The 53,446-nt window shown below is 69.7% G+C and carries 53 protein-coding genes and 3 pseudogenes; 30 read left to right on the plus strand and 26 right to left on the minus strand.

The annotated features are described in order from the left end of the window. Window positions 1–369: 369 nt before the first annotated feature. Both AB0I77_RS48850 and AB0I77_RS48855 read right to left on the minus strand, forming a co-directional pair. Window positions 370–672, minus strand: coding sequence for an AAA family ATPase (locus AB0I77_RS48850; protein WP_363289499.1), 303 nt, complete (start codon window positions 670–672; stop codon window positions 370–372). Window positions 673–693: 21 nt separating this feature from the next. Further along, window positions 694–1,208 (minus strand): annotated as a pseudogene (locus tag AB0I77_RS48855) (ISAs1 family transposase); the annotation flags it as partial. Window positions 1,209–1,807: 599 nt separating this feature from the next. Here AB0I77_RS48855 and AB0I77_RS48860 point away from each other — a divergent pair. After that, a pseudogene (locus tag AB0I77_RS48860) lies at window positions 1,808–2,204 on the plus strand (NUDIX domain-containing protein); the annotation flags it as partial. Between the two features lie 967 nt (window positions 2,205–3,171). Here the strand turns inward: AB0I77_RS48860 and AB0I77_RS48865 are convergent. Next, window positions 3,172–3,537, minus strand: a complete 366-nt coding sequence (locus tag AB0I77_RS48865; protein WP_363289450.1) for a hypothetical protein — start codon at window positions 3,535–3,537, stop codon at window positions 3,172–3,174. Window positions 3,538–3,551: 14 nt separating this feature from the next. Beyond that, the gene (locus AB0I77_RS48870) at window positions 3,552–4,805 is read right to left on the minus strand and encodes a helix-turn-helix transcriptional regulator (protein WP_363289451.1); all 1,254 of its coding nucleotides are present in this window, start codon (window positions 4,803–4,805) and stop codon (window positions 3,552–3,554) included. Between the two features lie 666 nt (window positions 4,806–5,471). On the opposite strand from AB0I77_RS48870, the gene AB0I77_RS48875 reads away from it, so the two are divergent. The 3 genes from AB0I77_RS48875 (at window position 5,472) to AB0I77_RS48885 (ending at window position 7,715) form a co-directional block, all read left to right on the plus strand. Next, a complete protein-coding gene (locus tag AB0I77_RS48875) occupies window positions 5,472–6,596 on the plus strand; it encodes a radical SAM protein (RefSeq protein ID WP_363289452.1) in 1,125 nt (374 codons plus the stop codon). Beyond that, window positions 6,593–6,757 (plus strand): hypothetical protein, encoded by a 165-nt coding sequence (locus AB0I77_RS48880; protein ID WP_214903619.1) that lies wholly within the window; start codon window positions 6,593–6,595, stop codon window positions 6,755–6,757. Before AB0I77_RS48875 ends, AB0I77_RS48880 begins: the two co-directional genes overlap by 4 nt. Window positions 6,758–6,845: 88 nt before the next feature. Further along, window positions 6,846–7,715: a GNAT family N-acetyltransferase gene (locus AB0I77_RS48885; protein ID WP_363289453.1), complete on the plus strand. Its 870-nt coding sequence runs from the start codon at window positions 6,846–6,848 to the stop codon at window positions 7,713–7,715. 66 nt (window positions 7,716–7,781) lie between these two features. Here the strand turns inward: AB0I77_RS48885 and AB0I77_RS48890 are convergent, their stop codons facing one another. Next, window positions 7,782–8,582: a helix-turn-helix transcriptional regulator gene (locus tag AB0I77_RS48890; protein WP_363289454.1), complete on the minus strand. Its 801-nt coding sequence runs from the start codon at window positions 8,580–8,582 to the stop codon at window positions 7,782–7,784. A gap of 118 nt (window positions 8,583–8,700) precedes the next feature. Here AB0I77_RS48890 and AB0I77_RS48895 point away from each other — a divergent pair, with 118 nt between their 5' ends. Further along, window positions 8,701–9,435: an SDR family oxidoreductase gene (locus AB0I77_RS48895; protein ID WP_363289455.1), complete on the plus strand. Its 735-nt coding sequence runs from the start codon at window positions 8,701–8,703 to the stop codon at window positions 9,433–9,435. 36 nt (window positions 9,436–9,471) lie between these two features. Here the strand turns inward: AB0I77_RS48895 and AB0I77_RS48900 are convergent, their stop codons facing one another. The 7 genes from AB0I77_RS48900 to AB0I77_RS48930 form a co-directional block, all read right to left on the minus strand. Next, window positions 9,472–10,575, minus strand: a complete 1,104-nt coding sequence (locus AB0I77_RS48900) for a YihY/virulence factor BrkB family protein (protein WP_363289456.1) — start codon at window positions 10,573–10,575, stop codon at window positions 9,472–9,474. A gap of 115 nt (window positions 10,576–10,690) precedes the next feature. Continuing rightward, window positions 10,691–12,145: a HAMP domain-containing sensor histidine kinase gene (locus AB0I77_RS48905; RefSeq protein WP_363289457.1), complete on the minus strand. Its 1,455-nt coding sequence runs from the start codon at window positions 12,143–12,145 to the stop codon at window positions 10,691–10,693. Next, window positions 12,142–12,876: a response regulator transcription factor gene (locus tag AB0I77_RS48910; RefSeq protein ID WP_363289458.1), complete on the minus strand. Its 735-nt coding sequence runs from the start codon at window positions 12,874–12,876 to the stop codon at window positions 12,142–12,144. Before AB0I77_RS48910 ends, AB0I77_RS48905 begins: the two co-directional genes overlap by 4 nt. A 139-nt stretch (window positions 12,877–13,015) precedes the next feature. Next, window positions 13,016–13,219 (minus strand): hypothetical protein, encoded by a 204-nt coding sequence (locus tag AB0I77_RS48915; protein ID WP_363289459.1) that lies wholly within the window; start codon window positions 13,217–13,219, stop codon window positions 13,016–13,018. Between the two features lie 38 nt (window positions 13,220–13,257). Further along, window positions 13,258–14,385 (minus strand): trypsin-like peptidase domain-containing protein, encoded by a 1,128-nt coding sequence (locus tag AB0I77_RS48920; RefSeq protein WP_363289460.1) that lies wholly within the window; start codon window positions 14,383–14,385, stop codon window positions 13,258–13,260. 142 nt (window positions 14,386–14,527) lie between these two features. After that, window positions 14,528–15,550 carry a LacI family DNA-binding transcriptional regulator gene (locus AB0I77_RS48925; RefSeq protein ID WP_363289461.1) on the minus strand — a complete coding sequence of 341 codons (1,023 nt, stop codon included), beginning with the start codon at window positions 15,548–15,550 and terminating at the stop codon, window positions 14,528–14,530. Between the two features lie 129 nt (window positions 15,551–15,679). Beyond that, complete coding sequence (locus tag AB0I77_RS48930; protein WP_363289462.1) at window positions 15,680–16,486, minus strand: response regulator transcription factor; 807 nt, start codon at window positions 16,484–16,486, stop codon at window positions 15,680–15,682. Between the two features lie 164 nt (window positions 16,487–16,650). Between AB0I77_RS48930 and AB0I77_RS48935 the strand changes: the two genes are divergently transcribed. From AB0I77_RS48935 to AB0I77_RS48965, 7 genes are all read left to right on the plus strand, one after another. Continuing rightward, the gene (locus tag AB0I77_RS48935) at window positions 16,651–17,535 is read left to right on the plus strand and encodes an alpha/beta fold hydrolase (protein ID WP_363289463.1); all 885 of its coding nucleotides are present in this window, start codon (window positions 16,651–16,653) and stop codon (window positions 17,533–17,535) included. A gap of 44 nt (window positions 17,536–17,579) precedes the next feature. Continuing rightward, window positions 17,580–17,834: a MoaD/ThiS family protein gene (locus AB0I77_RS48940; protein WP_363289464.1), complete on the plus strand. Its 255-nt coding sequence runs from the start codon at window positions 17,580–17,582 to the stop codon at window positions 17,832–17,834. A 2-nt stretch (window positions 17,835–17,836) separates the two neighbouring features. After that, window positions 17,837–18,976, plus strand: coding sequence for a hypothetical protein (locus AB0I77_RS48945; RefSeq protein ID WP_363289465.1), 1,140 nt, complete (start codon window positions 17,837–17,839; stop codon window positions 18,974–18,976). A 132-nt stretch (window positions 18,977–19,108) separates the two neighbouring features. Further along, window positions 19,109–19,846, plus strand: coding sequence for a DUF2993 domain-containing protein (locus tag AB0I77_RS48950; protein WP_363289466.1), 738 nt, complete (start codon window positions 19,109–19,111; stop codon window positions 19,844–19,846). Window positions 19,847–20,284: 438 nt separating this feature from the next. Next, a complete protein-coding gene (locus AB0I77_RS48955; RefSeq protein ID WP_363289467.1) occupies window positions 20,285–21,124 on the plus strand; it encodes a sulfurtransferase in 840 nt (279 codons plus the stop codon). 40 nt (window positions 21,125–21,164) lie between these two features. Continuing rightward, window positions 21,165–21,452, plus strand: a complete 288-nt coding sequence (locus tag AB0I77_RS48960) for a DUF1416 domain-containing protein (RefSeq protein WP_003991226.1) — start codon at window positions 21,165–21,167, stop codon at window positions 21,450–21,452. 89 nt (window positions 21,453–21,541) lie between these two features. Next, entirely contained in the window at window positions 21,542–21,802 is a 261-nt protein-coding gene (locus tag AB0I77_RS48965) for a DUF3099 domain-containing protein (RefSeq protein WP_363289468.1), read from the plus strand. Window positions 21,803–21,805: 3 nt separating this feature from the next. Here the strand turns inward: AB0I77_RS48965 and AB0I77_RS48970 are convergent, their stop codons facing one another. Beyond that, window positions 21,806–22,168: a DsrE family protein gene (locus AB0I77_RS48970; RefSeq protein ID WP_363289469.1), complete on the minus strand. Its 363-nt coding sequence runs from the start codon at window positions 22,166–22,168 to the stop codon at window positions 21,806–21,808. Between the two features lie 255 nt (window positions 22,169–22,423). Here AB0I77_RS48970 and AB0I77_RS48975 point away from each other — a divergent pair, with 255 nt between their 5' ends. From AB0I77_RS48975 to AB0I77_RS48990, 4 genes are all read left to right on the plus strand, one after another. Further along, window positions 22,424–22,999 carry an FABP family protein gene (locus AB0I77_RS48975; protein WP_363289470.1) on the plus strand — a complete coding sequence of 192 codons (576 nt, stop codon included), beginning with the start codon at window positions 22,424–22,426 and terminating at the stop codon, window positions 22,997–22,999. A 67-nt stretch (window positions 23,000–23,066) separates the two neighbouring features. Next, entirely contained in the window at window positions 23,067–23,558 is a 492-nt protein-coding gene (locus AB0I77_RS48980; RefSeq protein WP_363289471.1) for a Fur family transcriptional regulator, read from the plus strand. Window positions 23,559–23,567: 9 nt separating this feature from the next. Continuing rightward, window positions 23,568–24,533, plus strand: coding sequence for a folate-binding protein (locus AB0I77_RS48985; protein WP_363289472.1), 966 nt, complete (start codon window positions 23,568–23,570; stop codon window positions 24,531–24,533). A 66-nt stretch (window positions 24,534–24,599) separates the two neighbouring features. Further along, window positions 24,600–27,728, plus strand: coding sequence for a BTAD domain-containing putative transcriptional regulator (locus tag AB0I77_RS48990; RefSeq protein WP_363289473.1), 3,129 nt, complete (start codon window positions 24,600–24,602; stop codon window positions 27,726–27,728). Here AB0I77_RS48990 and AB0I77_RS48995 read toward each other — a convergent pair. The 3 genes from AB0I77_RS48995 to dtd form a co-directional block, all read right to left on the minus strand. Further along, entirely contained in the window at window positions 27,709–28,500 is a 792-nt protein-coding gene (locus AB0I77_RS48995) for an ABC transporter permease (protein ID WP_363289474.1), read from the minus strand. The genes AB0I77_RS48990 and AB0I77_RS48995 overlap by 20 nt on opposite strands. After that, a complete protein-coding gene (locus AB0I77_RS49000) occupies window positions 28,497–29,468 on the minus strand; it encodes an ATP-binding cassette domain-containing protein (RefSeq protein WP_363289475.1) in 972 nt (323 codons plus the stop codon). Before AB0I77_RS49000 ends, AB0I77_RS48995 begins: the two co-directional genes overlap by 4 nt. Window positions 29,469–29,551: 83 nt before the next feature. Beyond that, window positions 29,552–29,977, minus strand: coding sequence for a D-aminoacyl-tRNA deacylase (gene dtd / locus AB0I77_RS49005; RefSeq protein ID WP_363289476.1), 426 nt, complete (start codon window positions 29,975–29,977; stop codon window positions 29,552–29,554). A 156-nt stretch (window positions 29,978–30,133) separates the two neighbouring features. On the opposite strand from dtd, the gene AB0I77_RS49010 reads away from it, so the two are divergent. The 3 genes from AB0I77_RS49010 (at window position 30,134) to AB0I77_RS49020 (ending at window position 33,088) form a co-directional block, all read left to right on the plus strand. Then, window positions 30,134–30,778 (plus strand): aerial mycelium formation protein, encoded by a 645-nt coding sequence (locus AB0I77_RS49010; RefSeq protein ID WP_363289477.1) that lies wholly within the window; start codon window positions 30,134–30,136, stop codon window positions 30,776–30,778. Between the two features lie 15 nt (window positions 30,779–30,793). After that, window positions 30,794–31,744: an asparaginase gene (locus AB0I77_RS49015; protein ID WP_363289478.1), complete on the plus strand. Its 951-nt coding sequence runs from the start codon at window positions 30,794–30,796 to the stop codon at window positions 31,742–31,744. Between the two features lie 87 nt (window positions 31,745–31,831). Continuing rightward, complete coding sequence (locus tag AB0I77_RS49020; RefSeq protein ID WP_363289479.1) at window positions 31,832–33,088, plus strand: GNAT family N-acetyltransferase; 1,257 nt, start codon at window positions 31,832–31,834, stop codon at window positions 33,086–33,088. A 216-nt stretch (window positions 33,089–33,304) separates the two neighbouring features. On the opposite strand, the gene AB0I77_RS49025 is transcribed toward AB0I77_RS49020, so the two are convergent. Then, window positions 33,305–33,490 carry a hypothetical protein gene (locus AB0I77_RS49025; RefSeq protein ID WP_363289480.1) on the minus strand — a complete coding sequence of 62 codons (186 nt, stop codon included), beginning with the start codon at window positions 33,488–33,490 and terminating at the stop codon, window positions 33,305–33,307. A gap of 175 nt (window positions 33,491–33,665) precedes the next feature. Here AB0I77_RS49025 and AB0I77_RS49030 point away from each other — a divergent pair, with 175 nt between their 5' ends. Continuing rightward, window positions 33,666–34,592 carry a GntR family transcriptional regulator gene (locus AB0I77_RS49030; protein ID WP_363289481.1) on the plus strand — a complete coding sequence of 309 codons (927 nt, stop codon included), beginning with the start codon at window positions 33,666–33,668 and terminating at the stop codon, window positions 34,590–34,592. 35 nt (window positions 34,593–34,627) lie between these two features. Here the strand turns inward: AB0I77_RS49030 and AB0I77_RS49035 are convergent, their stop codons facing one another. Next, entirely contained in the window at window positions 34,628–34,816 is a 189-nt protein-coding gene (locus tag AB0I77_RS49035; protein WP_363289482.1) for a hypothetical protein, read from the minus strand. A gap of 184 nt (window positions 34,817–35,000) precedes the next feature. On the opposite strand from AB0I77_RS49035, the gene AB0I77_RS49040 reads away from it, so the two are divergent. From AB0I77_RS49040 to AB0I77_RS49050, 3 genes are read left to right on the plus strand one after another with little or no spacing between them, the layout of a single operon-like run. After that, window positions 35,001–35,885 carry a winged helix-turn-helix domain-containing protein gene (locus AB0I77_RS49040; RefSeq protein ID WP_363289483.1) on the plus strand — a complete coding sequence of 295 codons (885 nt, stop codon included), beginning with the start codon at window positions 35,001–35,003 and terminating at the stop codon, window positions 35,883–35,885. After that, window positions 35,885–36,649 (plus strand): HAD family hydrolase, encoded by a 765-nt coding sequence (locus AB0I77_RS49045; protein ID WP_363289484.1) that lies wholly within the window; start codon window positions 35,885–35,887, stop codon window positions 36,647–36,649. The genes AB0I77_RS49040 and AB0I77_RS49045 overlap by 1 nt, the downstream gene beginning before the upstream one ends. Before the next feature lie 9 nt (window positions 36,650–36,658). Next, the gene (locus tag AB0I77_RS49050) at window positions 36,659–37,534 is read left to right on the plus strand and encodes a winged helix-turn-helix domain-containing protein (protein WP_363289485.1); all 876 of its coding nucleotides are present in this window, start codon (window positions 36,659–36,661) and stop codon (window positions 37,532–37,534) included. Between the two features lie 5 nt (window positions 37,535–37,539). Here AB0I77_RS49050 and AB0I77_RS49055 read toward each other — a convergent pair whose 3' ends face one another. Beyond that, window positions 37,540–38,511, minus strand: a complete 972-nt coding sequence (locus AB0I77_RS49055; RefSeq protein WP_363289486.1) for a hypothetical protein — start codon at window positions 38,509–38,511, stop codon at window positions 37,540–37,542. A 110-nt stretch (window positions 38,512–38,621) separates the two neighbouring features. Beyond that, complete coding sequence (locus tag AB0I77_RS49060; protein ID WP_363289487.1) at window positions 38,622–39,353, minus strand: HAD-IA family hydrolase; 732 nt, start codon at window positions 39,351–39,353, stop codon at window positions 38,622–38,624. A 317-nt stretch (window positions 39,354–39,670) separates the two neighbouring features. On the opposite strand from AB0I77_RS49060, the gene AB0I77_RS49065 reads away from it, so the two are divergent. The 4 genes from AB0I77_RS49065 to AB0I77_RS49080 all read left to right on the plus strand — a co-directional run bounded on the left by AB0I77_RS49065 (window position 39,671) and on the right by AB0I77_RS49080 (window position 45,773). Further along, window positions 39,671–40,690 (plus strand): phosphotransferase, encoded by a 1,020-nt coding sequence (locus tag AB0I77_RS49065; protein WP_363289488.1) that lies wholly within the window; start codon window positions 39,671–39,673, stop codon window positions 40,688–40,690. 244 nt (window positions 40,691–40,934) lie between these two features. Continuing rightward, window positions 40,935–42,974, plus strand: a complete 2,040-nt coding sequence (locus tag AB0I77_RS49070) for an aminoglycoside phosphotransferase family protein (RefSeq protein WP_363289500.1) — start codon at window positions 40,935–40,937, stop codon at window positions 42,972–42,974. Between the two features lie 36 nt (window positions 42,975–43,010). Then, window positions 43,011–43,628 (plus strand): TetR family transcriptional regulator, encoded by a 618-nt coding sequence (locus AB0I77_RS49075; RefSeq protein ID WP_363289489.1) that lies wholly within the window; start codon window positions 43,011–43,013, stop codon window positions 43,626–43,628. A gap of 66 nt (window positions 43,629–43,694) precedes the next feature. Further along, the gene (locus AB0I77_RS49080) at window positions 43,695–45,773 is read left to right on the plus strand and encodes an AAA family ATPase (protein ID WP_363289490.1); all 2,079 of its coding nucleotides are present in this window, start codon (window positions 43,695–43,697) and stop codon (window positions 45,771–45,773) included. 101 nt (window positions 45,774–45,874) lie between these two features. Here the strand turns inward: AB0I77_RS49080 and AB0I77_RS49085 are convergent, their stop codons facing one another. Next, on the minus strand, window positions 45,875–46,708 hold the full coding sequence (locus tag AB0I77_RS49085) for a nitroreductase/quinone reductase family protein (protein ID WP_363289491.1): 834 nt from the start codon (window positions 46,706–46,708) through the stop codon (window positions 45,875–45,877). A 239-nt stretch (window positions 46,709–46,947) separates the two neighbouring features. Continuing rightward, a complete protein-coding gene (locus AB0I77_RS49090) occupies window positions 46,948–47,829 on the minus strand; it encodes an NAD(P)-binding domain-containing protein (protein ID WP_363289492.1) in 882 nt (293 codons plus the stop codon). Between the two features lie 64 nt (window positions 47,830–47,893). Between AB0I77_RS49090 and AB0I77_RS49095 the strand changes: the two genes are divergently transcribed. After that, complete coding sequence (locus AB0I77_RS49095) at window positions 47,894–48,232, plus strand: helix-turn-helix domain-containing protein (RefSeq protein WP_363289493.1); 339 nt, start codon at window positions 47,894–47,896, stop codon at window positions 48,230–48,232. Between the two features lie 226 nt (window positions 48,233–48,458). Here the strand turns inward: AB0I77_RS49095 and AB0I77_RS49100 are convergent, their stop codons facing one another. The 4 genes from AB0I77_RS49100 to AB0I77_RS49115 form a co-directional block, all read right to left on the minus strand. Beyond that, a complete protein-coding gene (locus AB0I77_RS49100; protein WP_363289494.1) occupies window positions 48,459–49,691 on the minus strand; it encodes a GDSL-type esterase/lipase family protein in 1,233 nt (410 codons plus the stop codon). Between the two features lie 11 nt (window positions 49,692–49,702). Beyond that, the gene (locus AB0I77_RS49105; RefSeq protein ID WP_363289495.1) at window positions 49,703–50,275 is read right to left on the minus strand and encodes a WHG domain-containing protein; all 573 of its coding nucleotides are present in this window, start codon (window positions 50,273–50,275) and stop codon (window positions 49,703–49,705) included. An 88-nt stretch (window positions 50,276–50,363) separates the two neighbouring features. Next, entirely contained in the window at window positions 50,364–51,143 is a 780-nt protein-coding gene (locus AB0I77_RS49110; RefSeq protein WP_363289496.1) for an SDR family oxidoreductase, read from the minus strand. 152 nt (window positions 51,144–51,295) lie between these two features. Further along, window positions 51,296–52,177 (minus strand): GNAT family N-acetyltransferase, encoded by an 882-nt coding sequence (locus AB0I77_RS49115; RefSeq protein WP_363289497.1) that lies wholly within the window; start codon window positions 52,175–52,177, stop codon window positions 51,296–51,298. 260 nt (window positions 52,178–52,437) lie between these two features. Between AB0I77_RS49115 and AB0I77_RS49120 the strand changes: the two genes are divergently transcribed. Together AB0I77_RS49120 and AB0I77_RS49125 are read left to right on the plus strand one after the other, a co-directional pair. Continuing rightward, entirely contained in the window at window positions 52,438–52,674 is a 237-nt protein-coding gene (locus tag AB0I77_RS49120) for a hypothetical protein (RefSeq protein ID WP_363289498.1), read from the plus strand. Window positions 52,675–53,192: 518 nt separating this feature from the next. Then, a pseudogene (locus tag AB0I77_RS49125) lies at window positions 53,193–53,446 on the plus strand (hypothetical protein); the annotation flags it as partial.

The raw sequence follows: 53,446 nt of genomic DNA on the forward strand, positions 1-53,446 counted from the left end.
AGCCTCACAGGGCCCTGAGCCGTCCGGTCCCTACGGATCTCGAAGTCCATTGCATCCCCTGAACTGGGGTGTTGCAACGACCACTAGAACCCAAGATTGGACCGGGCCCTTCATCTACCTGCGGTAGCGGAAAGATTTGAACCCTCGGTGACCTGCGCCACACTCGCTTTCGAGGTCTGTTCGTGCTGGTCAGGGGCGGGTTCGGTGCTGTTCAGGCCCGTTCATCCCTGTACCCCCGACCGTCGTGCGAACCGCTTTGAATGGCTCCGGACGGGGGTGAATGAGACGGAAACTGAGTCGGAGCACTGCTCCGCTGACCTGCGCATCAGTCCTTGGGCGGTCCGGAGCGCGACGCTTCCAGAGCTGCGATCACGGCCGCCGTGTCGCCGTCGTACAGGAGATGCGGTTCGTCTGCCTGAGGGGGATGAACCGGGTGCGGTACCGCTGTAGATCGCTCTCCGAAAAGTAGATCCCGTTGGGGTCGTCCGCGTGAAAATCATTGCGCCTGCTGATCCGCGCCCAAAGTTCGTCGTGGCTGGCCGCGAGATAGACGAGCACAGGGGTGGCTCCGGCGTCGGTGGCGATGGCTTGCCATCTAGCGCGGTCCTCCGGCGTCCAGAAGCCGTGGTCAACGACGACATCGTGCCCCGCCTTCAGGGCCCCGGCATTCAGGTTGGATGTCCAGGTTCCTGATCATGTGAGTCCGTAGAGAGCGAGGACGCGGTGCCGGTCGGCGTGGGCGCGTCGGGCGGCGGCGATGTTGGCCCAGTCGGCGAGCTTGAGGGCGGAACGGATCAGGTCGCGCAGGACGGCCAGGACAACAGGGGTGTGGTGGCGGCGGACCTGGCTGGTGTCCTCGCCGAAGATGGCATCGCGGCACCAGTGCACGGTGTTTTCCACGGTCCAGTGACTGCGGGTCCAGGAGGCGATCTCGGCGCAGTGGCCTGCTCGGCGGGCAGGTCGGTGATCGCGTAGACGGTCTCGGTGCGCCAGCGTTTCTGCCCGGCCACACGCCGCTTGCGCTGGATGCGCAGGACTTGGCGGGCGTGGGGGAACAACAGGTTGTTGACGGTGGCGACCTGGATGAGTCGGCGTTCGCTGCGGCCGTGGCAGGTGGAGTCGTCGCGGTGGACGACGGGGATGTCCTTCCAGGGCAGGGTGTGCAGCTGGCGGGCGAGCTTCTTCTGGTTCCCCTTGATCGTGAACAGGCTCCATGGCTACACCTCTCCCTTGAACAAGATTTCGAATGATGCGGACGCCCACACCGCATACGGCAGCGGAGACAATCAGGGCCCGTCGCGGAGACGGCTCCTCTCCTGCCCTGCCGATCACCGTGAACCGGGACAACCCACCTGAATGTCGGGGCCCTGGGGGATGCAACCATTCCCTTCGGAGTTGGAACCCCCGGAAGCCGACCGCGCGCTTGAGACCGTAGCCGCAGGCACTGACAATGGACCTGCCACTGATCGACCGTTAGCCGTAGCCAGTCGGCCCCGCACCACAACCGACACTAATTCGGGCCGGGAAAAGCGGGAAATCACGGGGAGCGCAGGCGCCGACGCCGCAGCCCGGCCGTTCGCCCATGTCAGCGCCCAAACCGGCCGCAAATGATCGCAGCTTCCCAAGCTGAGGCTCGATGCACCTCCTCCGCCACCACTTTGGACTCCTCCTGGCGCTTGGCCACTCCAGCCGGAATGCGGGTCACTCGCAGGACATCTCGTCAAGATGAGGCGAAAAGAGGTCGAACTTTGCGCCCACCTCCGGATCGGACTGAGATCCTAGAGACCGATCGAGAGGGTCCGCAGGTATGGAGTGGAAGACCCACGGTGAGCGACAGATCTACACCAACCCTTGGGTGAATCTGTGTCTGGTCGACGTCCAGCAGCCTGACGGGCGCAGGTGGGAGTACCACGTGGTTCGCCTCCGGCACCTGGCGGTGGCCGCGGTCATCAACGACCGGCAAGAGGTGCTGATGATGTGGCGGCACCGCTTCATCACCGACTCGTGGGCCTGGGAGTTACCCATGGGCTTGGTCGAAGAGGGCGAGTCTCCCGAGGATGGAGCCGGCCAACGGGATCACCGACTCGCAGCACCACGTCTTCCGTGCGGACGGCGCGACTTACGACGGTCCGCCTATGGGGAAGAACGAGTCCGACCGCATCGAATGGATCCCGCTCAGCGAGATACGGGGAATGATCGACCGCGTGCTCATGGATGAAGCGATCCGCTGACCGGTGGCAGGAGCTCCCGTAGCCGCGCCTCGAAGGCCAGGGCTACGGGCTCCTGCCTATGTGGGCTCCTCGGCGTACTGGCGCAGAAACTCCATGCCAGCGAAGGCGTTCGCCATCATGGCGGGCAGCTGCTTGTGGCTAAATGCCGGCACATCCCATTTGAGGAGTTACGGGAGACTGTTGACATGGCAAAGGAGTACCGAGTCGGGATCGTCTGCACCGACAAGGGCCAGCACGCACCGGTTCGCCACACGATGGCCCGGCGCGAACCTGATGGCAGCCACGGGATGACTCATGCGTTCAGATATTTTGCATCGCCCGTGCGGGACGCCGAACCTGGGTCCATGATGGGCCGCAGTTCGTACATCTTCAGGTGTCCCGCGTGCCCCCGTACTCCTCAGGTTGAGGCGACAAGGTGGTGGCAGATCGTAGACGAAGTGAGGGCTGCGGGCTTCACCGAACTGGATGTCTCGTTGCTACCATGAACCTGTTGCCATATGAATAGGGCAGCCCCTGGGCGAGGACGGGGTTACTTTCCAGTCGCTTGAGCGACGTTCGCCGTAAGCCCGCTCATCCGGTGGGTAGCTTCTAGCTGCCCACGGAGACTCCATGCAGGGCTTCATCCTCGACATCCTTGCCAATTTGGCGGCAAGTTCCGTCACTACCATGTGCGTTCTTGCAACCCACAACGCGCTCTCCCGCTGGCGTAGCCGCCGAAACCGGCGAGGTGACGGCAGCTAAGCACGAAAGCCAGCCGACTGTCGCCGCATCGAAACAACCACAGGAGCAAGGTGGCTGACAGCTAATCTGCGATGGAACGGCCCCCATCCAAGCACCAGGCTGGGGGCCGCTTCAGACGCAGAAGGCGAAGTGAACCCACAGCGCAGAGCACCCACACCGAAGGGCCCGGCAACTGACAGTCTAGGAGCGTTCGGTGTAGTCAGCTCAGCGCCTTCTCGATGGCCTCGAAGATGTCGGCGTCGGTCTCCTGCTGCCAGAACGGCAGTTCGGGCCAGTCGGCCACGTACCCGGGCTTCGGGTCCTCGAAGTGCTTGAACATCTGGGCCGTCCAGCACGTCGCGACGAAGCGACTCTTCTGCTCGCGGGACAGCCGTGCCGTGGTGCCGCCGCTGATCTCGATGAAGTGCCGAACCTGCTCGTAGACGGAACCCGCGGCCTCGCGCTCCCACTGCGGTGTGTCGTCCCACGGTGTGATGTAGCCGGCCTTCGGCTCTCCCGGGAAGTGCTGGTGGACTCCCGCGATCCAGGCTTCCCGAAACAGTCGTGCACCCTCGATCTGCGACATGCCTACCCCTCTCGTCACGGCGTGCTCAGAACGGCGATCTCCGCCCGCAGCTCCGCCACGCGGTGGTCGCGGTTCAAGGGACCGAACTCGTCGCACAGGGCTTGGAGTCTACGGGCGACGTACCCGGACCCGGAGGATCGGACCAGTTCGATGGCTTCACTGCTGTACGCCACAACCTGTTCGACGTCACGCCGCTTCGCACCGATGGCGGCCAGGTCGATGAGCACTGCTCCGCGTCGCCGGTACGACTGCCCGGACGCCAGAGCTGTCTGCTCCAGGGCATCCCTCAACGCGTTCTCCGCCAGGTCGAGACGGCCGAGCCGCACGTAACGCGACCCCCGTTCCTCTGCCAGACGCGTTCCGTCGAATCGGAGCCATCCGCCGTTGACGCTGTCCGCAGTGAGGTCGCGAACGGCCTCTGCCCGGTCCATCGCGCGCTCGCACGCGTCCAGGTCACCAAGGCCGGCACATGCCTCGGCTTGGACGGAAGCGACCCAATGCCGAGTCGAGAGGTTGCTGTCCCCTCGGTCGGCCAGTCGCTCGGCCGCGCCAAGCATCTGCGCGGCCTGCCGGTACCGCTGCTCGGACATGTCCACGTAGGCGTGACGGACGAGCGCGCATGCCCACAGGTCGTACGCCTCGGCGTCCTTACTGACCGACGCGGCGAGCGAGTACGAAGCGGCCGCGTCGGAGTACCGATTGCCGTCGAACGCCACCTCACCGGCCAACTGAAAGAGGTCGGCCGCCGCGCTCAGTAGGGCCCGCGCACTTCCACGGTTGCTTGCCAGCACCTCGTTCAGGGTCGTCAGTTGGTCCCGGACGACGGGATAGACAGAGCCCTTGGAGCGGGCCAGTTGGTAGACCTGCCAGAGGTGTCTGTTCATGCGCGCGAAGTCGGCGGGCACTCCGCGACGGACGCCCTCGGTCAGGGCCTCGGCCTCCTCGACCGGCAGGACGGTCAAGGCCCCGCTGACAGTCAGTATGCGGAGGAACTCACGGCGGATCATTTCGTCGGTGTCTCCCGCGCTCGGGGCGTCACTGGACTGGTGCCCGGCAGCCTCCTGGCCTGGGGCTCGTGGCGGCTTCAGGAGGATGTCCAGCTCTTGGAGGCTGACTTCGAGGGCGGCGGCCAAGGCCCGTCGCTGGGGCGGCTGAGGAGCGACTTTGCCGCCTTCCCAGCGGCCGACCGTTGTGCGGTCCACGCCGAGTAACTGGGCCAATTCCTCCTGACTGTAGCCCAGGGCCCTGCGTCGTTCCGCCAGTTCCATGGCGCCCCTTTCCCGCGGCTTCGGGCCCCTTCGGTGCCCGTGCACGGATCTGCGTCAAGACTGCCGCATTGATGCCGTGGAGACCTCCGACTCCTGGCGCTTTCCTGGATGTTGCCCCGGACGAGCAGCGGGATTCACAGAGGAGTTCGGTCATGACCACGAGAGGCGAGCCTCTGGCACGCGAGCCGGACGGGAACACGCGGATGCAGCGCCTGGGTGCTGAGCAACGAGTCCTCATGACTCTCAGGGTCTCCCGTGACTCCGGCCGGACTTGGGGCCAGGTGACGGAGGTATGGGAGGACAAGAATCCGGTGATTCCTGACAACCCCGTTGGCTTTCCGCCATGCACGTGCCCGCGCTGCACGGACCACTCCCCGCACTCCGCAGCCTCCCCTGGGGTGGAGTCGTGATGCGGTGCACGCACTGGCGCCAGGCGCCCCTGGACTTGGTGCGGGAAGCACGGGACAGGTCGGCCGTGGATGCGTCGAAAGGGCCGTGCAGTGCCGCGAGTACGGGACCCGCTGGGCGGGGGCTGGGCGGCAGCGGCGCCAACTCGTCCGGCAAGACCTGTGGCACCTGCAACGGGCTCGGCGAGATCCACCGCCGCGCCGGCCGTCGGGGCGCACGCGTGCTGTCGCGTTCCATGATCCGGAAGGAGGGCCACTGATGGCCCACGCTCTCATCGCATCCCCGTTCCTCGACGGGCATCTGTTCCTCAAGCCCGGAGCGAGGGCCGGGGCCCGCCTTCCCGCCGACCACTACGAGGGCATCCGGCAGGCTGCCGCCGACGGGGAGGCTCTGCCTGCCTGGGCGGTGCGGACCGCTGCCGACGTGTGGGGAATCGACCTGAAGGGCCGACCCGCGCAGGGCACGGTGCTGGTGCGCGAGCTGTCTCCGTACGGCTTCTGCCGCGCCTCCTGGGAGATCAACCTCGGCTGCAACTTCGGCTGCAAGCACTGCTACCTCGGCGAGCGCCCCTTCTCCGGGCTCGGCTGGGAGGACAAGGTGCGGCTGCTGGACATCATGCGCGAGGCCGGTGTCCTCTGGCTCCAGATCACCGGCGGTGAGCCCACCATGGACCCTCACTTCCAGGGCGCCTACCGGTATGCCTGGCTGGCCGGGATGATGCTCACCATCTCCACCAACGGCTCGCTGCTCTGGCGCCCGGACCTCCTCAAGCTCTTTCGCGACTGCCCGCCGTACCGGTTGGTCGTCAGCATGTACGGGGCGAGCGAGGAGTCCTTCGACACGCTCACCCAGCGCCGTGGCGCGTGGAAGGCGTTCCGGCGCGGCATGGACGCCGCACGTGAGGCGGGCCTGCCGTTGCGTATCAACGTCGTGGTGACCGAGGACAACGCGGCCGAGGCCGACGAGATGGCCGCCCTCGCCGAGAAGTGGAACGTCGAGAACCACGCCTACACGAACATGACGCCCACGATCTACGGCGGCGGTGAGCCGCTGCTCGCCCAGTCCGCCACCCACCTGCGGCAGCGCAAGCCCTTCGCCGGCTGCAACGCGGGGCACACCTTCTTCCACGCCGACCCGCACGCCCGGGTGTCGATCTGCAAGGTCGGCCGGGACAACCAGATCGACCTCATGGCCGAAGGCGTCGACGGCCTCACCCGGCTCGGCACCATCGCCGACCGACTCATGCTTCGCACCGGAGGGTGCGAGGGCTGCGCCCTGTCCGGCACCTGCCGGGTCTGCCGCCCCCTGGCCAAGCACTACCAGGAGGCGAAGGCACCGCTGCACAGCTACTGCCAACACGGAGACAAGGAGAACGGATCATGACCCCGCCCGTACTGGTGACCCTTCTGCCCGGCCCGCCGACCTCGGCGCGCCGCGCGGCACCGCCCGTCGCCGCCCTCTCGGTGACCGCCGTCCTGGACTTGGACGACGTCGTGGAGAGCGCGGAGTGCTCCTGCGACGCCGGCGACGACAACCCCCACTGACCGACACAACCCAATCGGTTCCGCTCAGGCCCTGGCGTGTTCGCGTCGGGGCCCGAGCCCTGACGCGCCGACCATTAGGGTGCCGCTCATGTTCTTCCGCTGGGACTGGCTCCGGCCCGTATTGACCGCGCCGATCGTGCCGACTCTCGGCCCCGTCCACCCGCACGTCCTCACCGTCGACCTCTTCGAGGACACGCTGCGAGCAGCCGTCACCGATCGGTCCTTCCTTCACTACGACAAGGACCGGCGCTGGAGCAGCGAGAAGGACGAGACGGTCCTTGGCGGCGACGTGGTTCACCAACCCGGCCACACCCTCATCCCCACATTGACCCGGCGTGGGCGCGGCACGGTCAAGGTCTTCGCCTACGGGCACCACGGGAGCGTCGTAGACGAAGCCGCCGAACTGGCCGTGAAACTCGCCGCCGTGCACGATGCGGTCAACGCCCGAGTCGTGCACCCGCTCGGCCCCGAGACCGGATCCCCGCGCGGCACCCGCATCCAGCTCCAGGACTTCACCGCCCGCCCGTGCCCCGACCCCGGCGGCCCGGTCCGCCCCGTCGCCGACTGGCCGACCGCCGTGCAGGAGACCTTCGCCCCGTTCGCCACCGCTATGGCCGCCGATGGGCTGGCCTTCCTGCACGCCCAGATGCAGGCCGGCCTGTGCGGCCCGGTCCTCGCCGCCGCCGTAGAGCACCGCATCGTGGGCGCGATCGGCCCCATGGAAGTACGTCCGGACGCGATCGGATGCCCTCAGCTCATGCCCCAGTACTTCGCCGTCCTGCCCGAGGCCCGAGGACGGGGCCTGGGCCGCGTCCTGTGGCGGGCCGCCATGTACTGGGGCCAGTTCCACGGCGCCGCCTACCAGCTCCTCCAGACCGAGGTCGGCGGACCCTCCGACCGGCTGTGCCGAACCGAAGGGCTGATCTCCCTCGGCTTCAGCCACACCACACGGGCGTAGCCGCCTGATCTCGCCCGCCGCGAGGTGCCAACCGATTCGGCGCAGCGCTGGGGCGGTCGGCAGAGCTCAACCGCCCGATTCCCGAGCGTCGGAATAGATCACCAGTGTCTGTTCCGGCTGTTCGGCCACATGAAACGCCGTATACGCGTACTCGACCACCCCACGTCCCGGACACCGCAGCCGTTTCCGTCCGCCATGCCGGGCCTGTACGTCGTACCGCGGCCACCAGGCGCGCATTTCCGGGCTGCCCGTGTGCAACTCGTCGATGAGGCGGGTGTAGCGCGGGTCGCCGGGATGGCGTCCGGCCAGGGTGCGCAGCCGGGCCAGCAGGGCGCGGGCCTCGGGCTCCCAGTCGACCAGGAAGTCTCTGGCCGCAGGTTCGAGGAACACCCAGCGGACGAAGTTCGGCGGCCGGTCCGGTGTCGTGGTGAGGTTCGGGAACAGTTCGTGGGCTGCCTGGTTGTGGCTGAGCACGTCGTAGTTGCCGCCGATGATGTACGCCGGGTGCGACTGGATCAGGAGCGGGACGGCCGCCATCTCGGCGGCGAGCGGCTCGGGTCCCTCGGCTTCGGGCGCGGGTGTCCGTCCGGCGAGCCGGAAGAGGTGACCGCGCTCGTGCGGGTCCAGTCGCAGCACCGAGGCGAGGGCGTCGAGCACCTGATCCGAGGCGCGGATGTCCCGGCCCTGCTCGAGGTACGTGTACCAGGTGGCGCTCATCCCGGCGAGCAGGGCGAGTTCCTCCCGGCGCAGGCCCGGCGTCCGGCGTCGGCCGGTTGGTGGCAGGCCGACCTCATCGGGAGTGATCCGCTCTCTGCGGCTGCGCAGGAAGGCGCCCAGCTCATCGCGTTGAACCCGCTGTTCGGGCATGTGGATGGCACCTCTGGTTCCAGAATAAACGCGCTCTGTATACCAGGCTAAGGCCGCCGCAGACTGATGTCCTACCCAGCAGGGCCCAGCAGGACCCAGCAGGAAGAAGGAAGACATCATGTCGGGAATCGACGGCAAGGTCGTGGCGATCACGGGGGCCAGCAGCGGTATCGGCGAGGCGACCGCCCTGCTGCTCGCCGAGCGAGGTGCGCGCCTCGTCCTGGGGGCGCGCCGGTCCGAGCGTCTCGCGGATCTGGTGGCCCGGATCGAGAAGGCGGGCGGCGAGGCCGTGCAGGCCCGCACCGACGTCACCCGAAGGGACGACCTGCACGCCCTGGTCGCGCTGGCCGGTGAGCGATTCGGCCGCCTCGACGTGCTGGTCGGCAACGCCGGGTCCGGCACGATCTCGCCTCTCGACGATCTGCGCGTCGACGAGTGGGACCAGATGGTCGACGTCAACATCAAGGGAGTGCTGCACGGAATCGGCGCCGCGCTGCCGGTGTTCCGGGCGCAGGGCACGGGCCACTTCATCACCACCGCTTCCACGGCCGCGTTTCGCGTCGCGCCGGCCATGGCGGTCTACGCCGGTACGAAGTTCGCGGTCCGCGCCATCTGCGAAGGCCTGCGCCAGGAAGCCGGCGACTCCCTGCGGGTGACCACCGTCTCGCCCGGAGTGGTCGACACCGACTTCACCGGGGCCTCGACGAATGAGGAGGTCAGAGCCCAGATCATGGGGCTCCGGCCGATCGCGATCCCGCCCGACGCGATCGCCCGGGCCGTCGCGTTCGCGATCGAGCAGCCTGCCGCCGTCGACGTGAACGAGATCGTCGTCCGGCCCACCGCCCAGAAGTGATGCCCGAAGAGAAGTGATGCCCAGAAGTGAGGCACCTCAGGATTCAAGGCGGCGACGGTCCTCCTCGTCCCACTTGCGGGTGTCGCGCGGCCGCACATACGGCTCCTTCTCGGCCGGGTGACCGCCCGCGATGGCACGCTGGCGGGCCATTTCCGCGTCGAACTCCAAGCCGAGAAGGATCGCCAGATTCGTGATCCACAGCCACACCAGGAAAATGATCACGCCGGCGATGGCGCCGTAGGTCCTGTTGTACGAGCCGAAGTTCGCCACGTACAGCGCGAACCCGGCCGAGGCGATCATCCAGATCACCAGCGCCAGGACACCGCCCGGCGTGATCCAGCGAAAGCCGCGGACCCGCGCGTTCGGTGTCGCCCAGTACAGGATCGCGATCATGACCGTGACCAGGACCAACAGCACAGGCCACTTGGCGTACGACCACACCGTCAGCGCTGTGTCGCCGATGCCGAGCGAGGTGCCCACCTGCCGCGCGAGGGCGCCGGTGAACACGACGATCAGCGCACTGACCACGGCCATGACCATCAGGACCACCGTCACGCCGACGCGAACCGGCAGCACCTTCCACACGGGGCGGCCCTCGGGGACGTCGTAGACCGCGTTGGCACTTCTGATGAACGCGGCTACGTAGCCGGAGGCCGACCACACCGCGAGCACCAGGCCCACGACCGCCATGACCGAGCCGAGGCCGGCGTTGCCCTGCATCTCCCGCACCGCGTTGCTGAGAACATCCCGAGCCGCCCCCGGGGCGAGAGTCTGGATGTTGTCCAGCACCTCCCGCGTCGCCGACTGTCCGACGATCCCGAGCAGCGAGATCAGCGCCAGCAGTGCCGGGAACAGCGCCAGGATCCCGTAGTAGGTAAGCGCCGCGGCCCGGTCGGTCAGCTCATCCTTCTTGAACTCCCTGAGGGTGCCTTTCAGCACCGCGCCCCAGGAGCCTCTGGACATGTCCGTCGGAGTGTCCGGCTCCCTCCGCTCCACCTGCTCGTCCGGCCCGGCGACCGGGGCCTCCGGTGCTTCCGGCGCCTCCGGTGCCCTCGCGGTCTCGGCCTTCTGGTCGGCCGTGCCGCGCCCGCCGTGCCTTCCATGCCGTTTCAGGGTTCGCCGTTTCAGGGTTCGTACCATGCGGCACGAGTATCCGGCTGAGCACCAGGCATGCTGGCATTTGCGACATATCTGGACGATGCGACGGCTACGTCGGCCTGGTCCCCGTCCGTGACAGCAAGGTCCCGGTGGTCGGCTACACCTCGGACGGCGGCGGCGTCGGCGCCCCCGGCAGCCGTACGGTCACCACGGTGCCGCCGCCCTCCGCGAGGCCCAGGGTGATCTCGCCGCCGGACTGCTGGACCGTGCGGGCCACGATCGACAAGCCCAGACCTGACCCCGGCAACGCACGCGCGCTGGGGGAGCGCCAGAAGCGGTCGAAGACGTGGGGGAGTTCGTCGGCGGGGATGCCGGGGCCGTGGTCGCGGACCGTGAGGACGCCCCCGCTCAGCTGCACCTCGATCGTGCCGCCGTCCGGGCTGAACTTCACCGCGTTGTCGAGGATGTTGACCACCGCGCGTTCCAGGGCGGCCGGTTCTGCCCGTACGTACCAGGGCTGGAGGTCGGCGGTGATCGTCAGCTCCGGGCCACGGAGGCGGGCCCGGCGCAGGGCCGACTCCACGGTGTCCTCCAGCGCGATCACCTGGACGCGTTCGCCGTGCTGGCCCTCCGAACGGGACAGCTCCTGCAAGTCACCGATCAGCGCGGCCAGTTCGGTCATCTGCGCCTTCACCGAGGCCAGCAGGGCCTTGCGGTCCGCCTCCGGGATGGGGCGGCCGGTCTCCTCGCTGCGGGTGAGGAGTTCGATGTTCGTGCGGAGAGACGTGAGTGGCGTGCGGAGTTCGTGGCCCGCGTCGGCGATGAGCTGTTGTTGCATCTCGCGGGAGCTGGCCAGGGACGACGTCATCGAGTTGAAGGAGCGGGAGAGGCGGGCGATCTCGTCCTCGCTGTCCTCCTCCACCGGGATGCGGATGTGCAAGTCATCGGTACGGGCGACGTGTTCGACGGCTTCGGTGAGCTTGTCGACGGGGCGCAGGCCCGCGCGGGCGACCGCGAGACCGGCGGCCCCGGCTCCGATGACTCCGATGCCGGAAACGAGGAGTAGGATCAGGGCCAGCTCGTTGAGGGTGGACTGGGTTCCCTTGAGGGGGACGGCCACGACGAAGGCGTAGTCGGCGACCACGCCCTGAGTGACGGGGCCGTCCTTGATGATGACCGGGGTCGTCAGTACGCGTACCGCGTTGCCGTCGCTGTCGGTGCCGTTGCGCAGGATGCCGGAGTCGGGGTCGGGGTCCTTGGCCACGGCCTTGTCGCCGTCGGTGATCTTCACTTGGGCCGTGGCGCCGGGCCAGAGGCAGATCTTGCCGTCGACATTGACGAACTGCCCGTAGCTCTTGAGCCGTCCGATGCCGAGCGTGTCCGACGACGGTTCCTGGAGGCAGGTCTTGGTGATCCGGGTGAACTGATCCGCCGGCAAGCCGTGGAACGACGACTGCAAGTCGTTGTCCAGCTCCTCGTACAACTTCCCCTGCACAATGAACCAGCAGGTCACCGAAACCGCCGCCACCGCGAACGCCACAGCGGCAGCGACGAGCATCGCCAGCCGCGACCGGATCGGCAACGACCGGAACCGGCGCAGAACCTTGTTCACTCCGCCCCGCCCTGCCGCAGCACATACCCCACGCCCCGCACCGTGTGCACGAGCCGCGGCTCGCCGCCCGCCTCGGTCTTGCGGCGGAGGTACATGACGTACACGTCGAGGGAGTTGGACGACGGCTCGAAGTCGAAGCCCCAGACCGCCTTCAGGATCTGCTCACGGGTGAGGACCTGGCGCGGGTGCGCCATGAACATCTCCAACAGCGTGAACTCCGTACGGGTCAGCTCCACCTGCCGCCCGCCGCGCGTCACTTCCCGCGTCGCGAGGTCCATGCGCAGGTCGGCGAAGGTCAGCGCCTCGTCCTCCATGGTCCCCGCCCCGGCCGCCGCCGCGTACGAGCTGCGACGCAGCAACGCGCGGACGCGGGCGAAGAGTTCGTCCAGTTCGAAGGGCTTGACCAGGTAGTCGTCGGCGCCCGCGTCGAGTCCGGTGACGCGGTCGCCGACCGTGTCGCGGGCCGTCAGCATAAGGATCGGTGTCGTGTCGCCGGCGCCGCGGATGCGGCGCGCGGCGGTCAGGCCGTCCATGCGCGGCATCTGGATGTCGAGGACGACCAGGTCAGGCTGGTACGCGGTCGCCTTCTCCAGGGCGTCCGCGCCGTCCACGGCGACCTCCGTGTCGTACCCCTCGAAGGCGAGGCTGCGCTGGAGTGCTTCGCGCACCGCCGGCTCGTCGTCGACGATCAGGATGCGCTGGGTGTCACGGTCGCCTTCGGCGGGGCTCATGGGCTTCGGGTTCCTCGGATGCGGTGGGACGACAACGGGCTGAAAGGTACTGAAGGGGGCTGGCGCGCTGAACGCCTTCAGCCTCGCATGTTCCCAGCTGGTGCTGAAGAAAGAGCTCGGTAGAAAGGGCTCGGTGGGATCAGCCGCGTACGATACGGCGGCGGCTGCGCGCGGCGGCCTTCGCGCGGCGACCTGTCCCGTTCCCGGGGGCGACCGCCACCTCCGGCACTCGCGTCTGAGGCGCCCGCGTCTGCGGCGTGTGCAGTTCGTACGCCACCTCAAGGGCCAGGGTGAACCCGGCCGGGTCGGTGCCGGCCACCTCGTGCGAAACCTGCTTGATCATGACGTACTCCTACTGGTCGGAGGGGGTCAGCCGGCGGGTCAGCTGCCGGAGCCGCCGGCCCGCAGCGTGGCCAGGTCGGACTTGACGGTGTTGATCGGGATGGCGAAGCCGAGGCCCACGCTGCCCGCGCTCGAGGAACTGGTGGCGTCGGTGGCCGAGTACATCGCGGAGTTGATCCCGATGATGTTGGCGTTCATGTCGATCAGCGCGCCGCCGGAGTTGCCGGGATTCAGCGAGGCGTCCGTCTGGAGCGCCTTGTACGTCGTCGTCGAGGAACCGGTGTCGCCGTTGAACTGCTGGCCGCCGAACTCGAACGGCCACTGGCCGTTGCCGCCGCCCTGCCCCTGCTGGCTCTCGTCGGTGGACACCGTCACGTCACGGTCCAGGGCGGAGACGATGCCGCTGGTGACGGTGCCGGTCAGGCCCTCGGGGGAGCCGATCGCCACGACCGTGTCACCGACCTGCACCCCGCTGGAGTCGCCGAGGGTGGCCGCCGTCAGACCGGAGGCGTTCTCCAGCTTGATCAGGGCGAGGTCCTTGGCGGGGTCGGTGCCGACGACCTTCGCGGTGTACGTCTTGCCGTCGCTGGTGGTCGCCTTGACCGTCGTGGCGCCGGAGACGACGTGGTTGTTGGTGATGATCTCGCCGCCGCTGGTGATGATCACGCCGGAGCCGGTGGCCTCGCCGGAGGACGAGGTGGCGTTGATCTCGACGATGCTCGGGCTGACCGCCTTGGCGACCCCGGCGACCGTGCCCTTGTCGGCGGAGGGCACCACGGTGGTGCTGGTGCTGCTGGTGGTGACCGTGTCGTTGCCGGTCAGCTCCTGGATGCCGTACGCGGTACCGCCGCCTATGGCCGCGGCGACGATCGCCACGGCGGCGAGCAGGGCGAGCGGGCCCCGGGTGCGCTTCTTGGGAGCGGGAGCGGGAGCGGGTGCCCCGGGCTCGGCCGGGGCGGTGGGCAGAACGGCGGTGGCCGTTCCACCGCCGTCACCTGATCCGCCCTGCGACGGCCACACGGCGGCCCCGGGCTCGACGGCGACCGGCTGCGCGGGTGGCTGCGCCGGCGGGGGCGGCCACTCGGGGTTCACGGGCGAAGAGGCGTGCTGCTGGTCGCCCTGGTACGGGTTCTCGTACTCGCCGCTGCGGCGGAAGCTCTCGGTCATGGCGATAAGCCTGTCGCCCAACCATGAGAGCTCCCTGAGTGCTCCCTGAGAAGCCCGGCAGAACCTCGTTCGTCCGATATAAAGACGCTTCTCGCGGATTGGCGAGCTCTCTCAGACGGCCTTCACGAAGGCTGGCGAGAGCTCACGCGCACCCGCAGGACCGCCGCACCACCAGCCGCGAAGGAAACACCTTCAGCCGCTCCCGCTTGGACCCCGCCACCCGCACCCCGTCGTCCAGGACGAGGTCCACGGCGGCCCGCGCCATGGCGGACCGGTCCGAGGCGATCGTGGTCAGAGGCGGGTCCGCCAGGGCCGCCTCCTTGATGTCGTCGAAGCCGATCACGGCCAGCTCGCCGGGCACGTCGAGGCGCAGCTCGCGCGCCGCGCGCAGGGTGCCGATGGCCTGGTCGTCGGTGGAGCAGAAGATCGCGGGCGGCCGCTGGGGGCCGGAGAGGATGCCGAGCGCTACGCGATAGGCGTCGTAGCGGTTGTACGGCGCGTCGAAGAGCCGGCCCTCGGTGGGGATCCCGGCCTCGTCCATCGCGCGCCGCCAGCCCCCGACGTGGTCGGAGACCGGGTCGCCGACGGCGGGGGTCTCCGCGGTGCCGCCCATGCAGGCGACGTACTCGTAGCCGTGTTCCAGCAGATGGCGTACGGCGAGATGGGCGCCGCCCAGGTCGTCCGTGACGACGGCGACGTCGTCGATGGCCTCGGGCCGTTCGTGCAGCAGCACCACCCGGGCGTCCCAGGCGTCGATCTCGGCGGCTGCCAGGTCGTTCAGCTGGTGGCTGACGAGGATCAGACCGGAGACCCGCATGCCCAGGAACGCCCGCAGGTAATGGGTTTCTCGCTCGGCGATGTAGTCGGAGTTCCCGACTAGCACCATCTTTCCGCGCTCCACCGCGGCCTGTTCGACCGCGTGCGCCATCTCCCCGAAGAAGGGCTGGCGCGCGTCCGGCACGATCAGGCCTATGAGATCGGTGCGCCGTGACGCCATCGCCTGGGCGACCCGGTCGGGCCGGTACCCCAGTTCCTTGATCGCGGCGAGGACACGCTCGCGCGTGGCCGGGGCGACCGGCCGGGGTCCGTTGTTGATGACATAGCTGACGACGGCGGTGGACGTCCCCGCCAGCCGCGCCACATCATCCCTGGTTACCTTGGCCACGCGCGGAGTCTACGCGGATGGAACGGCTCTGGGCAGGCCGTCGAGCTGCCTGTTTGTACGGATGCGGTGTCCGCTTGTACGCAAGCGGTGCCCGCCCCGAGCCTCTTCCATGCCTCCGCCACGCCTCCGCTATGCCTCGGCCGGCATCTCCGTGCCGTCCAGGGCGGCCGTCTCGTCGGCTTCCTCCGGGTTTGCCGGGGCGGAAGCGGTGGCCTGACCGCTGCCGGGCTTGGCCTTCGCCTCCTCCGCGGTACGGTCGCCGCCCTTCTCCGGGGTGACGAAGCGATAACCGACGTTCCGGACGGTCCCGATCAGCGACTCGTGCTCGGGGCCGAGCTTGGCGCGCAGGCGTCGTACGTGCACGTCGACCGTCCTGGTGCCGCCGAAGTAGTCGTAGCCCCAGACCTCCTGAAGCAGCTGCGCGCGCGTGAAGACGCGGCCCGGGTGCTGGGCGAGGTACTTCAGGAGCTCGAACTCCTTGAAGGTGAGGTCGAGGACGCGGCCCTTGAGCTTGGCGGAGTAGGTCGCCTCGTCGACCGACAGGTCGCCGTTGCGGATCTCCATGGGGGAGTCGTCGTTGACGATCTGCTGACGGCCCATGGCGAGGCGGAGACGGGCCTCGACCTCCGCCGGACCGGCGGTGTCGAGGAGGACGTCGTCGATGCCCCAGTCGGCGGTGACGGCCGCGAGGCCGCCCTCGGTGACGACGAGGATGAGGGGGCAGCCGGGGCCCGTGGAGCGCAGCAGCTGGCACAGGCTGCGCACCTGGGGGAGGTCACGGCGGCCGTCGATCAGGATGACGTCGGCACCGGGGGTGTCGACGAGGGCGGGTCCCTCCGCCGGAGCCACACGCACGTTGTGCAGTAGCAGGCCGAGCGCGGGAAGCACCTCCGTCGACGGCTGAAGGGCATTGGTCAGGAGCAGCAGAGAGCTCATACGTCTGGTTCCTCCTCGGTCCCTGCGAGGACGTTTGCGGTATTGCTCTGCGATCCCGGGGCCCGTACACCTGCGGTTTCCCGCCTCGTATACAACGCTTCCGAAAGCACAAAAGGACTCGGGGGCCACGCTGCCCGAGTCCTCTGCCGAGCAGAATAGCCCACATGAGCACTGATGCGGCAGGTCATGTGGCGCGATCAACCGTTCGTCCGCACTCTGAGACGAGCAGACATACCCCTATACGGACGTTTCTGCACACCACCGATGGTGTGACGATCGATTCCGTATACGACCCGAGTGACGTCGTATACGACGCCTCGGGGCCACCTGCCGTTGACCTGGTGTTCGTAATCGCCCATGGTTTCACCGGCGATGTGGACCGCCCGCATGTCCGGCGGGTGGTGCGGGAGTTCACGCGGCACGGGGCGGTGGTCACGTTCTCTTTCCGAGGTCACGGGGCCTCCGGCGGGCGCTCCACCGTCGGCGACCGCGAGGTGCTCGATCTCGCCGCCGCGGTGTCCTGGGCACGTGAGCTCGGGCACACGCGCGTGGTCACCGTCGGCTTCTCCATGGGCGGCTCGGTCGCGCTGCGGCACGCCGCGCTGTACGGCGTGAACGCGCCGGCTCAGGAGCTCAGGCACGAGGGGCGCACGGAAGCGGCACCGGACGCGGTGGTCTCGGTGAGCGCTCCCGCCCGCTGGTACTACCGGGGTACGGCCCCTATGCGGCGCCTGCACTGGCTGGTGACGCGCCCCGCGGGCCGCCTGGTGGGCCGCTACGGATTCCGGACCCGGATCCACGACGAGGAGTGGGACCCGGTGCCGCTGTCCCCGGTGGAGGCGGCGGCGAGGATCGCCCCGACCCCCTTGCTGATCGTGCACGGCGAACTCGACGGCTACTTTCCGGTGGACCACCCCCGGATGCTGGCCGCCGCCGCCGGTGACCACGGCGAACTCTGGCTGGAGCCCGGTATGGGCCACGCGGAGCACGCCGCCGCCGACGAGCTGCTGTCCCGCATCGGGGACTGGGCGGCCGCACACGCGGGCTAGCCTGGCCGGGTACACACGATTGATTCAGTCGATTGAGGAACCGGATGGCAAAGGTCACAGTGCGCTACTGGGCCGCCGCTAAGGCCGCGGCCGGGATCGCCGAGGAGCCCTGCGACGCGGCCACGCTCGCCGAGGCGCTCGACGACGTGCGCGAGCGGCACCCCGGCGAACTCGCGCGCGTCCTGCGGCGATGCTCGTTCCTCATCGACGGTGACCCCGTGGGCACCCGCGCACATGAGACGGTACGGCTGGCCGACGGCGGCACGGTCGAGGTGCTCCCGCCGTTCGCAGGAGGGTGACGATGACCGACCAGCCGTACGAGAACGGGGCCCCTTATCAGGGCCACCAGGGGCAGCAGGGCCACCCGGGTCAGCAGGGATACGACCCGTACTGGCAGCAGGCGTACGAGGATCCGCAGGCCGCTCAGCAGTACACGCAGCAGTGGCAGGGGCAGACCTGGGAGACGCAGGTGCAGCAGCAGCAACAGCCGGTCCCGGCGGCCGAGACCGCGTACCTGCCGCAGCAGGCGCCCGCGCAGACGCCGTACCCCGCCTACCAGGCCGAGGCCGCCTACCCGGCCCCGCAGCCGCAGGCCCCGCAGCCGCAGGCCCCCCACGTGGCGGCTCCCGCGGCCGAAAAGGCCGCTCCTACCTACGGCCCCGCCACCGTCGCCGGCAACGCCCGGATCACCGACGCCCAGCGGGCCCGGCTGGAGGGCCGTTCCCCGATCATCGAACCCGGGATGCGGCCCGCCGCGCTCACCGCGCTGCTCGGTCTGCTGCTGTCCGGTACGGCGGCCATCGGGTCGTACGCCCTTCTCGTCCCGCTCGTCGTCCTCCAGGCAGTCACGGCGGCCGGCTGGTTCCGGCTGAACGGCATGTGGCCGGCCCGGCAGGGCATCGCGCTGGCGTTCCTGGGGGCGCTGGTGGCGGACGCCGTGCTCCTCGCGGCCGGCCGGGACAACGGGCCTGCCGCGATCCTCGGCACGCTCGGCGTGTGGGTCCTGCTCTCCCTCGTCCTCCAGCTGCGCTCGCACGCCGACCCGGACGAGCGGATGTACGGCCTGATGGCGGCCGTCGCCTCCGCGGCGCTGTCGATCATCGCGGCCGGGCACCTCGCGGCCGAGGCGGACGCGGTCACGGTCGGCGCGGCCGCGGTGGCGGTCGCCGTCCTGGCCCGCGCCCTGCCGCTGCCGACCCCGGCCTCCGTGATCGTGTCCCTGCTCGCCGCGGCGGGCACGGGCATCGCGGTCGGCGGGGCGACGGGCCTCGGCGCGAAGGGCGCCCTGCTGGGCGCGGGCGCGGCGGTGTGCGCGCTGATCGGCCACCGGGTGGCGAGCTACGACTATCCGTCGCGGTTCGTGCACTTCACGGCGGGGGTCGCGCTGCCGCTGACGGCGGCCGCACCGGCGGTGTACGTGCTGGGGCGGGCGCTGGGTTAGTACCAGCACGGGGCCCGGCTCTCCTGTCACAGCTGATCGACAAATTGCCGTCCCGGCCCCGGGAGGGGGTTACTCTCGCGCTCGACGGCCACCCGGTCGTCCCGGACCGTCCTCGTGGGGGAAGCACCTTTCATGCGCGCATTGCGAATACTGCTGATCGTCGTCGTGATCCTCGGCGGCCTCTTCGTGGTCGCCGACCGCGTCGCGGTCAACTTCGCGGAGGGCGAGGTCGCGGACAAGCTGAAGACCACGGAGAACCTGGCCTCCACCCCGGACGTCTCCATCAAGGGCTTCCCCTTCCTCACCCAGGTCGTCGGCGGTGAACTGAACGACGTCGAGGTCGGCATCAACGACTACGAGGCGGACACCGGCATCGAGGGCAGGACGATCCGGATCGACGGCCTCAAGGCGGACATGAAGGGCGTCGAGTTCTCAGGCGACTACAGCTCCGCCACCGCGGCCACCGCCACCGGCACCGCGTCCATCACCTACGCCGAACTGCTCAAGACCGCCAAGTCCGAGCCGACCCAGGTCGCCCCCGGCGTCACCGCCAAGGTCATCGGCCTCTCCGACGGCGGGAACGGCAAGATCAAGGTCGAGGTCGAGGCGACGGTGTTCGGCACCAAGCTGCCGGAACCGGTCTATGTGCTCAGCACGGTCACGGCCGAGGGCGACACCGTGAAGGTGCACGCCGACACGATGCCCTCCTTCGGCAATGTCGACCTCGCCGAGGAGCGGGCCCGGACGGTCACCGACTTCGAGCAGAAGATCGACGGACTGCCCGGCGGGATCCAGCTCGACAAGGTGCGGACGGCGCAGAACGGTGTGGAGATCACGGTGAAGGGTTCGGACGTCAAGCTGGCCGGGTAGGACGACGCCGAGCAGTGCCCGCGGGCGTCCAGGTGGACGAAGGGTGTCCGAAAGGCGAGACGCCGCCGTCCGTACCGTAGATGCCGGTAGATGTGACGACGGCAACACGCGCCCGGGAACCGCGGGACCACGGCCCGGGCGTTCGCCTGATCTCACATCGCGGACGATCGCATCTCACCATGCGACACGCCGGTGACATGCCCGCCCATCCATCCCTACGATCGTCACCTATGAAGCGACAGGCGGACCTCACGAAGCGGCGGGCAGTAGACCTGTGCCGCGTCGCCGCCATGCTCTGTCGCACCTTCTGAGCGGAAGCGTTCGGCTTCCGCGTCCCCCGCCGCCCTGCCCAGGGCGCACGTGCGCGCGCCGATCCGGCCGAACGCGCACCCCTCTCACTCGCACGCCCCGCCGCAACTGCCCCGGAGGAGAAAGAGCATGAGCCGCAGCGACGTCCTGGTCGACGCCGACTGGGTCGAGGCCAACCTCGACAACGCCAGCATCGCCATCGTCGAGGTGGACGAGGACACGTCCGCCTACGAGAAGAACCACATCCGCAACGCGATCCGCATCGACTGGACCAAGGACCTCCAGGACCCGGTCCGCCGCGACTTCATCGACCAGGAGGGCTTCGAGAAGCTCCTCTCGGCGAAGGGCATCGCCAACGACACGCTGGTGGTCCTCTACGGCGGCAACAACAACTGGTTCGCGTCGTACGCCTACTGGTACTTCAAGCTGTACGGCCACGAGAACGTCAAGCTGCTCGACGGCGGCCGCAAGAAGTGGGAGCTGGACGCCCGCGAGCTGGTCGAGGACGTGCCGCAGCGCGCGGAGACCTCCTACAAGGCCAAGGCGCAGAACACCGCGATCCGCGCCTTCCGCGACGACGTGGTCGCCGCGATCGGTTCGCAGAACCTGGTCGACGTCCGTTCGCCCGACGAGTTCAGCGGCAAGCTGCTGGCCCCCGCGCACCTCCCGCAGGAGCAGTCGCAGCGTCCGGGCCACGTCCCGTCCGCCCGCAACATCCCGTGGTCGAAGAACGCCAACGACGACGGCACCTTCAAGTCGGACGACGAGCTCAAGGAGCTCTACGCCGAGGAGCAGGTGGACCTGGCCAAGGACACCATCGCCTACTGCCGCATCGGTGAGCGCTCGGCCCTGACCTGGTTCGTCCTGCACGAGCTGCTCGGTGTCGAGAACGTCAAGAACTACGACGGCTCTTGGACCGAGTACGGCTCCCTCGTCGGCGTGCCGATCGAGCTCGGCGCCAACAAGTAAGCAACCCGACCGACCTTTCAAGACCTCTTCAGGAGACGACATGTGTGGAGCGAAGGCCGGCGGCCCGGACGCCTCGACGATCAAGCCCGGTGAGACCACCATCCAGGGTCAGGTGACCAAGGACGGCGAGCCGGTGGTCGGCTACGTCCGTCTGCTGGACTCGACCGGCGAGTTCACGGCGGAGGTCCCCACCTCCGCGACGGGCCAGTTCCGCTTCTACGCGGCCGAGGGCACCTGGACCGTCCGCGCCCTCGTCCCCGGCGCCACCGCCGACCGCACGGTCGTCGCCCAGCAGGGGGGCCTCGCGGAGGTCGCGATCGCCGTCTGACGACGGGGTCGAGCAGGCGAGGGGCCGCACCTCCGGAGTTCGACCCGGGGGTTGCGGCCCTTCGGCGTGCGCCGTCCTACCCTGGACTCATGTACGCCCGCCGACGGCACGCCTACTTCGCGATGATGGGCACCTGCATCGCGCTGTTCGTCCTGGCCTGGGGAGTCGTACGGCTGTGGTCGGTCCCCGCGGCCGTGGGCATGTGCGTGGTGGCCATGCTCATCCCCCCGTTCGCCGCGATGGTCGCCAACCGCCGCGGCCCGGACGACCGCTGGTGGGACGACCCCTCCGGCGACCCGAAGTCCGACGAGTGGTGGGACGAGCTGGACGGGAAGAGGCGGCGGCAGTAGGTCTCAGTAGACGAGCGCCTGCGTCTCGTCCCCCAGCGCCTCCTGCACGAACACCTGCGCACCGGCGATCCGCACGCCCTCGATGACGTCCTTCTCCGTGATGTCCCGGCGGGCCGCGCACTGGGTGCACAGGGTGACCTGGCCGGCCGCCAGGATCGAGTCGAGGAGGTCGGGGAGCGGGGCGGCGTGCGGGAGGTCGAACTCGGCGGCGCGGCCTGGGAGGGCGAACCAGGCGGACTCGCCGGTCAGCCACAGGGAGACGTCGACACCGCTGGCCACGCCCACCGCCGCCACCGTGAACGCCTGCGAGCACCGCTCGGGGGCGTCCGCCCCCGCCGTCACCTTGATCACGAGCTTCTTCGCCATGTCCGAATCGTAGTCTCGGCGCGGAGCGGATGCCGGAGACGTACCTCGCGCCGAGCCCCGGGTTCCGGCCGCGTAAGCTGGGGCCCGGCTCTTGTGTACCGCTGTCCCACGATCGTCCGAGGAGCACTCCGTGCTTGAGTTCGTCTTCGAAGCCCTGCTGATCCTGGTCTGCGTCGGCGTGCTCGCCTTCGCCGGGCTGACCGTGAAGAAGCTGTACCAGGGCCAGCGCTGACCCCCGTCTAGGAACTGCTGCTGATGATCGAGATCCCGTCCGACCTCCACAAGGACCTCGTCCCCCTCGCCTTCCTGCTCGGCAGCTGGGCGGGCGCGGGCGTGCACGACTTCCCCGGCTCCGAGAAGTGCAACTTCGGGCAGGAGGTCACCTTCACCCACGACGGCCGGGACTTCCTGGAGTACAGCTCCCACACCTGGGTGCTGGACAACGAGGGCAACAAGGTCAGGCCGCTGGAGTCCGAGTCCGGCTTCTGGCGGATCGACGCCGACCGCAAGGTCGAGGTGACGATGGTCCGCGACGACGGCGTCGTCGAGATCTGGTACGGCGAGCTGGCCCACCAGAAGCCGCAGATCGACCTGGTCACGGACGCCGTGGCGCGCACCGCCGCCTCCGGCCCGTACAGCGGCGGCAAGCGGCTGTACGGCTACGTCAAGAGCGACCTCATGTGGGTCGGCGAGAAGCAGACCTCCGAGATCGAGCTGCGCCCCTACATGTCGGCCCACCTGAAGAAGGCCGTCACCCCCGAGGAGGTCGAGCGCTGGGCCAAGGCCCTCCCGCAGGACCTGCCGGACGACGGCATCGCGTTCTTCAAGTAGGTCAAGCAAGTAGGTCAAGCAAGTAGGTCAAGCAGGCCTTTGCCCAAGTGGTCATAGACTCTTCAGTGTGGTGAGCACCGACTGGAAGAGTGATCTGCGGCAGCGCGGCTACCGGCTGACTCCGCAGCGGCAGCTTGTGCTCGAAGCCGTGGACACCCTGGAGCACGCGACCCCCGACGACATCCTCGTCGAGGTGCGGAAAACCGCGTCGGGGGTCAACATCTCCACCGTCTACCGGACCCTGGAGCTCCTGGAGGAGCTCGGGCTGGTCAGCCACGCCCACCTGGGGCACGGCGCGCCGACGTACCACCTCGCCGACCGGCACCACCACATCCACCTCGTCTGCCGTGACTGCACCAACGTGATCGAGGCGGACATCTCGGTGGCCGCGGAGTTCACCGCCAAGCTCCGGGACGAGTTCGGCTTCGACACGGACATGAAGCACTTCGCGATCTTCGGCCGGTGCAGGGACTGTGCGCGGAAGTCCGCAACCGGTTCGGCTGCCACAGGTTCGGCTGCCACCAGTTCGCCTGCCAAGAGTTCAACTACCGAGTCGTAAGCTAGGCGTATGAAAAGCCCTCTGCTGACCCTTCCCGGCGCCGTCCCCGCCGAGGGCGTGGACGAAGGCGTCGCCGCTCACTACGGCGACCTGTTCCGCGAGCAGCGCGCCCTTGCCGACGGCGCCGGTTTCGTCGACCTCTCGCACCGCGGAGTCGTCACCGTCTCCGGCGACGACCGGCTGAGCTGGCTGCACCTGCTCCTCACCCAGCACGTCAGCGACCTGCCGGCGGGCCAGGCCACCGAGGCGTTGATCCTCTCCCCGCACGGCCATATCGAGCACGCGCTGTATCTGGTGGACGACGGCGAGACGGTCTGGATGCACGTCGAGCCCGGCACCCAGGAAGCGCTGATCGGCTACCTGGAGTCGATGAAGTTCTTCAACCGGGTCGAAGTCGCCGACCGGACCGAGGAGTTCGCGGTCGTGCACCTGCCGGCCGGTTCGATCGCCGAGGTGCCCGAGGGCGTCGTCGTCCGCGAGACGGCGTACGGCCGTGATCTGTTCCTGCCCCGCGCGGACCTGGAGTCGTACGCCGGGAAGGCCGGCCCCGCGGCCGGGATCCTCGCGTACGAGGCGCTGCGCGTCGAGCAGCAGCGCCCGCGCCTCGGCTTCGAGACGGACCACCGTACGATCCCGCACGAGCTGGGCTGGATCGGGTCCGCCGTCCATCTCCAGAAGGGCTGCTACCGGGGCCAGGAGACCGTCGCCCGGGTGCAGAACCTCGGCAAGCCGCCGCGCCGGCTGGTCTTCCTCCACCTCGACGGCAGCGAGGTCCACCTGCCGACGGCCGGCACGGAGCTCCACCTCGCGGACGAGGGCCCCGACGGCCGCAAGATCGGCTTCATCACGACGTCCGTACGCCACCACGAGCTCGGCCCGGTCGCCCTCGCGCTGGTGAAGCGGAACGTGCCGATGGACGCGCGGCTGGTGGCCGGGGACACGGCCGCCGCCCAGGAAGCCGTCGTAGAGCCCTGAGAGATCGTGCACGTGAAGGGCCTGAGAGGCCGTGAGGGGCCGGGGTTCTCCAGCTAATCTGCACGGGTGACCACCGACCTGACCCTGCTGCCGCGTGTCGCCTATCGCGGACAGGAGGTCACCGCGCCCCGGCTGCGTGGCCTCCTCGCGCTGCTCGCGGGCGACCTGCGCACGGGCTGCGGCACCGAGCGGCTGGTGGCGGGGCTGTGGCCGGAGGAGTTGCCGGAGCGGCCGGCCAAGGCGGTGCAGGTCCTCGTGTCCAGGGCGCGGGCGCAGCTGGGCGCCGACGTCATCGCCAGTACGCCGACCGGATACCGGCTCACCCTCGCCGAGGACCAGGTCGACAGCTCGGCCCTGCTGCTGCACGCCGCCGCGAGCGCGGACCGGGCCAGGGCCGGGGACCATGCGGGATCGCTGGCCGCGGCCGAGGCCGGCCTCGCGCTGTGGGAGGGGGCCACGGACGGGGGCGGCGACAGCGACGACCCCGTCGCCGTGTTACGCGCCGAGCGGGCCCCCGTCCGCTCCACGCTCATCCGCGCGCAGGCGCTCGCGCTCGCCCGGCTGGGGCGGCACGCGGAGGCGGCCGGGCCGCTGGCCGTGGCCGCCGCGGAGCATCCGCGCGACGAGGAGGTGCTCGCCGAGCTGCTGCGCGGCGAGGCGGCGTCGGCGGGCCCGTCCGCCGCGCTGACGCGGTACGAGGCGTACCGCCGTGAGCTGCGCGAGACGCTCGGCACGGATCCGGGCGCCGCGCTCAAGGCCGTACAGCGGGAGCTGTTGCGCGGCGAGGCGCCCGTGGTCAGGCACGGCGTGCCGCACGAGCCGAACCCGCTCCTTGGCCGGGACGAGGACATCGCGGCGGTGGAGCGGCTGCTGCGCGACTCCCGCGCCGTCACCGTCGTCGGCCCCGGCGGCCTCGGCAAGACCCGGCTCGGGCACGCCGTCAGCCGCCGGGCCGAGCAGCGCGTGGTGTACTTCGTGCCGCTCGCCGGCGTCACCTCGGACGAGGACGTGGCCGCCGAGGTGGCCTCCGCGCTCGGCGCGGGCGAGGGGCGGCCCGGCGCCGTCAGCACTCTCGCCTCGGCCGACCCGGTGTCCGGCATCCTCGGCGTGCTCGGCTCCGGGCCCGCTCTGCTGGCGCTGGACAACTGCGAGCAGGTCATCCGGGGCGCCGCCGGCCTCGTACAGGCCCTGGTCTCGTCCTCGAAGGACCTGCGCGTGCTCGCCACCAGCAGGGCCCCGCTGGGCCTCACCTCGGAGGCGGTGTACGCGCTGCCGGAGCTCGGTCTCGCCACCTCGGTCGAGCTGTTCACGCAGCGGGCCCGGGCCGCCCGGCCCGGCGTGGAGCTGCCGCCGGACGCGGTGGCCGAGCTGTGCCGCCATCTCGACGGGCTGCCGCTCGCCGTGGAGCTGGCCGCGGCGCGGGTGCGGGTGCTTTCGGTGCCGGAGATCGCCCGCCGCCTCGGCGACCGGTTCGCGCTGCTGCGCGGCGGGGCACGGGACGTGCCGGAGCGCCACCGCACGCTGCACGCGGTCGTGGAGTGGAGCTGGAACCTCCTCGACGAGGAGGCCAGGGCGGCGCTGCGCCTGCTGTCCGTCTTCCCCGGCGGCTTCTCGGGCGAGGCGGCGGAGCAGGTGCTGGGCGAGGACGCGCTGTTCCTGCTGGAGGAGCTGGCCGGCCAGTCGCTGCTCACCGTCGCCGAGACCCCGGCCGGCGTGCGGTTCCGGATGCTGGAGACCGTACGGGAGTTCTGCGCGGCCCGGTGCGCGGAGGCGGGGGAGGAAGAGGAGGCCGTCGGCCGGTTCCTCGCCTGGGCGCGGGACTTCGGGGTGGCGTACCACGACTGGCTCTTCGGCCCGCAGCCGCTGGCCGACTCGGAGCGGATCAGGGCCGAGCAGGACAACCTCGTGCTGGCCCTGCGGCACGCCCTGGCCCGTGCGGACAACCCCACCATCGCCGCCCTCACCGCCGTCCTCGCCGCCCTGTGGTCCATCGGTTCCAGCTACGCCCGCCTCACCACCCTCGCCGCGGACACCGGCCCGCCGCTGTCGCACTACCACCCCGAGCCCGAAGACGTCGAAGTCGCCCGCGCCGCCGCCGTGTTGTGCACGACGAGCCTGTTCATGGGCTACGGCCCGAGCGCCGTACGCCAGCTCGTCACCCTCCGGCGGCTGCCCCCGGCCCCGCCGGACACCCTGGTGCGGGCCATCGCGACCGTGCTGAGCGCGGTCCCCGAGATGCTGCCTCCCGACTACGACGTGCTGCGGGGGCTCTGCGACAGCGAGCAGCCGCTGCTCGCCGGCGTCGCCGAGTCCGTCGCGACCTACATCTGGGAGTACGAGCACGACATCGACCGCGCACTCGCCTCGGCTCGCCGGATCACCGCCGAACTGGCGCCGGTCGACAACCCCTTCCTGCGGGTCCTGGGCCATGCCCGGCTGAGCGAGCTGTGCTTGCAGACGGAGCAGGGCGAGGAGGCGTACGGGCACCTCAAGGCGGCGCTCGAGGCGATGCCGCGGCTCGGCGGCGAGCACGACCTCATCGGCGTCCGCTGGGGCCTCGTCCTCGCCTGCCTCCAGCGCGGCGACCCCGACGAGGCCGAGTACTGGCTGCGGCAGGCGGACGCCAGCAACACGCAGGACGACTACAGCATGGACCTCCTCGGGCGTGCCGAGATCGCGCTCGCCCGCGGACTGACGGAGGTCGGGCTGGGCCTGTGGCGCAGCGCCGTGCAGCCGCTGCCCGCGGCCGGCTCGATACCTGGCGGCGACCCCTTGTTCGACCGGTGGGTGCTCCAGGTCCTGTCGGTGGCGGTGACGGCGCACGCGCACGCCGGCCGTCTCGAGCTCGTCGCGGAGCCGATCGACCGACTGCGGAAGGGGCTGCGGACCCTGCTCTCCGGTCCGTCCGGCTCGCCCATGGAGCTCCCGGTGTTCGGGACGGTGCTGCACGCGCTCGGCATGGCGGGGCTGGCGTCCGGCGACGCCTCGGCCGTACGGACGATCGCGCTGGCCGAACGGCTGCGGGTGCTGCGGGAGTTCCAGCCGACGATGTCGGCGGACCGCGCCCGGCGGGCGGCCCGGAACGCCGACGGGGCGGCGTATGCCGACGCGGTGTCGGAGTACGCCGCCCTGGGGCGGGACGAGCTGCGCGAGGCAGCCCGCGCGATCATCTCGGTTACTTCGGGTCGCGGTTGAACAGCGACATGGACCAGCGGTAGCCGAGCACGGTCAGGCCGACGCACCAGGCGAGCGCGATCCACCAGTTGTCGCCGATCTCGGTGCCGAGCAGCAGGCCGCGCAGGGTCTCGATGGCCGGCGTGAAGGGCTGGTACTCGGCGACCGGCTGGAACCAGCCCGGGATCGCGTCGATGGGGACGAAGGCGGACGAGATGAGCGGGAGGAGGATCAGCGGCGTCGCCATGTTGCTGGCCGCCTCGGGGTTCGGGCTGGCCATGCCCATCCCGACCGCGATCCAGGTGAGCGCCAGGGTGAACAGCGTGAGCAGTCCGAACGCCGCCAGCCACTCCAGGGCCGTGGCGTCCGTGGACCGGAAGCCGATGGCCACGGCGACGGCACCGACGAGCACCAGGCTGGCGAGCACCTGCAGCACGCTGCCGACGACGTGCCCGACGAGCACCGACCCGCGGTAGACCGCCATCGTGCGGAAGCGGGCGATGAGGCCCTCGGTCATGTCCATGGAGACGGAGACCGCGGCCCCGATCACGGTGGAGCCGATGGTCATGATCAGGAGGCCCGGGACGAGATAGGCGATGTAGTCGGAGCGGTCGGCGCCGCCGCCCCCGATGCCCGCGCTCATCACGCCGCCGAAGACGTAGACGAAGAGCAGCAGCAGCATGATCGGCGTGAGCAGCAGGTTCAGGGTGAGGGACGGGTAGCGCCGTACGTGCAGCAGGTTGCGGCGCAGCATCGTGTTCGAGTCGCGGACGGCGAGGGAGAGGACGCTCATCGGACAGACTCCTTGGGCTGGTTGGGGACGGTGCCGGTGCCGGTGAGGGCGAAGAACACGTCGTCGAGGTCGGGGGTGTGCACGGTCAGCTCGTCGGCCTCGATGCCGGCCGTGTCCAGCCAGTCGAGGATGGAGCGCAGCTCGCGCTGGCTGCCGTCGCTGGGGATGCTCAGGGACAGCGCCTCGTCGTCCCGGGTGGCCTCGCGCAGGGCGACGGTGGCGGACTGGTAGGCGGACGGGTCGGAGAACCGCAGCCGCACGTGCCCGCCCGGGACGAGCCGCTTCAGCTCGCCGGCACTGCCCTCGGCGGCGATCTCGCCGTCGCTCAGCACCGCGATGCGGTCGGCGAGTTCGTCGGCCTCCTCCAGGTACTGGGTGGTGAGGAAGACGGTGACGCCGCCGGAGACCAGCTCGCGGATGATCCCCCACATGTTGTGGCGGCTGCGCGGGTCGAGGCCGGTGGTCGGCTCGTCGAGGAAGATGATCCGGGGGTTGCCGACCAGCGTCATGGCGATGTCGAGGCGGCGCTTCATGCCGCCGGAGTAGGTGGAGACGGGCTTCTTCGATGCCTCCACCAGGTCGAAGCGCTCGAGGAGTTCGGCGGCGGTGCGGCGGCCCTCGCCGCGGGAGAGGTGGTGCAGGTCCGCCATGAGGAGCATGTTCTCCTCGCCGGTGATCAGGCCGTCGACGGCGGAGAACTGCCCGGTGACGCCGATCGCGGCGCGCACCGCCTGCGCGTCGGTGGCCAGGTCGTGGCCGCCGACGCGCAGCTCGCCGGCGTCGGCGGTGATGAGGGTGGAGAGGATCTTGACCGCGGTGGTCTTGCCGGCGCCGTTCGGACCGAGCAGGGAGAAGACCGTGCCGGCCGGCACCGCCAGGTCGATGCCGTCGAGGACCGTCTTGTCCCCGTAGGCCTTCCGCAGCCCTTTGGCCGCGATGGCGAGTGAGTGCGATGTCGTTGTCGTCATGCCGCAGAGAGTGCGGCAGGGCGCATTCAGCGCGGTTTCAGGGTGCTTTCAACGCCCTGGAACCGGGGGAGCGGCCGAGGGGGTCACATGTCGATCAATACGGTGAACGGGCCGTCGTTCGTCAGCGAGACGCGCATCTGCGCGCCGAAGCGGCCCGTTTGCACCGTCGCGCCCAGCGAGCGCAGTTGGGCGACCACCTCGTCGACGAGCGGTTCGGCCACCTCGCCCGGGGCGGCGGCGTTCCAGGTGGGGCGACGGCCCTTGCGGGCGTCGCCGTAAAGGGTGAACTGGCTGATGACCAGGAGCGGGGCGTCGATGTCGCTGCACGACCGCTCGTCGGCGAGCATGCGGATCGACCAGAGTTTGCGGGCGAGTTGGGCCGCCTTCTCCTTGGTGTCCTCGTGGGTCACGCCGACCAGGACGCATAGTCCCTCGCCGTCGAAGGCCCCCACCGTCTCGCCGTCCACGACGACGCTCGCGCCGTCCACCCTCTGCACCACTGCACGCATACGACCATGATGCCCGGCGGCGAGCCGTGCTCCGCACCTGCCTTCTTTTGTTCCTTAACCCCCCATCTGGGGCAGATCGGGGTCACTCGGTCACTTCGTGGCCACTTAGGGTGGGACGATGCTTCCATTCGCCGGTCGAGGGGACGGTAGAGGCACATGAGCACACCGATTACCGGGCAGCTGGGCACACAGCGGCCGCCCGTGCAGCGCACGGACAGCCCGCGGCTGCCCGCTGACCCACCCGAGGACGGCCTGGTCCGGCTGAGCCTGCCCGAACTGCGCACCGTGCGCCGGGACGCCCAGCGCGACGAGGCCGACCTCAGTTATGTACGACGGCTGTTGCAGGGCCGTATCGACATCCTGCGGGCCGAACTGGCGCGGCGCGCGCCTACGTCCGTGGTGGCCGTGGGGGAGGCCACCGCGGCCTCTGTGACGCCTGGGGCTTCCGGGACCCCCGGGACCCCCGGGGCTTCCGTGGCCTCCGTGGTCGAGCGGCTGTCGGAGATCCTCACCGACGCCCCGGCCCGGCACCGCTCCTCGGCCCGCCACGTGACGCTGGGCACGCCGCGCAACGAGGAGTACCGGCGGCTGGCCGCCGAGATGCTCGCCGAGGTCGAACTGTCCGACCTCCAGGCGCGCACCGACCTGGAGTTGAACACCGCGATGGGGCGGCTCGTGCGGTACGAGCAGCAGGTGTCCCGGCGCCGGCAGCGGCTCCAGCGCACGGCCGACGACTCCAGTGCGGAGATCGCCCGCAGGTACCGTGAAGGGGAAGCGCAAATCGACGACCTGCTCATGTGAAGTGTCTCCTGTGAGGTGTCTCCTGTGATATCGCCCGTCCTCGCCGAGATCGTCCGCTCCGGGTTCGTCGAAGGACGGCACCGGGGCAGCCTGGTCCTGCTGGACGCCGACGGGGCGGTGGAACTGGCCCTCGGGGACGTGACGTCACCGGTCTTCCCGCGCTCCTCCAACAAGCCGATGCAGGCGGCGGGCGTGCTGCGGGCGGGCCTCGACCTCGCGGGCGAGCGGCTGGCGCTGGCCGCCGCGAGCCACTCGGGGGAGCCCTTCCACCGCGACCTGGTCCACAAGATGCTGGACGAGCACGGGCTGAGCGCACAGTCGCTCCAGTGCCCGCCGGACCTGCCGCTGGACGCGGAGGAACGGGAGACCTACCTGGCGTCGGGCGCCGTCCGCGACCGGGTGACCATGAACTGCTCCGGCAAGCACACGGCGATGCTCGCGGCCAGCGCCCTGCGGGACTGGCCGCTGGAGACGTATTTGGCGGCCGGCCATCCACTCCAGCAGCTCATCCACAGGGTTGTGGAGGAAGCGGCGGGCGAGCCGGTCGCCGCCGTCGGCACGGACGGCTGCGGGGCGCCCCTGATGGCCATCAGCCTGACCGGCCTGGCCCGCGCCTACCGCTCCTTCGTCCTCGCCGAACCCGGTTCCGCCGAACGCCGGGTCGCCGACGCCATGCGCGCCCACCCCGAGTACGTCGCCGGCACCCGCCGCCCCGACACCTGGCTGATGCGCGAGGTCCCGGGCACCCTGTCGAAGATGGGTGCGGAGGCGGTCCAGGCGGTGGCCCTGCCGGACGGTCGCGCACTGGCCTTCAAGCTGGACGACGGCTCGGGGCGAGCCCTGGGCCCGGTACTCGCACGCGCGCTGGCCTTGATGGGTGTGGACGCGCCGGTGGTGGGGCGGATCGGGCGGGCGTCGGTGTATGGCGGGGGGCGGGTGGTGGGGGAGGTGCGGGCGGCGTTCTGAGGGACGTGCGCTGTCAGCCCGTCGTGGGGGTCCCCCGGCGAGGAAAACCCCCGCGACACCTCACCGCCGCACACCTACCGTGGCCTCATGACGCCCCCGCACCCCGCCCTCGACGTACGCCCCATCACCGAACCCGAGCTCCAAGAGTGGCTCCGCGCCGTACACACCGGCTTCCTGCGCGAACCCCTCGTCTCCGACACCGAACTCGAAGCCCGCCGCCCCCAGTTCACCCCCGGCCGCTTCCTGGGCGCCTTCGACGGCGACAAATGCGTCGCCACCTTCCGCTCCTTCGACCAGGAGCTCACCGCCGTGGGCGGCGCAGCCGTCCCCGCCGACGCCATCACCGGCGTCACCGTCACCTCCACCCACCGCCGCCGCGGCCTGCTCACCCGCATGATGGCCAAGGACCTGGCGGCGGCGAAGGAGCGCGGGGACGTCGTCGCCACCCTGATCGCCGCCGAGTACCCGATCTACGGCCGCTACGGCTTCGGCCCCGCCACCTCGATGACCGAGTGGACGATCGACGTCCCGCGCACCGGCCTCGACCCCCGCCGTTCCGGCGCCCCCGACGACGGCGGCCGGATCGACCTCGTGGACGGCGAGGACGTCCGCAAGCTCGGCCCCGAACTGCACGAGCGGATGCGCCGCGCACAGCCGGGCGCGGTGAGCCGGGGCGAGATGTGGTGGCAGATGAACACCGGTGTCGTACGGCTCGAACCGTCGTGGAAGGAGCCGTTCTACGCGCTGTACCGCTCGGCGGACGGCGAGGTCGAGGGGCTGGCCGCGTACCGGGTGGACGACAGCTGGCACGACAAGCAGCCGCAGGACACGGCGACCGTGGACTGGCTGATCGCGACGACCCCGGCCGCCGAACGCGCCCTGTGGCGCCACCTCTGCTCGATCGACTGGGTCACGACGGTCAGGAGCGGCTGGCGGTCCCCCGACGACCTGCTGCCCTTCTTCCTGCCGAACCCGCGGGCGGCCAGGATCACCACGCAGGCGGACTGGCTGTGGGTGCGGATCCTGGACGTCGTACGGGCGCTCGAGGCGCGGACGTACGCGGGGGAGGGCTCGCTGGTGCTGGAGATCGTCGACGGCGACGGGATGACCGGCGGGCGGTACCGGCTGGAGGCCTCGACCGCGGGCGGGTCCTGTACGGCGACCACCGAGAGCGCCGAACTCACGCTGGACGTGAGCGAGTTGGCGGCCCTGTGGCTGGGCGACGAGTCTGCGGTGCGGCTGGCGGCGCTGGGGCGGGTGCGGGAAGAACGAGCGGGCGCCGGCCGCGTGGCCGACGCCCTGCTGCGTACGTCCGGGCGGCCTTGGTGCCCGGACATGTTCTGAAACCTCCTTCCGGCCGACGACAGTGCCGTGCTTGTGCTCTTGTGCATCCGTAGCGAGCTGTTCAGTTGTGGCTGTGCTTATCCGTAGCGAGCTGTTGAGTTGTGGCTGTGCTGGTGTTGCCCGTGTTCAGTTGTGGCTGTGCTCAGTGCTGACGATGTTCAGTTGTGACTGTGCAGACCGACCGGGCTCCCGGCTCCCCTCCGGAAGAGAGCCCGATCAGCCGGACTGGGCGAGCAGCATCACGAGGATGACCGCTCCGATGCCGCCGATCGCGACGCTCTTGGCTTTGACGCCGACGGTCAGGGCGACGAAGGCGACGATGCCCATCGCGCCCAACTTCCACTGGACGAGCTGTTCGAAGCCGACGGCGAGGGCGGCGATGGCGATGGCGATGAGCGGCACGGCGGTCCCCCCTTCGGGACGGTGGTCCCTGTCGGTCGCCTCTCCGGCCAACCTTGCGGAAGCTTGACCATGTTGCTCAAGTTGGCGACCAACTCTTCTGTACTTATCTCCGCTTGGAAGCGGCTCATAACCACCTTTCAGCGAACTGCCCAAAGATGGCGAGAAGTTGTAGTGTTTGGTTGTGGACCCGGAACACGCCGCCGTCAATGGGCGGAAGAGGGCACAGCGGCCACACAGAACACATCGCGAGGTGGCCGACGAGCTGCGCGCACGGATTCGCTCCGGTGCGCTGCGGCCGGGCCAGCGCATGCCCACACAGGCCAAGCTGGCCGACGAGTTCGGGGTGGAGCGCGGGGTCGTACGGCAGGCGCTGCACATCCTGCAGTCGGAGCGTCTGCTGACCAATGTTTCCAAGGGAAGCCCGGCGACCGTCGCCCCTGACCTTGGATCGAACGGCCTGTACGGGGCGCCGGCCGGCCCCGCAGCCCTGCCGCTGCCCACCACGGTGGCCCTCGCACCCCGTATCGCGGCGGCCTTCGCGGCTGAGCACGTCGAGATCGACGCACTGTGCCTGACCTCGGTCTCCCTCACGCTCGCCATCGGCGAGCCGCTGCGCCAGATCCATGCCGGGCGATTGAATCCGGCCAAGATCGACGTCCGCGTCCTCCTGCCGAGCCGTGACATCGAGCTCGCCTTCCCGGTTCCGGTCGAGGGCCGCGGCGACGACGATCCCCTCCATGAGCGCTGGCTGGCCCAGCGCAACGCCCAGGGCCAGGTGCTGAAGCACAACCTGCTGGCCCTGCGCGCCACCCACGGCATCGATGTGCACGTCTCCTTCCGCGCGCTGCCCTTCACGCCGCCGGTGAAGCTGTACCTGCTCAACAGCGCGGAGTCGCTCTTCGCGTACTACACGCTGGCGCGTCGCGACGCGGAGATCGACCACGAGCATCTGGAGACCTACGACACCGAGGGCACCCAGTCGATGCTGTTCGCCTTCGAGCAGGGCGCCGGACTGCGCGACACGACCTTCGTCGAGCAGTCCCACCTGTGGTTCAACGCACTGTGGGAGACGATCAGTTCGGAGCTGGTGCTCACGAGCTGAGGTCTCCCACAGTGGCCGATCAGGGCACTGGTCGGTCATAGGGCGGGCCCCGAGACCAGGAGCGCGAGCATGACCGCCCCGATGGAGCTGACGGTCGGACTCTTGGCCTTGATGCCTATGGTGAGCAGGAGCACACCGATGACGCCGGCGACGCCGTACTTCCACTGGACGGTCTGTTCGATACCGACGACGAACACGGCGGCGAGGAGGGCGAGAACGGGCATGTGGTTCCCCCTTCGGGCGTTCCGGGTGTCCCGGGTGGGCGGGGAGGGCGTTGAAGGCGGGGAGGTAAAACTTTCGCCAACTTGGGCAAGTTGGCAACCAACCCTGATGTAGTTGTCCCCACTTGGTCGCCAGTCATAAACAACTTTCAAACAACTCCCCTCAGATGGATCCCAGTTGTAGCGTTTGGTCGTGGCTCAGGAGAACGTGGCAGTGAACGGCAGCAGAAGACTCTCGCCCCAGGAGATCGCCGACGTCCTGCGGGAACGGATCCGCGTCGGCGACCTGCGGGCGGGAGACCGCCTGCCCACCCAGGCCGAACTCGCCGAGGAGTTCGGCGTGGAACGCGGCACCGTCCGCCAGGCTCTGCGCGCCCTCCAGGAGGACGGCCTCCTCAGCAATGTGAGCAAGGGCAGCCCGCCACGGATCGCCGAGCCGGTCCGCTCCCCGGGGGAGCCGCAGCCGACGATGGTGGCGCTGGCCCCGCGGCTGGCCGAGGCGTTCGCCCCACCGCACGTCCGGGTGGACGCGGTGTGCCTCACGGCCGAGACCCTGATGGTGGGCCTGGGGGAGCCGATCCGCCTCATCCACGAGGGCCGCATCCGCCCCGAGTCCATCGACGTCCGCATCCTGCTGCCCTCCCGCGAGATCACGCTGGCCTTCCCCGTCCGGGTCGAGGGCACCGGCGCGGACGACGTCGATCCGGTGCACCAGCGCTGGCTGGATCAGCGCAACGCCCAGGGCCACGTCCTCAGACACAACCTCCGCAGCCTGCGCTCCTCCCACGGCATCGACGTCCGGGTCACGTTCCGCGCGCTGCCCTTCACCCCGCCGGTGAAGCTGTACCTCCTCAACGGCACGGAGGCGTTGATGGCGTACTACATGGTCACGCGCCGCGAGGAGCTCTCCGACAGCGGAGCCCTCGACATGTACGACGTCCTCGGCAGCGAGTCCCTCCTGTTCTCCTTCGAGCAGCGGGCCGGTCAGCGGGACGCCGCGTTCGTGGAGCAATCGCAGAAGTGGTTCGACGCCCTCTGGGAAACCATCACGACGGACCTGACACTCTCCTAGTGACTCCTGATACGACGCAGACTGAACTGGCGGCAGCCGAGACCGAGGCACTGCGGGCACTGATCACCCGCGCGCGCGTGGTGCTCTGGGACTTCGACGGCCCCATCTGCCGCCTCTTCGCCGGGCATTCGGCGGAGCAGGTGGCGCACGACCTGGTGGACTGGCTCGAAGGGCGAGGCCTGCGCGGCCTGCTGACCGAGGCCGAACGCAAGGCCCTGGACCCGCACATCGTCCTGCGGGCCGTCGACCTCAGACACCCCGGCAGCGACCTGGTGGACGAGCTGGAGGAACGTCTCACGCAGGAGGAGCTGCGGGCCGCCCCGTCGGCGATGCCCACGCCGTACGCGGACCCGCTGATACGCACCTGGCAGGCCGTGGGCTCCCGGCTGGCGATCGCCACCAACAACTCCCCCCGAGTGGTCCGCACCTATCTGGCGAGCCGCGGCCTCACGTCCTGCTTCGCCCCGCACATCTACGGCCGCACCCAGGAACTCAGCCGCCTCAAGCCCGACCCGCAATGCCTCAACCGGGCCCTGAACGCGATGGGTTCGGCACCTTCGTCCGCCCTGATGATCGGCGACACCCCCTCGGACCTGCTCGCCGCCAACGAAGCCGGCGTTCCGTTTCTGGGCTACGCGCGTAACGAGCACAAGGAAAAGCTCCTGCGGGACGCGGGGGCGACGGTGACCGTCGCTTCGCTGGAGCCGGTGCTCGGGCTGATCCGTACGCTGCGGCCCGGTTTGCCGGTGGACAGAAGTCGGTAAGGGCGGCATGTGGATGCACAGCAGACCGGCGAGAGCGGCGGCGGCAGGGAGTTCCAGCGGGTCACCGACGAGTTGCGCGGGCGGATGACCGACGGGAGGTATCCGCTGCGCTCCTTCCTGCCGTCCCAGCGCGACTTGGCCCAGGAACTCGAAGTCTCCCGGGACACAGTGCAGCGGGCGCTGCGGGAGCTGGCCAGCGAGGGCTGGATCGAGTCGCGGCAGGGCAGCGGGTCACGGGTGGTCAAGACCCAGCGCATCCAGTCCTCGGCGGCCAAGGCCACCAGGCTGCGCCAAAGGGGGACGCTGGCCCCCTTCATCAGCGAGGCGTTCGAGCGGCCCGAAGTGACCCTGGACGTCTACACGTTGACGTCGGAGTCGCTCGACGCGCACATCCGGCTTCGGGCGGAGCATATCCGTGCCGGCTTCAGAGCTCCCAAGCGCATCACCCTGCGGATGCTGCTGCCGGACGAGACCGTGCCCCTGCCCTATCCGCGCAACAAGGAGGACGCAAGCGACCCGCGCCTGCCGGCGCGCCTGCGCACCATCACCGAGCGGCACACGGCGTCGCTGCTGGGGGCGCTGAGGGACTTGCAGACGGAAGAGCTGGTGCCCTCCGTCGACGTGCGGATCCGCCATGCGCCGCTGCTCCCGGCCTTCAAGCTCTACCTGCTCAACGGCGTCGAGGCACTGCACGGGCCGTACGAAGTGATCGAGCGCAAGATCATGCTGGACTCCGGCGAGGAGATCACCGCACTCGACGTCCTGGGCCTCGGCGCCACCCTCACGCACCATGTGAAGGACAAGGATCCGAACGCGCCGGGCACCGTCTTCGTGGAGAGCATGCAGACGTGGTTCGACTCGGTCTGGAACCTGCTTGCCGAGTGACCCGGTCACCTCGCCGGCCGCTCCCACTTGGGGTCGGTGATGACGGGATGCTCGGGCTTGATGCGCTCCAGCCGCTCCCACAGGTTCCGGTGCCACTCCATGTGATGCTCGGCGATGTCCCGCGTCGAGCGGGAGTTGGACCGCTGGTCCCAGCCGATGATCCGTGCCTTTCCGTACTTGAGTCCGTACCCCTCGGCATCGAGGATCTTGAACGATTCTCCGCGCCAGTCCACCTGGTTCTCCCTTATTCCGTAGGGCACGGAGAACACCTTCTCCTCGTTGAAGATGTAGAGCTTTCGTTCAGGTATGTGTGGTGACTCCCGCACCTCGCAGGAAATGATGATGTGCGGGTTCTTGTCGTGGACGAGGCTCAAGAGCCTTTTGAGCTCACTCCAGTTGGACAGCGTGAATTTGTCCCGCATGCGTTCGCGGTTCGTCGGGGAGTCCTTGAAGTGCAAGGTGCCTGGGGGAAGGCCGTCGCTCTCGGCGGCGGGTTCGAGTTCCCCCGGCAGGCTCACCGGCAGATTGAGATGGGCGACGGTGAGGCGCAGCGTCAGCCTTTGGACGTTCACCTTCTCGTCGGCCAGTTTGTTGAGTGGGGCCATGAGCAGGCCGAGCAGCGTCTGCATACTGAACCCGGAGAAGTCGATGGTGACCCGCCTGGCCTCGAACGCCTCCATCACAGGGGCACGCAGATCGTCGAGATCGGCGAGGACATAGACGCCCGATACTTCCTCCGGATCGGAGTCGCCAATGGCGTCGAAGAGGATGAGGGCGATGAATGCGGCGAAGGACCCGCCGAGGAAGCCCTGTCCCTTCAGCGCGTTTCCGAGCGGCTCGATGATCTCGGCCGTGATGCCGAGTACCGCGACGAAGGCCAGCAGCCACTTGACGATGCGTGGCTTCCATGCGCTCAGTGAACGGCGTATGTGTTCGAATCCGCCCGGACTGTCGTCGCCCGGCCTGCGAGAAGACACCCTTGTACCCCCTGTGCGCCGCGGACATGAGGCGGCGGCAATGCCTGCCGATCTCCGAGGTGCACCATGATGCCTCGGTCAACTCGGCAGTACCAGAAGGTGAGTTCGGCTTAGGCGATGCTCATGGCGGCGCTGAGGAGAGGCCTGTGGGACGAGACGACCCACTGGGCGCCCTTCTGCCGCATCTCCGCTGCGAGCTTCTTCGAAGGGGTGTATCCGAGGAACGGTGTTCCTGCCCGCAGGGAGGCTTCCAGATCGGTGAGTTGATCTCCGACGAAGAGACAGTCGGAGGGTTCCAGCTTCAGGCGCTCGACGGCGCGGTTCACTGAGTCGGGGTCGGGTTTCATACGGTGCGGGTCGCTCGGATCGCGCCCCGCTACGGTCTCGAACTCCGGCCGCAGATCCCGGGCCTCGAGGAACTCCAGGATCGGACCGGCCGCGTTGTTGCTCACGATGGCGAGACGCTTGTGGCGATTCCGTAGAGCCTTCACGAGGTCGATGAAGTGCGGCTGTGGACCGGCTGACTTCACCGCCACGGACTCGTGCTCTGTCACGATGCCTTCGGCACGCTCAAGTGCCGCGGGATTGCGGCCCGTTGTGCTGGGCCGGTCGTACATCTCCCGGACGCGCCGGAGAATGTCGTGCGAGTCGTGGCAGTCCTCGACGTCCTGGTCCAGGTCGCCCCACATGCCGCGCACCGCGTCCTTGATCTCGTCGGCGACGGGTGCGGTGGAGACGCCCTTGAAGAGGGCCGTGACCGGGCCGTCGAAGTCGAAGAGCACCGCTTGGGCGCCGCCGAGGAGCCGTCGCAGGGCTTTCTGCTCGTCGAGTGCCTCGCCCATGGGTCTCCTCCCGGTCACCCGGTTCAGTCTGGACCACCGCGGGCCGCGCGGCCAATACCGCAGGTCATCACCCAATATGGTGCTCATTTCGGCCGGAAGGGGCGTAAGTCGTCGCGCGGACGAGCACTCGTTCCTCGTCCGGGGGACCCGCTTCGGCGTGTGGGAGGCTTCTGGCACGATGCTCGCCGGCAGGGGAGTAATCTTCTGCCACTTCCGTATCCCGCTACGGGGTCCGAGGCGAGAGAAAACGGGCAATGTCACCCGAATTGGCTTCCGATGCTCGGCTGCGTGCGGCCGAGGTGAGTGGAGACCCGCGAGTGGTCGAGGGACCGCTGCTCGGCTACCACCACGAGACCTATGTGTTTCCGCTGCCCGGGGAAGCGGCATCGCCGCACCCGGTCAGATGGAAGTGCCGGGAGCCGCGCGACAATCTCCTGTGGTTCGACCGGCGGTGCTTCGTCTCGGAGGAGCAGCTGCTGAAGGCCCTGGCGGGTCGGATCACGCATATCCCGGACGTCTTCGACATCGACGCCATCAGCTTGCAGCGATTCATCGAAGGACGGACGCTCGGCTCGTTCGACACCTTCGGCGGAGCTGTTCCGGGGCCGGTTCTCGATCAGATCGTCGTCCTCTTCGAGGAATTGGCCGGAGTGACTCCGGAAACCCTCACGATCGAGCGGCGTTGCACGGACGAAGACCGGCCGGAGGACGGTGACACGAACGGATTCCTCAAGCGGCTCGTCCATTTCACCGAGAAACGCGTCTACGAGGAAAACCTGCCGAGGTTCGAGCGTCTCTTCGGGGATCTCGGAGTGGACGGGCGCTCATTCAAGTGGCTGGGCAATCATGTCGACGGTCTCAGCGAACGGCCCTTCTGCCTTCTCCACGCGGACCTGCACCGGGAGAACTTCGTCATCGATTCCCGGCGCAGACTCTGGACGATCGACTGGGAACTGGCGATGGTCGGCGATCCCTTGTACGACCTGGCCACCCACCTGTATCTGATGCGGTACCCGGCGTGGCAGAAACGCCGGATGGTGAAACGTTGGCGCGCGGCCGTCGAAAGGATCCGGCCCGGCGGTACCGCGGGCCTGGAACGCGACCTTTCGCTGCTCATCGACTACAAGAAGGCACAGTCCGTCTTCACCGACGTCATCCGAGAGGCCATGTCGCTGCACCTCGGACCGGATGCCGAGGACCGGCTCGACCGTGCCGGACGCAAACTGCGCAAGATCCTGCTCGCGGCCGCCGAGCCGCTGGGCCTGGACATGGTGCCGAGCCGGGGAGAGATCGTCACGGCGCTGGTGCGCTGGCGGCAGACGCACGGCACCGAGTAGGCGTCAGGTTCCCGGCAAGCAGTACTCCGGGGCGTGCCGTTGTGGTCTCATGGGTTCCTGCATCTCGCCTTGGTTGTGACACCGGGAGCGGCCCGTGGGCGCACCTTCTGATCGCCGTCGCTCTGTCCGGGAGCGTCCCGTACTCGACGACACGTACCAGGCGTTCGTGTCGTCGGCGGCCCAGGTGGTCCAGTCGACCAGCGGGCACCACAACAAGAACTACGTGCTGCCCCTGACCGAGCCGATGGCGCGAGCGCTCCGCCGTCCGGCCGGCACGTCCGTCACCGTCCGGATCCCGCGCACGGACGCGCTGCCCGTGGTGATCAGGACCTGGCAGCACGAGGCGCAGATCCTGGCCGCCATCAAGGGGATCCTGCCGCATGTGCCGGAGTGCCTCGTCAAGCGGGAACACTTCGCGATCCACAGCTATGTGGAGGGCGTACCGCTCTCCACCGTCTGCGCGAACGGCAAACCGGTCGACACCCTGCTCATCAGGGCACTGGCCGGCCTGCTCGCCCAGATGACCCAGGTGCGGCGCGGGGCCCTGCCCTCGCTGCCGTCCGTCTGGCCGCGCAACGACACCGACAGCCAGGGGTTCCTGCGGACCCTGGCGCACCTCGCGGACCGGCAGATCAGGCGCCCCAACCGGGCGGTCTTCGGCGGGCTGTTCGCCTCCCTCGGCATTCCCGAGGACGCCCTGCTCCGGCTGGCCGAGCGGGTCCCCGGCATGGCCCGGCGGCCGTACAGCCTGCTCCACGCCGACCTGCACCGCGACAACCTGATCATGTCGTACGGCGGTGATCCGCCCCTCATCTGCGTCGACTGGGAACTGGCGACCTACGGCGACCCTCTGCACGACCTCGCGACCCATCTCGTGCGCATGCAGTACCCGGACTGCCAGTGGGACGAGGTGGCCGGGGCGTGGGCGCAGGCCATGGACGTGGTGCGCCCCGAGGCAGTGCGCGGCCTGCACAAGGACCTGCGGCACTATGTCGCCTTCGAGCGGGCGCAGTCCGTCTATCCGGACGTGATGCGGGCGGCGAAGTCCCTGGAGGAGGCCGGCACTCAGAAGAGCCTGGACGAGGCGACGGCCAAGGTGCGTGGGGCCCTGGAGGCGGCGGCGGAGCCGCTGAGGCTCACGAACCTGCCGGGCAAGAGCGAGATCGAGCGGGCCCTGTTCCGGTGGCTGACCTCCCGCAGCGGCCGATCCCACGACGGCCAGGGCCGGCTCGAACAGATCTTCCGCTGGCAGCCCGACCGCCGCCTTCCCGAGCGTCCGGACTTCCCCGTCTCCGCCGTGAGGGAGGCCCTGGTGGCGGAGGGGGCCGCCCCCGCGGGCCGGGTGTTCAAGGGGACCGCGCACGTCAACACCGTGGTGCGGGTGCCGAGCATCGACTTTCCCGTGGTCGTGCGGCGGAATCGGCCCGGCGTGCGCCGCCTGGAGCGCAGCATCCTCAGTGAGCACGCCGTGCTCCGGGCCATCGAGGAGGCGGGCATCGCCGTGGCGGCGCCGAGGGTTCTGGCGATGGGCGAGAGCTATCCCAACGACCGCTTCGCCATCCACACCTATGTCGGACCGCGGGACCTCGACAAGTGCCCCGACCACCCGGTGGACGGGCTGCTGCCGCACGAGGCGGACGCGCTCGTCGACCAGCTCTGCGCGCTGACCTGTGTGGACTACAAGCAGCTCGACCCGGCAGCCGGCGAAGGCGGCTTCCATCGTTGGCTGAGCGAACAGGTCGTTCACATGGTCGGCGATCTGCCGAAGGAGTCCCAACAGCTGGCCCGAGTCCTGGGACTGCCGGAAGCGGACCGGCTGAGGCAGATCCTGTCCCGGCACGAGGTGAGCCCCCGGGCACCGGCCCTGCTGCACGGCGCCCTGAACCCGTGGAACCTGGTGCGGCGGGACGACCGCCTGGCGCTGACCATCATCGACTGGGACCTGGCCCTGGTCGGCGACCCGCTCCACGACCTGGTCCGCCACATGCACCTCACGCCCACGCGGCCGGAGATCCGGGACCGGATGTTCAGCCGCTGGGAGACGATGCTGCCGCTCGCGTACACCCATGGCTGGCGCAGGGACTGGCGTGTGTACCGGTTGTTGGAGGTCGTCCGGTCCGCGTACATCGACCTCGACCGGCTGGTGACCGGTACGACCCTGGACGCCCCCAACGTCCAGCGGGCGGTGGACTCCTACGCCGTCACACTGGCGGTCGCCACGGGCTACCTCGGTCTGCCGGCCCGCCCGCCGGTGAACGCGTATCTGGCCCAGGCTCTGGCGTAAGAGGCCGGAACGCCGACGGTGCGTAGGCTCGCCGTCATGGCTGAGATCGGGCTGCGTGAGCGCAAGAAGCGGCGGATGTACGAGGTCGTGTCGGAGATCGCGATCCGGCTGTTCCTGGAGAAGGGGTTCGACGCCGTGTCCGTCGCCGAAGTGGCGGCCGCGGCCGACATCTCGAAGCCGACCCTCTTCCGGTACTTCCCGACCAAGGAGGACCTCGTCCTGTACCGGATCGCCGATCACGAGGACGAGGCGGCGCGGGTCGTGGCCGAGGCGCGGGGGGCCTCGCCCATCGGCGCGCTGCGGCGGCACTTCCTCGACGGGCTCAAGCGGTGCGATCCCGTCACGGGGCTCAACGATCACCCCGCGGTGCTCGCCTTCCATTCGCTGCTGTACGGCACACCCGCGCTCCTCGCCCGGGTGTACGCCTACCTCGAGCGGTCGGAGGCCGCGCTGGCCGAGGCCCTCGGCGGCGGTCTGGAGGCACGGCTGGCCGCCGGGCAGATCGTCGCCGTGCAGCGGATCCTCGCGCTGGAGAACTGGCGGCGGATCGCGGACGGGGAGCGCGTCGAGGCGGTGCGGGGGGATGCCGTGGCGGCGGCCGAGGGGGCGTTCGGGCGGTTGGCGGCGGGGTTGCCGCAGTTCGCGGGAGCCTGAGCGCCAGCTAAAAGTTACCAGGTAAGAAATTTAACTCGGTTACGTTATTCCGGTACGCTCGCTGGAATGACGTCACTCGACCACCTCCTCCAGGACTCGCTCCGGCACGAACGCACCCACAACGACCGCTGCCGCGCCGCCCTCACCGCGATGGTCGACGGCGCCGAGGAACAGGTCGTCACCGGCGAGGACGTCTCCGCCTCCGGTGCCGACGCCGAAGTCCTCGGGTACCGGCTGCGCAGTCAGGCCAAGGAGCTGCGGGAACTGCCCGAAGGGCCGTTGTTCTTCGGGCGGCTGGACTTCGCGGAGGGTGAGCATGCTGGTCAGAGCTACCACCTCGGGCGGCTGCGGATCAGTGAGCATCCCGCCGCGCCGCCCCTCGTCGTCGACTGGCGGGCACCCGTCTCCCGCGCCTTCTACCAGGCGAGCGCCCAGGACCCGCAGGGCGTCGCCGTGCGGCGGAGGTTCGGCTGGGCGTCCGGCAGCCGGGGCGACTCCGCCGACCTGACCGGCCTGGAGGACGAGCACCTCGACCGGCGGCGAGGTCACGGGGGAGAACCGCACGTCAGCGACATCGTGGCCCGCGAGATCGAGCGGCCCAGGGTCGGTCCCATGCGGGACATCGCCGCGACCATCCAGCCCGAGCAGGACGACCTCGTACGAGCGGACCTGGCGGTGTCCGTGTGTGTGCAGGGCGCCCCCGGCACCGGGAAGACCGCCGTGGGACTGCACCGCGCCGCCTACCTCCTCTACACCCACCCGCAGCGCATCCGGCGCGGGGGACTGCTCATCCTCGGCCCCAACCGGACCTTCCTCTCCTACATCTCGGAGGTGCTGCCGGCGCTGGGCGAGACCGGCGTACGGCAGTCGACGCTCCAGGAGGAGATCGCGCGCCACCCCGTCACCGGGACCGACCACGAGCGGGCCGCCGTCGTCAAGCACGACGCCCGGATGGCGGAGGTGCTGCGCCGGGCGCTGTACGCGCGCGTGCGGGCGCCTTCCGGCGGCGCCGACTCCCTGGCCGTGCCCGACGGGTCGTACCGCTGGCGGGTGCCCGCCGGTGAACTCGCGCGGATCCTGGCGGCCGTACGGGACGAGGAGCCGCCGTACGGCGTCGGGCGGGAGCGGGTGCGCAGCCGGGTCGTCCGGTATGTGCAGACGCGGGCCGAGCGGCGGGCCGGGCCGCAGAACGGCGCCTGGGTGCAGAAGATCTCGCGGTCGCGGGCGGTCGGCGCGTACGTCGACGCCGTATGGCCTCGCGTGCGGCCCGAGGAGGTCGTGGCCGAACTCCTCGCCGACCGGGCAGTGTTGAAGGCGGCGGCCGACGGGATCCTGGACGCCGGCGAGCAGCTGGCCCTGCTGTGGGCGAAGCCGCCGCGGTCGTGGAAGTCGGCACGCTGGTCGGCCGCCGACCTGGTCCTCCTCGACGAGGTCGCCGGGCTCGTCGAGCATCCCGAGGGGTACGGCCATCTCGTCCTCGACGAGGCGCAGGACCTCTCCCCTATGGAGTGCCGGGCCATCGCCCGCCGCGCCGCCTTCGGCTCGCTCACCGTCCTCGGCGACCTGGCCCAGGGGACCACGCCCTGGGCGGCGCGGTCGTGGGACACCGTCCTGCGCCACCTGGGGAAACCGGACGCGGCCGTCGTACCGCTGACGACCGGGTTCCGGGTGCCGGCGGCCGTCGTGACGCTGGCGAACCGGCTGCTGGAGAGGCTGGGCGTGGACGTCCCGCCGGGCGAGTCGCTGCGCCGGGACGGGGAGTTGCGGATGCGGGAGGTGAGGGAAACGGGGTTCGCGAAAGGGGCGGGCGCCGGTGGTCTGCTCGGGGCGGTCGTGGACGCCGTACGGGATGCGCTGGCGCGCGAAGGGTCCGTCGGGGTGCTCGCCGCCGACGCGGACGCGGGCCGGGTGCGGGCGGCGCTCGACGCGGCGGGGGTCGTGGCGGCGGGGCCGGGTGAGGTGGGCGCGCGGGTGAGTGTGGTGCCGGCGAGTGTCGTGAAGGGGCTCGAATACGACCATGTCGTCGCCGTCGAACCGGCCGCGATCGCGGAGGCGGAGGAGCGGGGGCTGCACCGGCTGTACGTGGTGCTGACGCGGGCGGTGTCGCGGCTGGAGGTGGTGCATCAGCGGGCGTTGCCGTTCTGACGGGCGGCCGTTGCCGTTCTGGGCGACGGCCGCCCTGGCGAAGAGCGGGACCAGCCGAGGAGTGGGATCAGCCCAGGAGTGGGATCAGCCCAGGAGCGGGATCAGCTCAGGAGTGGGATCAACTGCTCCTCCTCGTACGTCAGATGGGCTTCGAGCTCCGTCGTGAGGCGCTCGACCTCCGCGCGGGCCGCGTCCGGGTCCGAACCCTCGGCGGTCACGGCCCGGCGCAGGTCCTCGGCGAGCGCGGCGATCCGTACATGCTCCTCGCGCAGTCGCGTCAGCGCGGGGGCGGCCTGCGGGTAGCGGTCGGCGAGGAGCGGGAACATGCCGATGTCCTCGCCGGTGTGGTGGTTGTGCAGGCCCTGGCAGAAGGTCAGGCAGTTGACGCGGAGCTGGGCACCGAGTGTCGAGGTGCCGGTGCTCATCTCCTTGCGGATCTGGGCGAGTTCGCGGCGGAACCCGTCGTGGACGACCTTGATCGCCTCGCCGAAGGAGCCGGCGTTGATGTTCGGCGGGCCGTCCTGGGCGATCTCGTGCAGGGCGACCACCGGTATCACCCGTTCCGTCTTCTCCTGGTACGCCGCCCAGCCCGGGTCCGCCTCGACGGCCCGCGCGAAGGCCTGGTCGCGCTCCTCGCCCGCGAGGACGACGGCCCGCGCCTCGTAGGTGAACGCGCCGGAATCCACGGTGACTTGGGGATGTGCGAGGAGGTTGCGGTACCACTGCGGGTGCTGCGGCGCGCCGCCCGCCGAGGCGATGACGAGGATGCGGTCGCCGCCGTCGGGGAGGTAGCCGACGGGGGTGGTGTGCGGGGTGCCGGTGCGGGCGCCGGTGGTGGTCAGCAGGATGAGCCGCGCACCCTCGAAGTAGCCGCCTACGCGGCCCTTGTTGGCGCGGAACTCTTCGATGATCTGTTCATTGAACGGGTTGGGCACTCTCTCTTCTTTCTCTGTCGCTGGCTTCTTCTGTTGATCGAAGGCGGCGCAGAGAAAGAGGCGGGCCCCTGGCCCTCCCCCACTCTCGAATTCGCTCGAGCGGGGGGACCCCCATCGGCCTCACTCAGAGGCCGGGCACCCAACTCGCTCACGGCACAAGGCCGACCCGGCAGTCATGGCCGGAACAGTAGCGTCCTGGCCATGATCGGTACCACCGGGTTTCCGGACATCCCCACGCCTCAGCGCCGCCCCAGCAACTCCGTGACCCGGATGAATCCGTCCGTGCCGTGGCCGAGGCCGACGACCCGGCGGGCCTGGCCCTCGGCGGCGCGCAGCACGCTCGCGTCGATGCCGTGGGCCTCGGAGGTCTCGACGATGTGCGCCATCGACGAGACCGCCGAGGTGATCGGGTTGAGCTCGCCGGAGTAGGTGCCGCTGTCGATGTCGTCCGCGAACTCCTCGAAGAGCGGCGGCAGGATCGCGCCGATGCCTGCGGCGAAGGGGGCCAGTTCCCGCGCGGTGATGCCCTCGGCCCGGGCCACCGCCAGGGCGTGCGCGTAGCCCGCCATCGCCGTCCAGAAGATGTCGAGCAGGGCGATGTCGTAGGCGGCGGCCCGGCCGATCTCCTCGCCCAGGTGCGTGTGGGTGCCACCGAGCGCGTCCAGTACGGGCCGGTGCTCGCCGTACAGGTCCTCGGGGCCGCTGTGCAGGAACACCGCGGCGGGGGTTCCGATGGTCGTGGTCGGCGTCATGATCGCGCCGTCCAGGTAGCGGATGCCGTGGGCCGCCGCCCAGCTCGCCGTGGACCGGGCGCGGTCCGGGGTGTCGGCGGTCAGGTTCGCGACGCTGCGGCCCTTGAGGGCGTCGGCGACCGGCGCGTCGCGCAGGATGGCGTCGGCCGCGGCGTAGTTCATCACGCAGACGACGGTCAGCGGGCTCGCGGCGACCGCCTCGGCCGCCGACGGGGCACCGGACGCCCCGCGTGCCAGCAGTTCCCGGTCCCGGCCCGGGGTGCGGTTCCAGACGGTGGTCCGCAGACCCGCGTCCAGGAACGCACCGGCCAGCGCCCGGCCCATCGGCCCGAGCCCGAGAACGGTGACGGCAGACTGGTCGTCAGACATGCTTCAACTCCCTTGAAAAAGCTACGATTGAAATTGCGGACGAATGATGACGAAAGGGGCGGACGTGACGCGTGGACGAGCCCAGGACCTGAACGTCTGTGGAGTGACCGCCGCGATCTCCGTGATCGACGGCAAGTGGAAGACCGCGCTGCTGTGGCTGCTGGAGTCCGGCCCGCACCGGCCGGGTGAGCTGCGCCGCCGGCTGCCCGGGCTCAGCGAGAAGGTGCTGACTCAGGCCCTGCGCGAGATGGAGACGGACGGGCTGGTGCACCGGGAGGTGCACGACGTACTGCCGCTGAAGACGGAGTATTCCCTCACCGAGTTCGGCCGCGAACTCTCCGAGGTCCTGGCCCCCCTTTCCGACTGGGGACACCGCCGCCTGGAGAGGCTGACGGCGTCCTGATGCCCCTTGGTGATCCCTGAGGGCCGTGACCAGCTTCGGCCGACCGTCGCGCGCTGCCAAGTACCCACAAAAAAGTGGGTGCGGTGCCCGCCGCCGGTTCGGCAGCATGGCGCCCATGCGGGTGCCTCGCCCTGGACCGCGCCGACGAGTGCCCCACGGCGCTCCGACGACACCGACATGGCGTGCCGCGCGGCAGCGCACCGCGCCGCCTTGGGATCGACCCGGATCACCAGGCGTTGCGCTCCTTGAACGCGCCCTGGGCGGCGAAGGCCAGTTCGGCGAAGCGTTCGCCGATGCGGCGGTGGGTGGCGGTGTCCGGGTGGAGCTCGTCGGGCAGCGGCAGTTCGGCGAAGTCGGTCTCGCCGTAGAGGCGGCGGCCGTCGAGGTAGTGCAGGTTCGGGTCCTCGGCCGCCCGCTGCTCCACGATCCGCGCCAGCTCGTCCCGGATGACGCCCAGGGTCAGTTTCCCGCTCGCGCGTTCCGCCGGATCGCCCGTGGCGATGAACCGCAGTTGCCCCGTACCGAGGCTGGTCATGTCCCAGGCGGCGGGGCCGGGTGTGTCCTCGTGGATGGGGCACAGGATCGGCGAGACGACCAGCAGCGGTGTGCTGGGGTGACCTTCGCGGATGGTGTCGAGGAAACCGTGCACCGCCGGGGTGAAGGCGCGCAGGCGCATCAGGTCGGCGTTGACCACGTTGATGCCCATCTTGACGCTGATCAGGTCGGCCGGGGTGTCGCGCAGCGTGCGCGCGGTGAACGGGTCGAGCAGGGCGCTGCCGCCCAGGCCCAGGTTGATCAGCTCCACACCGCCGAGGGACGCGGCGAGCGCGGGCCAGGTGGTGGTGGGTCTGTCGGCGTTGGAGCCGTGGCTGATGGAACTGCCGTGGTGCAGCCACACCCTGCGGCCCCGGTCGGGTGCGGGCTCGACGGGGGCGTCGGTGCGCAGGGCGACGAGCTCGGTGGTCTCGTTGTGCGGCAGCCATATCTCGACGTCCTTGAGGCCGTCGTTCTTGAGGCCGTCGTTCTTGAGGCCGTCGTTTTTGACGGCTTCGCGCGTGCGGCCGTCGGGCAGGTCGGTGAAGCGGAGGGTGCTGGGCGGGCCCGGGCGGTGCTCGGTGGTCCCGGTGGCCATGTCGATGGTCAGGGTGTTGCCGCCCGTTGCGCTTGCCCGGCCGGCCGGGCGGCCGTCGACGAGCAGCTCGTACACGCCGTCCGGGCGCGGCGGTGCGCCCACGTAGACCCGCTTGGTGGGCAGCGTGTCCAGTTCGACGGTGGTGGCCCGGGTGCGGAAGACCAGCCGTACGCCGGAGGGCTGGCTCTCGGCCATGGCCAGTTGCGCGTCGGTGTACTGGGCGCGGGCCCAGGCGGGCAGCCGGTGCGGCAGCACGCCGTGCTCGGTGTGTTCCAGGTCGATGGCGCCGCGCAGGAGGTCGGCGGTAATGGGCGTGGTGATGGGCATGGTGGTCCAAGTCATGGGGTGGTGGGCCAGTTCCGCAGCAGGGCGTCGAGGGCGTCCAGGATCCGGGTCCACGTTTCCTGCGAGTCGGGGGCGCTGTGGCTGAACCCTCCCCCCAGCTCCAGGCTGACGTAGCCGTGGAAGACGCTGCCCAGCAGCCGTACGGCATGGGTCTGGTCCGGCTCCGTCAGGTCGTAGCCGCGCAGGATCGCCCGGGTCATCTGGGAGTGTCTGCCGCCGGCGCTGGCGGCGGCCGTGTCCGGGTCGAGTCTGAGCTGGGCCGCGGCGTAGCGGCCGGGGTGCTCGCGGGCGTAGTCGCGGTAGACGTTCGCCAGGGCGGCCAGGGCGTCCTTGCCGGCCCGCCCGGCCAGCGCAGCGGCGCCGCGGTCGGCGAGCTCCTCCAGGGCGAGCAGGGCGATCCGGGTCTTGAGGTCCTGTGAGCTCTTCACATGCGAGTACAGACTCGCGACCTTGACGTCGAACTGCCTGGCGAGCGCCGAGACGGTCACCTGGTCGAAGCCGACCTCGTCGGCCAGTTCCGCACCCGCCCGGGTCAGACGTTCCGTGGTCAGCCCTACGCGTGCCATAGCCACCCTTCCATTCGGCGAAGCCCATTGTGCGTTTGCCTAACAGCTTTAGGCAAACTGGCTCGCGGTTATGGAACTATGGCAGGCGCTAGTGCACGGAGAACCCGCCGTCGACGAAGATCGCCTGCCCGGTGACGTAAGCGGAGGCGCGGCTCGCCAGGAACACCGCCGCGCCCGCGAAGTCCTCGGCCAGACCGTTGCGCCCGACCATCGTGCGCGCGGCCAGCGCCGCCACCCTCTCCGGGTCGGACGACAGCCGCGCGTTGAGCGGTGTCATCACGAAGCCCGGCACCAGCGTGTTGCAGGTGACGCCGTGCGGCGACCATGCCTCGGCCTGTGAGCGGGCCAGAGACTCCAACGCCCCTTTGGAGACCCCGTAGGCACCGCTCTGGACGAACGCCCGATGTGCCTGCTGGGAGGTGATGTGGATGATCCGCCCGAAGCCCCGTTCGGCCATGCCGGGCCCGAACCGCCGGCCGAGCAGATAGGGCGCGTCCAGGTTCACCGCCATCGTGGTGTCCCACACCTCCTCGCCCAACTCGCCCATCGGAGGCCGCAGGTTGATCCCGGCGCAGTTCACGAGGATGTCGGGCTCCCCGAACGCCTCGGCCGCCCCCTCCGCCGCCGCGCGCACCCCGTCGCGGGTGCCGAGGTCGGCGCTCACCCAGGCGGCCCGGCAGCCGTCCGCCGACAGCTCGTCGACCGTGGCGACCAGCCCCTCCTCCTTGCGCGCCACCACCACAACGCTCGCCCCCGCCCGCCCGAGGGCCCCGGCGATGGCCCGGCCGATGCCGGAAGTACCGCCCGTCACCAAGGCAACCCGGCCGTCCAGCGAGAACAGCTCGGAGAGGTAGGTCTGTGAGGTCATACCGGCACCTTAGAGGGGGCGCACCGAACCGGAGCCGCCGTGCGTCGATACGGAGCCGGCTCCTCGCGGTCGGGAGATCCTCTGGGGCACCGGTGAGGTAGGTCGCGGTCACGGCTGCTCCCCCCGCATCGTCACGCCAAGTTCGTTGGTTCTCAACGGACTTCCGGTACGGCGCGCGAGAAGTCGTACACCGCCCAGTCGGTGAGCGGGCGATAGCCGAGGCGCTGGTAGAGGGCGTTGCTGGTGGGGTTGGCCAGGTCCGCGAACAGGACGACGTCCCTCGCGCCCGCGGCCAGCGCGGCCCGGCTCACCTCCGCCGTCACGGCGCCCGCGTAGCCGAGGCCGCGTAGGTGGGCCGGTGTGTAGACGATGTCCACCTGGATCTGGCCGCCGATCAGCGGGTTCATTCCCGCGATGGAGACGGGAGTGCCGTCCGGGGTCTCCCAGAGCGTGTAGCGCTTGTCGGCGTAGCGCGTGCTCGCCCAGGAGTCGGCGTCGATGGAGACGACTTCCCCGACGGCCTTGGCGAACTCGCCGCACCAGAACATGACTTGCTCAAGATCCTGCTCGCCCAGGACGCGGCCCCGGCCCGACGGCAGCGGCTCCGGTGGGGTGAGCGTGCCGAGGCGGTACAGACGGAGCCGCGTGTCGCGGAGTTTCGGCATCGCCCCGGTGTGCCGCTGCCAGGCCTCGGCGAAAGCGGTGGCGGTGCTGTGGCCCGCGCTGACGGAGCGAAGGGAGTGCCCGAGGGCGGCCAGGCGGGCGGCGAGGGAGTCGGCCTGCTCGGGCGTGAGCGGGGAGAGGCCCAGAGCGCCGGGCGGGAGGCGGTAGAAGGTGGCGCGCGCCTCACCCGCTCGCTCCAGCACGCCGAAGACGGGGGTTTCGGCGCCGAACGCGTCCGTCGTACGCGTTCGCACTCTCTCGGCCCACGTCAGCTGCATGACGTGGAGGCCGGGCCGCGAGCGCAGGAAGTCTCCGGCTCGGGCGAGGAAGTTGTCGACGTCTTCGGTGAGGTGCCAGTCATCCGGTCGCATGCTTCATGATTCCCCATTTTCCGTCTCGCGGATTCACCTCGAATACCCCCGGGTATCCTCCACATTGTGAAGAGATCCCGATATCTCTTCACGTAAAGAGTGTATTTGCAAATGGGTGATTCTTGATGACAGTATGACCGACATCGAAAGAGGCGCGCCTGTCCGAGTTGCGGCCGTCAATCTGTCGAGTCATTCATTTGGTTGGCGAACCGCTGAACCGTTGATCCGCCAGGCGGTGCGCCACAGAAGGGATCGTTTACATGCGAAAGCGACTTGCGTTGGTTGCCGCGAGTGTCCTGGCAGCCGTTGGTGTTGGGTTGGCCATGGCTTCCCCCGCCAGTGCCGAGAACTTCGGCGCTTACAAGACCCAGGCGGAGTGCGAGGCAGCGAAGTCAGCCCGCAGCGGCGTGAATTCGCTCGGCGAACCCCTTAGCTGCGGCTTGACCACCGGCGACGAAGGTGCGTGGGTGCTGGCCGACAACCGCGGTGGCGGCTGACGGCGGCATCACGACTCCCATAGGCAGGTAGGGAAAGTCGAGGGGGCACGGTCGGCGACCGTGCCCCCTTTGTTCTTCTTCTGCTCTTCTTCCACGCCCGGCGCGGCACTGGTGCAGGACTACGACGGACTGCCGCGCATCGCCCCGCCGTGCCGTCCGGATGGGGCGCGGACGGCACGGTGTTCATCCACGGCGGCAGTAAGGTCTCCGTCCGGCAAACGAACGACGGCCTCCGCGACGGGCAAAGGGGCACGGCGTCGGCGCGCGGCGGGGTGCCGAGATCGCCTACCTTTCAGCTTGTTTCTTGCGAGGAACCCCGAGCGTTCACGCCCGGGAGGAATCGCATCCTGGGTCAGGCGGCGCGGAGCGCCGCAGCGTCATGGTGTCTGCTCGGCCGCGGAGCAGGCGGGGCTCTTGTCCGGGCAGGGCATCGACGCGCGGCCGTGTGCTTCACTCGTTTAGGTGATCGGCTTCGAACGTGCGGTGCCGTGTCGCGCGGGTGTGTACGTTCGGTGCTTGTGAAGCTGGTGGTGCAGGTCAAGCTGCTGCCGACGCCCGAGCAGGCGGCGGCACTCGAGGCAACCCTGCACGCCTGCAACGAGGCCGCCACCTGGGTGAGCGAGGTGGCCTTCGAGCGCGGGGAGTTCAAGAACTTCGCCTTGCGTAAGCGCGTCTATGACGAGGTGAAGGCGCGGTGGGGGCTGGGAGCGCAGGCGGCCCAGCATGTGATCAAGAGTGCGACACGAAGTCGCTGTCGTCGAGTGGAGGCACG

It is taken from the genome of Streptomyces sp. NPDC050619 (assembly GCF_040654815.1).
Classification (GTDB): domain Bacteria; phylum Actinomycetota; class Actinomycetes; order Streptomycetales; family Streptomycetaceae; genus Streptomyces.

Bases quoted from the DNA above. Each gene is read 5' to 3' on its own strand.
- AB0I77_RS49000 (WP_363289475.1), bottom strand. From the start codon at position 29,468: ATGACGACAACGACATCGCACTCACTCGCCATCGCGGCCAAAGGGCTG.
- AB0I77_RS48960 (WP_003991226.1), top strand. From the start codon at position 21,165: ATGTGTGGAGCGAAGGCCGGCGGCCCGGACGCCTCGACGATCAAGCCC.
- AB0I77_RS49080 (WP_363289490.1), top strand. From the start codon at position 43,695: ATGACGTCACTCGACCACCTCCTCCAGGACTCGCTCCGGCACGAACGC.
- AB0I77_RS49075 (WP_363289489.1), top strand. From the start codon at position 43,011: ATGGCTGAGATCGGGCTGCGTGAGCGCAAGAAGCGGCGGATGTACGAG.
- AB0I77_RS49105 (WP_363289495.1), bottom strand. From the start codon at position 50,275: ATGGCACGCGTAGGGCTGACCACGGAACGTCTGACCCGGGCGGGTGCG.
- AB0I77_RS48955 (WP_363289467.1), top strand. From the start codon at position 20,285: ATGAGCCGCAGCGACGTCCTGGTCGACGCCGACTGGGTCGAGGCCAAC.
- AB0I77_RS48950 (WP_363289466.1), top strand. From the start codon at position 19,109: ATGCGCGCATTGCGAATACTGCTGATCGTCGTCGTGATCCTCGGCGGC.
- AB0I77_RS48985 (WP_363289472.1), top strand. From the start codon at position 23,568: ATGAAAAGCCCTCTGCTGACCCTTCCCGGCGCCGTCCCCGCCGAGGGC.
- AB0I77_RS49090 (WP_363289492.1), bottom strand. From the start codon at position 47,829: ATGTCTGACGACCAGTCTGCCGTCACCGTTCTCGGGCTCGGGCCGATG.
- AB0I77_RS48915 (WP_363289459.1), bottom strand. From the start codon at position 13,219: ATGATCAAGCAGGTTTCGCACGAGGTGGCCGGCACCGACCCGGCCGGG.
- AB0I77_RS49010 (WP_363289477.1), top strand. From the start codon at position 30,134: ATGAGCACACCGATTACCGGGCAGCTGGGCACACAGCGGCCGCCCGTG.
- AB0I77_RS49120 (WP_363289498.1), top strand. From the start codon at position 52,438: ATGCGAAAGCGACTTGCGTTGGTTGCCGCGAGTGTCCTGGCAGCCGTT.
- AB0I77_RS48970 (WP_363289469.1), bottom strand. From the start codon at position 22,168: ATGGCGAAGAAGCTCGTGATCAAGGTGACGGCGGGGGCGGACGCCCCC.
- AB0I77_RS48995 (WP_363289474.1), bottom strand. From the start codon at position 28,500: ATGAGCGTCCTCTCCCTCGCCGTCCGCGACTCGAACACGATGCTGCGC.
- AB0I77_RS49020 (WP_363289479.1), top strand. From the start codon at position 31,832: ATGACGCCCCCGCACCCCGCCCTCGACGTACGCCCCATCACCGAACCC.
- AB0I77_RS49070 (WP_363289500.1), top strand. From the start codon at position 40,935: ATGGCGCGAGCGCTCCGCCGTCCGGCCGGCACGTCCGTCACCGTCCGG.
- AB0I77_RS48880 (WP_214903619.1), top strand. From the start codon at position 6,593: ATGACCCCGCCCGTACTGGTGACCCTTCTGCCCGGCCCGCCGACCTCG.
- AB0I77_RS48875 (WP_363289452.1), top strand. From the start codon at position 5,472: ATGGCCCACGCTCTCATCGCATCCCCGTTCCTCGACGGGCATCTGTTC.
- AB0I77_RS48870 (WP_363289451.1), bottom strand. From the start codon at position 4,805: ATGGAACTGGCGGAACGACGCAGGGCCCTGGGCTACAGTCAGGAGGAA.
- AB0I77_RS48865 (WP_363289450.1), bottom strand. From the start codon at position 3,537: ATGTCGCAGATCGAGGGTGCACGACTGTTTCGGGAAGCCTGGATCGCG.
- AB0I77_RS48895 (WP_363289455.1), top strand. From the start codon at position 8,701: ATGTCGGGAATCGACGGCAAGGTCGTGGCGATCACGGGGGCCAGCAGC.
- AB0I77_RS49035 (WP_363289482.1), bottom strand. From the start codon at position 34,816: ATGCCCGTTCTCGCCCTCCTCGCCGCCGTGTTCGTCGTCGGTATCGAA.
- AB0I77_RS48930 (WP_363289462.1), bottom strand. From the start codon at position 16,486: ATGAGCTCTCTGCTGCTCCTGACCAATGCCCTTCAGCCGTCGACGGAG.
- AB0I77_RS49115 (WP_363289497.1), bottom strand. From the start codon at position 52,177: ATGCGACCGGATGACTGGCACCTCACCGAAGACGTCGACAACTTCCTC.
- dtd (WP_363289476.1), bottom strand. From the start codon at position 29,977: ATGCGTGCAGTGGTGCAGAGGGTGGACGGCGCGAGCGTCGTCGTGGAC.
- AB0I77_RS48940 (WP_363289464.1), top strand. From the start codon at position 17,580: ATGGCAAAGGTCACAGTGCGCTACTGGGCCGCCGCTAAGGCCGCGGCC.
- AB0I77_RS48965 (WP_363289468.1), top strand. From the start codon at position 21,542: ATGTACGCCCGCCGACGGCACGCCTACTTCGCGATGATGGGCACCTGC.
- AB0I77_RS48975 (WP_363289470.1), top strand. From the start codon at position 22,424: ATGATCGAGATCCCGTCCGACCTCCACAAGGACCTCGTCCCCCTCGCC.
- AB0I77_RS48900 (WP_363289456.1), bottom strand. From the start codon at position 10,575: ATGGTACGAACCCTGAAACGGCGAACCCTGAAACGGCATGGAAGGCAC.
- AB0I77_RS48885 (WP_363289453.1), top strand. From the start codon at position 6,846: ATGTTCTTCCGCTGGGACTGGCTCCGGCCCGTATTGACCGCGCCGATC.
- AB0I77_RS49110 (WP_363289496.1), bottom strand. From the start codon at position 51,143: ATGACCTCACAGACCTACCTCTCCGAGCTGTTCTCGCTGGACGGCCGG.
- AB0I77_RS48920 (WP_363289460.1), bottom strand. From the start codon at position 14,385: ATGACCGAGAGCTTCCGCCGCAGCGGCGAGTACGAGAACCCGTACCAG.
- AB0I77_RS48935 (WP_363289463.1), top strand. From the start codon at position 16,651: ATGAGCACTGATGCGGCAGGTCATGTGGCGCGATCAACCGTTCGTCCG.
- AB0I77_RS48945 (WP_363289465.1), top strand. From the start codon at position 17,837: ATGACCGACCAGCCGTACGAGAACGGGGCCCCTTATCAGGGCCACCAG.
- AB0I77_RS48890 (WP_363289454.1), bottom strand. From the start codon at position 8,582: ATGCCCGAACAGCGGGTTCAACGCGATGAGCTGGGCGCCTTCCTGCGC.
- AB0I77_RS48910 (WP_363289458.1), bottom strand. From the start codon at position 12,876: ATGAGCCCCGCCGAAGGCGACCGTGACACCCAGCGCATCCTGATCGTC.
- AB0I77_RS49100 (WP_363289494.1), bottom strand. From the start codon at position 49,691: ATGCCCATCACCACGCCCATTACCGCCGACCTCCTGCGCGGCGCCATC.
- AB0I77_RS49060 (WP_363289487.1), bottom strand. From the start codon at position 39,353: ATGGGCGAGGCACTCGACGAGCAGAAAGCCCTGCGACGGCTCCTCGGC.